This window comes from Ruegeria sp. CDSA236, assembly GCF_059611285.1.
The window spans coordinates 1-56,742 of record NZ_JBXWPG010000009.1; the positions used below are offsets into that span (position 1 = coordinate 1).

Here is a 56,742-nt window from a genome sequence, read left to right on the forward strand (position 1 = left end):
TTCGGCTTCGGCTTCGGCTTCGGCTTCGGCTTCGGCTTCGGCTTCGGCTTCGGCTTCGGCTTCGGCTTCGGCTTCGGCTTCGGAAGGCGTTTCTTCTACGGGGTCAGCATCGTCAACAGGTGCCTCATCCGGGATCTGGACAATGTCCTCGACTGCGTCAGCCTTGGGGTCATCTTCCGGCTTTTGATCGGTTTTCTTCTTACCAGCCACCGCAATGTTCCCCTTTTCGAATCCAAAACAACCTGAACAACTAACCAGACTAAGTTAATCTGTGGCCTCGCCGCCCTCAACCCGCATCGCATGTTTCACAAGCTTTTTAACGGCTTTCCGCATTTTCTTCGGTGTCGGCTCTTTGGCAATCTTCAGGCGGACATAATCCAAGGAATAAAGGGGTTCAGCCGTGGCCTCGCTGATTGCAGCCAGCCAAAGTGGTGCCGAACCCACCCAGATGTCGGCAAATTGTCGCGCTGTTCTGGGTGAAAATATGGGGGCAATCACCGGTTCATTGCCCTCAGCAACGGCGCCTGCCCGATCTGTGAGCGGTAACAGGTGCTGTTTATAGACAGGTTGTTCACGCACAGCCAGACCGGATTCGGTCAACCGTTCAGCAATGTTACCCCGGCTGTGCTCCCCCCGAAGATGAAGCAGCGGGCTTTGGGGCCGGTGCTTTAGCAGGTTTGCAATCAGCTCTTCGGCGGTAGCACCCACCATCCGGGCATCCCAGCCAGCGCCTTTGGCCGTTCCGGTGGTAACAGGACCCACACAAAAGGCCGGCATCTTTCGAGATACATCTAAAGACATCGCCGCATTTACGGCGTTGGCCGAAGTAAAGATCAGCCCCTTTGCTTCATCCGCATGCACTTGCACCGCCAAAGGTTTTATTTCCAGGATCGGCGAATGGATAACCTCTACCCGGCTTCTGATGCGGGTTGGCAACTGCGCGACGAACCTTTCAGACGCAGCGCGCGGGCGGGTCATCAACAAATACAACAGTTGGCGCCTTCGGCCTTGGGATTGTTTGCATCCGCGCAGGGTGATACCCCGCTTGGCAACCAAGGTGTAACGGATCAGGCCAATGGTGCAAACACTTACTGTCCTCGGGTTGGAAAGCAGCTGTGATGACACGGCCGCCGCAGTCGTGCGCCAATCCGATGATACAGCCGCCGAGGTGCTGTCCTCGGTTGTCTATGGCCAGACCGAATTGCACAGCGCATTTGGTGGCGTGGTGCCTGAGATTGCCGCCCGCGCCCATGCGGAAAAGCTGGATATCTGTGTGATGCAGGCGTTAGAGGCCGCAGGTTTGGGCCTTGCCGACATGGACGCCATCGCGGTCACCGCCGGTCCCGGCCTGATTGGGGGGGTTATGTCAGGCGTCATGTGCGCCAAAGGGATCAGTGCCGCCACGGGCCTGCCATTGATCGGAGTCAACCATCTGGCCGGTCACGCGCTGACGCCACGCCTGACGGACGGGATCGCGTTTCCCTACCTGATGCTGCTGGTCTCGGGCGGACACTGCCAATACCTGATTGCTCATGGGCCTGAGAATTTCACCCGCCTTGGTGGCACCATCGACGATGCCCCGGGCGAGGCCTTTGACAAAACCGCCCGCCTGCTGGGACTGCCGCAACCCGGCGGCCCCTCGGTCGAGGCAGAGGCCCGCACAGGCGACCCCAAACGGTTCCGGTTTCCCCGGCCGCTTCTGGATCGTCCGGGATGCGATTTGTCCTTTTCCGGGCTCAAGACCGCGTTGATGCGGATGCGTGACCAGATCGTGGCCGAAAAAGGGGGGCTGACGCGGCAGGACCGGGCCGATCTTTGCGCCGGATTCCAACAGGCCATCGTGGACACTTTGGCCGAGAAAACCCGCCGCGCGATTGACCTGTACCTATCGGAAGCGCCTGCAGAGGCCGTGGTGTCTGTTGCGGGTGGCGTTGCCGCAAATACGGCCATTCGCACTGCGTTAGAGACTGTTTGTGCCGAAAAGGGCGCCAGATTTACCGCCCCTCCCTTAGCCTTATGCACCGACAATGCCGCCATGATCGCCTATGCCGGGATCGAGCGGTTTCGCACCGGTGCCCGCGATGATCTGACCCTGACCGCGCGTCCGCGTTGGCCTCTGGATCAAACCAGCCCGGCCATGTTGGGCAGCGGCAAAAAAGGAGCCAAAGCATGAGTGTGTCGGTTCTGGGATCAGGGGCGTTTGGAACTGCTCTGGCGATTTCGCTGGCCGGGAAAGGCCCCGTCACTCTGTGGGCGCGGGATCGGGAACAGGCCCAGATAATGCAAAACCAGCGCGAAAACAGCGCGCGCTTGCCGAATGTGACCCTGCCCAAGGCGATTACGGTGACCTCGGACATTGATCTGGCCGCCGAAAGTCAGGTCATTCTTCTATCCGTGCCAATGCAGAAATTGCGCAGCGCATTGCGTGCGCATGCCTCAGCCCTCAAGGGTAAAACGCTGGTCGCCTGCTGCAAGGGGATCGAGCTGACCTCGGGCCTTGGGCCGGTATCGGTCATCCGCGAAACCATCCCGGATGCGCACCCCGCGCTGTTGACCGGGCCAAGCTTTGCGGACGACATCGCGCGCGGCCTTCCCACCGCATTGACCCTCGCTTGTGCGGATGATGCGATTGGCCGTGACCTGCAGCATGAATTGAGCACCACAAATCTGCGCCTCTATCGCACTGCGGATACTGTTGGCGCCGAGCTCGGCGGGGCCCTGAAAAACGTCATAGCCATCGGATGCGGCGCCTGTATTGGCGAGGGCATGGGCGAAAGCGCCCGGGCCGCCCTTATGACGCGGGGCTTTGCCGAGATGCAGCGCTTTGCGCTGATGCGAGGGGCCCGCCCTGAAACATTGATGGGCCTGTCGGGTATGGGTGATCTGGTACTGACCTGCTGTTCCGAACTGTCCCGGAACTATCGATTTGGCCTGTCGCTTGGGCGTCAGGATGCTTTTGACACAAACACAACCGTCGAAGGTGTTGCCACGGCCAAGGCTTTGGCCAAAATTGCCAAAGCAGAAGATTTGGACATGCCCATTAGCACCATCGTGTCAGAAATAAGCACCGGAGAATGCAGCGTTGGTGAAGCCATGCGCTGGCTGCTGAACCGACCCCTGAAGGAGGAATAACATGCTGATCGCCCTTGTCGCCAAGGATAAACCCGACGCGCTGCAAACCCGGCTGGATAACCGTTCCGCCCATCTTGCCTATATCGAAGAAACCGGTGTTGTTGCCCAGGCCGGACCCCTTCTGGAAGGCGATGCGATGATCGGATCACTGATCATCCTCGAGGTCGAGGATATGACGGCGGCGCAAAACTGGGCCGACAAAGATCCCTATGCCAAAGCAGGTCTGTTCCAGTCGGTTGATCTGATCGTCTGGAAAAAGGTGGTCGGCTGATGGCGTATTGGCTGTTCAAATCCGAACCCTCGACCTGGAGTTGGGACCAGCAAGTCGCCAAGGGCGCAGAGGGCGAAGAATGGGATGGCGTGCGCAACTATCAGGCGCGTAATTTCATGCGGCAGATGGCCGTGGGCGACCGCGGATTCTTCTATCACTCGCAAAAAGACAAGGCGATTGTCGGTATTATCGAGGTCTGCGCTCCGGCCCATCCCGACAGCACCACCGATGACGAGCGCTGGGAATGTGTGGATATCAAAGCCGTGCGCCCCTTCACCACGCCGGTCACGCTGGATCAGATCAAAGTGGATGAACGTCTGGATGAGATGGTTCTGGTCAAGAATTCCCGCCTGTCCGTACAACCGGTCAGCGATGCCGAGTGGCAGGTGATCTGCGATCTGGGGCAGACGAAAGCGGATTGATTAAAGGGAAGGTCCTGACAGATGCAGAACCTTCCCTACCCCGCGTGCTCCCGACTCACCACACGCGTATAGAATTTCGGTTCTGACCGTCCTGGTCACAAACTGACACTAGCCCATTTGGCCGGTTTGGCACAAACAACAAGTACCTAAAATTGGAAACGCCCGCCACAGATCGGGCGGGCGCTGATTGGTCGAAACCCGGATTTAGCTATAGACCGACTCTTTGCCGAAATGCTTGGTCAGCATATAGTAAACGACAGCACGATACTTGTTACGCTCTGACATGCCATAGGTTTCCAGCGCCTTGTTGATCGCTTCCATCAGCTCGGGGCCGTCGGAAAGGCCCAGTTTCTTGACCAGGAAGTTGTTTTTGACGGTCTCAAGCTCACCTGACTGAGTGGCTGCCACGGTCGACGCGTCGGCGTCATAAATCGCCGGACCACATCCGATTGTGACCTTGGTCAAAAGGTCCATGTCGGGGTCCATCCCGCATTTGTTTTTCAGATCATCTGCGTATTTGGCGATCAGTTCGTCGCGTTTTCCCATGAATATTTCTCCCGTTGAGCAGCTTTGGCTGCGATTTTCAATGCGCCTATGAACAGGTGTCGGAAGGTTAGTCAGTTGTTCTGTTTACACAAAGGGAAAATTTCAGGTCATTCCCCGTAAGCGAAATTATGGCAGCACAGATAGACTCCGCGTACCACAATGCCTGATTCTGGCCTTCTGCAAGGGTCAGGTGGTTTGGATTTAGGGCGCAGCGGGAAAATGTTGAAACCAGTGCAGCGTGCCGACATGGCACCTGCTAACCGACCGGTGGTTATCTGCAATATCCCCAACCCGGTCCCTGAAGATGGAAGTGGTCCGCATGCAGGCGGTTGTAGTTTGGCCCAAGTACCACCCGAAACCATTCACATGCACCCCGGCCAATCCGGTGTAGAAAATCTGCTTCGGGTCCGGGTGTTGTCCAGTCCGACAGCAGGCTCAGGTTTCGCCCATCTGCCAACTCGACCCCGACAATATCGATGGCATCAGCGGTGGCATGACTGCTCCAACCGCTGTCCTTTCCCTGCGCGGTGCGCATTCGCCGGCAGTTATAGCTGCCCAGGTGGCGCAAGCTGCGCACCCTGCTGCCCAACATCTCGCGCGCGGCGGGTTGGACCACATGGTGTTCCCACATGGCCAATCGCAGAGCCGTGGCACAACGGGTCTCGACGCCATTGACGCTGGCCGTGGTTAAGCCCGAGAGAACCCCGCGCCCGGCTATTCCGCATTTCTCGTCGACAATCAGATCCTCGACCAGGGAAAAGCTTACCCCCGCCCCGGCCAATGCGGCCCTGCACTGCGTTTCATCGGCCAAAGCTCGTCGCATTTGCACAGGTGTGACCGGCGTGACCCGAGCCGTAATGGTCAGATCTCGCAAAGGGTTCCAGTGGTCCGGAACCGGTGATTGCGGGTGGGACAAAAGCCAGTAGCCACCCCCACCCATCAAAACCACCAAGGCGAGTGCTGAGAAAACGAAAGACGCCGCCAGATGCAATATCCGACGGCGTCCAGAAGGTTTGGTCATGCCTGACCCGCAATCAATAGCGGTAATGTTCAGGCTTATAGGGGCCTTCCGGATTCACACCGATATACGATGCCTGTTCGCTGTCCATCTGCGTCAGCTTCACGCCGATACGGTCCAGATGCAGGCGTGCAACCTTCTCGTCCAGATGTTTAGGCAGGATGTAGACCTCGTTTTCGTACTGATCACCTTTGGTGAACAGCTCGATCTGGGCCAGAACCTGGTTGGTGAAGGACGCCGACATCACGAAAGACGGATGACCGGTGGCATTGCCGAGGTTCAGCAGGCGGCCTTCGGACAGCAGGATCAGACGATTGCCCGAGGGCATCTCGATCATGTCCACCTGTTCCTTGATGTTGGTCCATTTGTGGTTCTTCAGGCTGGCCACCTGAATTTCGTTGTCAAAGTGACCAATGTTGCCGACGATGGCCATGTCCTTCATCGCGCGCATATGCTCGATGCGGATCACGTCCTTGTTGCCGGTCGTGGTGATGAAGATATCCGCGCTGTCAACTTCGTCTTCCAGCAGCGTAACCTCGAACCCGTCCATCGCGGCCTGCAGGGCGCAGATCGGATCAACTTCGGTCACTTTCACACGGGCACCGGCACCGCGCAGCGACGCGGCCGAGCCTTTGCCCACGTCACCATAGCCACAGACCACGGCAACTTTACCAGCCATCATCGTGTCAGTGGCGCGGCGGATACCGTCGACCAGCGATTCCTTACAGCCATATTTGTTGTCGAACTTCGACTTGGTGACACTGTCGTTGACGTTGATCGCGGGGAAAGGCAGTTGGCCTTCCCTGACCAGCTGGTACAGACGGTTCACGCCGGTCGTGGTTTCCTCGGACACGCCTTGGATCTGGTCGCGCATTTTGGTGAACCAACCGGGGGACGCGGCCATACGTTTGGCGATCTGCGCCTTGATGGCCTCTTCCTCTTCCGAGCCCGGTACGGGGATAATGTCTTCGCCCGCTTCGGCGCGGGCGCCCAGCAGGATATACAGCGTCGCATCGCCGCCATCGTCCAGGATCATGTTGGGGCCGTCGGTGAACAGGAAGGATTTGTCCAGATAATCCCAATGCTCTTCCAGCGTCTGACCCTTGATGGCGAACACCGGAATTCCGGCTTCGGCAATCGCCGCCGCCGCGTGGTCCTGGGTTGAGAAGATGTTGCACGACGCCCAACGCACATCCGCGCCCAGCGCCACAAGTGTTTCGATCAGAACGGCTGTCTGGATGGTCATGTGCAGCGACCCGACAATACGCGCGCCCTTCAGGGGCTTTGCGTTACCGTATTCCGCGCGCAGGGCCATCAGGCCCGGCATCTCGGTCTCTGCAATATCCAGTTCTTTGCGGCCAAACCCGGCCAGCGAAATGTCTTTGACGATATAGTCCCCGGCCATCAGGTGCTCCATTCCGGTATAATTCAATCCGGGTTGCCCTAGCATCCCTTTCGGGACGTGGCAACGCAGATGGCCGGAAACGGGGTTTTAAGCCGCCAAAATCAACTTGGTATGCCCTCTACCTTGATTTTGGGGATCGCTTGGAAAAAGTCAGTCCCAACGGCGACAATGCAGCTGATGCCGTTCGGACGTGTCACCAAAACGGTATAGCTACCCGTTTCCTCTGAGGTCCAGACCTCCATCACCGATTGCGAGCCACGGGATTTTTGCAATCCGCCAAAGGCCAGTTCCTCGGAATAATTGTCCTGTAGCGTTGAAATCAGTTGATCACGCAACGCACAGCTTTGCTGGGCAAAGGCAGGCGGTGCAGTGGCGGCCATACCAAAGGCCAGAGCAATTCCTAACAAACGCTTGAACATAGCAAGCTCCTTTCGATACGAGTTACGTCCGAGAGGGGCACACCGGGAGGAGCATGCGCCCCCCTCGGTACAAATGTCGGTATCACCGCGCGCTTGTTCAAAGCACGATTGCTCAAGAAAAAGTTGGCAGCTGGTGATCTTGACAGGTACAGCTTACCACAAAAATGCGAATTTAATGTGTCCCACTTCACAAGGCATGGCAGAATGGCAACACAACCCCGCGCATGGCAAAGAATGCTGTCCGGGCGCAGGCTGGACCTGCTGGACCCAACACCGGTGGATATCGAGATTGAGGATATCGCGCATGGGCTGGCCTTTGTGGCCCGCTGGAACGGGCAGACACATGGCGATTTCGCCTATTCGGTGGCCGAGCATTCGCTGTTGGTCGAAGAGCTTTTTGGTCGTATTGCCCCCAAGGCACCGGTCAAATGGCGGCTGGCGGCCCTGTTACACGATGCGCCGGAATACGTGATCGGAGATATGATCTCTCCGGTCAAATCCGCTGTCGGTCCCGACTATGGCGCACTGGATGACCGGCTGGCTGCGGCGATCCACATCCGGTTTGGCCTGCCTGCTGCGGTGCCTAAAACGGTTAAACGGCAAATCAAAAAGGCCGACAAGATCAGCGCCTGGATGGAAGCCACCCAGATCGCGGGCTTTTCCGAGGCCGAGGCGACAAAATTCTTCGGCCGCCCGGACAGGGTTATTATGGAAGGGCTGCAGATCAAATTGCGGCCACCCGTTGAAGTAAGATGTGCCTATACGCATAGACATTCGGCATTGATGGCCGAGATTGGGCCCTGACCACTTTCAGCCTTCTGATCGCGCCACCTTCTGAAAGACTTTGCCGTCAATCTCATGGGCATGCCAACGCACTGGCGTCGCCTTCAGATTTGTTATTTCGGCCTTGCCCTCAGTCTTCTGTACTTCAATCTGCATAATCGTGCTGCTGGCAATGTCTCTATCGGCGAAACCCCACAGCAGACTTCCTAGGGAATAGGCGATTGGCACCGTCCGATCTCCGGTCTGTGTGCGATACAGCTGAATCGGCTGAGGGACATGGGGGTGGTGGCAGACGATAAGATCAGCTCCGAATTCGGCCAAGTCCTGTGCGGCCTCTTGCTGCGCTCGGCGCGGGAACAGCTCGAACTCATGACCCCAATGAATAATCGCAATAACCAGATCACAGCCAGCCGCTTTTGCGTTCGAAATCTGTGTCTTTAGAAGGGTAGTGTCCGGCGCTTGATGCTTTGAAGTCAGCTTGGCGATATTGATGCTCTGCTTTTGACCTTCAGGAAGCGCGTGGCCGTTGGTACCAAAAGCGCAGGACGCAAATCCGAACTTTATCCCTTTTCGTTCGATCGTTTTGACGGCTGTGGCTTCTGTCAAACTCTCATTTACGCCGATTTGCATGATATTTCTGTCACTTAAGACGTTCAGAGTTGTCTCAAGCCCCTCAACACCCATGTCGAGAATATGGTTGTTTGCAAGGTTCAAAACATCAATGAACCTCTCGTTATGGCTGGTCAAAGCATCGAACTGTTCTTCCGACGCACATTCGATCGGCGGGCCGGCGTCCCCGATCACTTCGTCAATCAAAGGCTGTGTCGTTACAGGTGACTCGTAGTTGGCGACCAAAATATCATCCTGAAACAAAAGATCTTCGATCTCAGCATATACCTGGTCTTTTGCGACACTGGCCCTGTGAGTTCTTAGAATGTCCCCGGCAAAGCTCAGAGTGACCGAATTTGATGTGTCACTGATGTCAGCGGTTGAAAGTCGTACGGCCGTTTTAGTCATAAAGCCGGACTGATCCAGCTCCGCTTCAGGCTGCTGAATGGGGTTCTTACTTTTATAGACCCAGTACAGGTTGTCCAAAATGTTCATTTCGGAAAGCTCACCCGCAGCGCCCTTTCGTGGTCGCGCCCAAAACCCAAATCTCTCTGCTGCCCAGGTGACAACAGAGACAATGACTTTAAGGGCAGGGTTGGAAATACGGAGGCTTTCGTATGGCGTATTAGGGAGCGGCGACACTTCGATACATCTCAACTATTTGTTCGGAAAATATAATTATTGAACTTAACGACAACACAAACTGGTTAACAGACACTAAATTAAAGTCTTCAGGGGTGGCGGTCCATCAGCCGCGACAAAGCATATGTTTGGTGGCCGCATGTCGAGACTCAATTCGGCTTTTCGGCTTCATGAGTTCTGGTCTGTTATGCGCAAGCTAAACCCACGATCTCATCGCGGGCTGCGCTTCGCCAGGATCCGTTGCAATGTCCGGCGGTGCATGTTCAGGCGTCGTGCGGTTTCACTGACGTTGCGATCACACAGCTCATAAACCCGCTGGATATGCTCCCAGCGCACGCGATCCGCGCTCATTGGGTTTTCCGGCGGCGGAGGCAGTTCGTCGCCCTTGGCCAGCAATGCGTTGGTGATGTCGGTGGCGTCGGCGGGCTTCGACAAATAGTCGGTGGCACCGATCTTGACGGCAGCCACAGCGGTGGCAATCGCGCCGTACCCTGTCAGAACCACAACCCGGCTGTCGGGGCGCTTTTCGCGCAGCACTTCGACCACATCCAGGCCGTTGCCATCCTCCAACCGCAGGTCAACAACCGCATATGCAGGTGGACGTGCTGTGGAAATTGCGCGGCCAGCGGCGACAGAGCCGGCGGTTTCAACCTCGAACCCGCGTTTTTCCATGGCCTTGGCCAGACGTCTCAGAAACGGTTCGTCATCATCCACCAATAACAGCGATTTATCCGGGCCGATGTCGAGGTCAGAGCTGTCCGCCATATTCTATTCTTTCCGCTAATTCACGCCGTTGGCTTAAACATGAGTAATAGCAGCGCCATTGCAAAGGTCAAACAGACCGTTGCGTTCTAGATCTTGTCCAGAAAGCAGCCCACCTTGTCAGCCATCTGCTCGGCTGTGTCATTGCGATCGAAAAATTCGATAAACCCGTCCTGGGGTGTGACCAGATAAGTAAAGGTCGAGTGATCAACCAGATAGTACTCATCACTTTTGTCATGGGCCTTATAATAGGTCTTATAGGCCTTGCTGGCGGCCTTGACCTGATCGGGCGTACCGGTCAGGGCGATGGTCTTACCACCAAGGTTAAAGGCGTAATCGGCCATAACCGCGGGTGTGTCGCGATCCGGGTCGATCGAGATAAACAGCGGCGTCACCGATTGCCCGCGTTCGGCCAGAATATCCACCGCTTCGGCATTGCGGGACATGTCAAAGGGGCAAACATCCGGACAGAAGGTATAGCCGAAGTAGACCAGCGTAGGTTCGGTTATCACCTGTTTGTCGGTCACAGTCTCGCCCTTGCCGTTGATCAGTTCGAAGGGCCCGCCAATGGTGGCCGTACCCCCTGCGATCTGGCTGGACCGGCACTGCGCGAATTTGTCGTCCGAGCCTGCGCCGCGCGTCAGCAGCCACATGGCCCCCAGACCTACGGCCAAAACAACTGTTGCAAGGATAGCGTATAGACGGACCATGGCATCTTACCTGACGATAGAGGAGTTGTTGATCGTTCCGGCCGGGACACCTATCAAGATGAACAGCCGATGCAACAGGACATAATGGACCAATGGCAGATTCCAACATCACTTTTTGGCCTGGTCAGGAACGCAGCTGGATTCGCCTGCGGACGCTGATCCTGCTGCGCTGGGTGGCCATCTTTGGCCAGATCACCGCAATCACCGTGGCGCAACAGACCTATGATGTGCAGTTGGATGTGACGCTGTGCTATCTGGCCATCGGCATTTCGGTCATGGGCAACTTGACGGCTATTCTTGTCTTTCCACGCAACAAACGCCTGTCCGAGTTCGAAAACTTTCTGATGGTGTTGTTCGATTTGTTGCAGCTGACCATCCTGCTGTACCTTACCGGAGGCCTCAATAATCCGTTCGCCTTGCTATTGGTGGGTCCTGTGACGATCTCGGCCAATGTCATGAGCACCCGGTCTACGCTGATCATCGGTACGGTGGCCATCATTCTGACCACGCTGCTAGCCGAATTTCACCTTCCCCTGCACACGGATGGCGGTGTGGATCTTGAGATCCCCGATATCCTTCTGTTCGGAAACTGGGCTGCCATCGTTATCGCGATCGTTTTCCTGGGGGCCTATTCCCACCGCGTAAGCTCTGAGGTCCAGTCGATGTCTCAGGCGCTGTCGGCCACGCATATGGCCCTCGCTCGTGAACAGAAACTGACCGATCTTGGTGGAGTTGTCGCCGCCGCCGCGCACGAACTTGGAACACCTCTGGCAACAATCAAACTGACCAGTGCCGAACTGATTGAAGAGCTGGACGACCGCCCGGACCTGAAAGAAGACGCCGCCTTGATCCGCGAACAGGCCAATCGTTGCCGCGACATTCTGCGCGACATGGGTCGGGCTGGCAAAGACGACCTCCACCTGAGACAGGCCCCCCTGTCCACTGTCATCCATGAGGCCGCCGAGCCACATATCAACCGCGGCAAGCAGGTACACTTTGCCGAAGGTCCGGTTGGGGATGGCGATGTTCAACAACCTTCGATCCTGCGTAAACCTGAGATCATCCACGGAATGCGCAACCTCATCCAGAATGCTGTGGATTTCGCGCGCAGCAACGTCTGGGTCGAAGCGGAATGGACAGCCGAAAGGATTACGATCAACATCATGGATGACGGCCGCGGGTATCCTTCGCAAATGATTGGCCGGATCGGGGATCCGTTCATGCGCCGACGGCGGGCAGAATCGGAAAAGCGGGCCCGGCCGGAATATGAAGGTATGGGCCTGGGCCTGTTCATCGCAAAAACCCTACTGGAACGCAGCGGTGCGCATTTGGATTTCGCCAATGGCTCTGATCCATATCAGACCTTGTCGGACAATCCCGAACGTATAGGGGCCATCGTCCGGGTATCCTGGCCGCGAAAACTTGTGGATGCACAGACCGGCGACACCCCCGTTCCTTCAGGTGTAAATCAGCATATCCAAGTCTGAGTTAAGACCCCGTTAACCATTTCCGCCCATAGCTATACCCGTGAATTCACCGCGGGAGAGCACATGGTCGACTGGATCATATTGGCCGTCATCAGTGTGGTGTCTGCCAGTCTGGCGGTTCAATGGCTTTTGCCCCGTCGTCAGCAGACAAGTGACAATTTCGGCCTGTCCGAGCCGGCCTCGTTGTTCAATGTCGTGTTTCTGTTCGACGGTGACCGCCTGATCAGCCACACAGACATCGCTCTGGATGGGTTTGAGGCTGTGCGCGACTGGTCAGATCTGCGTCGGCTGCTGCAGCGGGATTTTCCGGGCTTTCCTGAAAGCCCTGAACGCGTCAGGCACGAAGGGAATCTTGTCATCCCCGCCATTGATTGCTCGGTCGAGCGGGACGTTTTGTGCGAATGGATCGACGGGGTCGTGCGCGTACAGCTGCGGGAAAGCTCTGATTACCCCAGAACCGTATTGCGCGAGAATAGCGATCCGATCCGCCTGGCGATGGAACTGGCGCCCTACCCGGTCTGGCATCTGGATTATCAAAACAAGATCCGCTGGTGCAACGCCGCCTATGTCTCGCTTGTCCGCAAAGTGCGCGGTGGCGATACCGACCTGACTGCACCTCTTTTTCCCGGGCCCGAAAATGGCGCGCGTATCAGCGCCAAGACCCGTGTATTCATTTCGTCCGAAGACAGTGCAAACAAGCTTTGGTTTGACCTGACGATGGTGGACCATCCGGAAGGCAGCCTTTGCTACGCTGTGGACATCAACGCCATCGTCGCCGCCGAGACAGCGCAGCGAAAATTCGTACAGACGATGACCAAAACCTTTGCACAGCTGTCCATCGGCTTGGCCATTTTTGACAGAAATCGCCAACTTGCCCTGTTCAACCCCGCCTTGATTGACCTGACCACCCTGCCCCCGGATTTCCTGAGCTGCCGCCCCAACCTGTCCAGTTTCTTTGACCGCCTGCGCGATCAGCACATGATGCCGGAACCCAAGAACTATCGCAGCTGGCGTAATCAGATGAACGATCTGCTGGAGGCCGCAGAAGACGGAAATTACCAGGAAACATGGTCGCTGCCATCCGGCTCGGTCTATTCCGTCAGCGGCCGCCCGCACCCGGATGGTGCGGTGGCCTTTCTGTTCGAAGATATCACGGCCGAGATCACGTTGACCCGCCGCTTTCGGGCGGAAATGGATTTGATGCAATCCATCCTGGATAAGCTGGCCGACGCGGTTGCCGTTTTCGGTGATGACGGTACCTTGGCCTTCACCAATTATGCCTATCAGAAATTATGGGGTGAAGCCGATGGTGCCGGATTTGAACCCGACACGGTTCTGGACGTGACCCGCAACTGGCAGAAACATTGCGCGGCCACTCCGATTTTGGGTGAAATCCGGGATTTCGTGGAAATGCGGGACAGCCGGGCTGAGTGGTCAGCCAGAATCCAAATGCGTAACGGAACCGATCTGAACTGCACCATCTGCCCATTGCAAAACGGGGCCACCATCATTCGCTTTGCCACGCACAATGCGTTGCCACAGCACGAGATACAGCAAATCAGCGCCTGAACCGGGTTGCAGCCAATCCAGCGTGGGGCCATTGTGGCGCCATGACGTTACCACCCCTCAGGATCACCCTGAATTCGCCCGAAGATACGACCAAATTTGCCAGTCGGCTGGGCGCAATTCTGCATCCGGGCGACATCCTGCTGCTGCAGGGTGAGATCGGAACCGGTAAGACCCATTTTGCGCGTAGTCTGATCCAGTCACTGATGACCCGATCCGAGGATGTGCCCTCGCCCACATTCACGCTGGTTCAGGTCTATGACACCCGTAAAGGTGAGATTTGGCACTGCGATCTATACCGGCTGAGCGCGGTGGAGGAAGTCGAAGAGCTTGGGCTGGCCGAAGCGATGGAACAAGCGATCTGCCTGATTGAGTGGCCCGAGAAACTGGGCCCGCTGACACCCGGTTCTGCCCTGACCATGACATTTGAAACAGACCCGGACATGCTGGATATGCGCCACATCACCCTCACATGGACCGACGAAAAATGGGCTCAAAAACTGGAGGTCAGCGAATGACAAACCGCGCCGTCCTTGCCGAAGCTCTGATTTCACACACTCCGTGGTCCAAGGCCCACCGAGAGCCTTTGGCGGGGGATGCCTCGAACCGCCGGTACGAGCGCCTAACCGACCCGGTCACGGGCAAATCCGCTGTTCTGATGGATTCGCCCCCGGGCCAGGCGGAACCGGTCGAAGCCTTCGTACGGATGGCCCGGCATTTACAATCTATCGGGCTAAGCGCCCCACAGATCTACGCCGAAGACACGCAATATGGGTTTCTTCTTTTGGAAGACCTTGGCGATGACCTGTTCGCGCGGGTTCTGGTCAAACATCCCGATATGGAGCGGGAATTATACGAGGCCGCAACAGATGTCCTGATCACGTTGCACGAGGCCCCGACCCTGTCGCTGCAATCTTACGGCCCAGCACTGATGACCGAACTGGCGGCATTATCCTTCACCAAATACGCCCAAGGGGTTCTTGGCGAATATGACCGGGATGCGCAGGATCGGTTCGAACACCGATTTGCTGATATCCTGCATCAAGAAACATCCGGCACCAAAGTTGTTGTCCAACGGGATTACCACGCGGAAAACCTGATCTGGCTCCCTGACCGCCAAGGGGTTGAGCGGGTTGGATTGCTGGATTTTCAGACCGCCATGCTGGGCCATCCTGCCTATGATCTTGTGTCTTTGCTCCAGGATGTGCGCCGCAAAGTGACGCCGGGTACGGAAATGCGGATGGTCAGCCACTATATCTCGGCTATGGGCGTCAACGATCATGATTTCCGCAGTGCCTATGCCGTGCTGGGGGCCCAGCGAAATCTGCGGATTCTTGGTGTGTTTACCCGGCTTGCGACTGAGTATGGCAAACCCCATTATATCGATTTTATCCCCGCTGCGTGGGACCATCTAATGCGGGATCTGGATCACCCGGCGCTGGTGAATGTTGCCGACCTGCTGCGCGCGGCTCTGCCCACACCAACACCCGAAAACCTGAACAGGCTCAGACAGAGATGACCCAGCCCCCCAATGCCGTCATGCTGTTCGCAGCCGGGTTCGGCACCCGTATGGGCACCCTGACCCTGAACCGCCCCAAGCCGCTGATCGAGGTAGCCGGGCGCCCGCTGATCGACCACGCGCTTGATTTGGTTGACGCGCTTGGGCCGGTTCGCAAAGTGGCCAACCTGCACTATCTGCCGGATCAGCTTGAGGCGCATTTGACGCCGAAAGACGTACATGTTTCACACGAACAGCCCGACATTCTGGATACTGGTGGCGGATTACGGGCAGCTTTGCCTTTATTAGGGTCTGATTCAGTGTTCACGATGAATTCAGACGCCATTTGGTCCGGCCCGAACCCGCTGACAATGCTGCGGGCCGCCTGGAACCCTGATTTGATGGACGCATTGCTAATGTGCATCCCGACCGCGCAGGCGATTGGTCATGCCGGTGCCGGAGACTTTACTGCTGATGAAGCGGGCCGGATTACCCGCGGCCCCGGATTGATCTACGGAGGCGCGCAGATCATGAAGACGGAAGGGCTGGTCGAAATTCCAGACAAGGTGTTTTCGCTGAACCTGCTTTGGGATCGGATGCAAAAGAAAGACCGGCTGTTTGCCCTAACCTATCCCGGCCGCTGGTGCGATGTTGGCCATCCGGAAGGGATCGCCCTTGCTGAAGGTCTGTTGGCGGATGTTTGACCCCTCACCCCTGCCCCGCGTCTTTGCCGTACCTTCGGGTGTGGATTTTCCAAAGGCGCTGGTCCGGGGGTTGAGAAATCGCTGTGCCGCTCTTCCGCCCGAGGCTTTGGCCCGAGTGGAGCTGGTTGTTAACACGCGGCGTATGGCTCGCAGGGTGCGTGAGCTGTTCGACCAGGGCCCTGCCTGTTTGTTGCCGCGCCTATCACTGGTGACTGATCTGGGTGTAAGCGTGAATCTGGCGCAGATACCACCCGCAATCCCGCCCCTGCGACGGCGGCTGGAATTGACGCAGCTGGTCTCGAAGCTGCTGGATCAACAACCGGATCTGGCGGCGCGCTCGTCTTTGTTTGACCTGTCAGACAGTCTGGCCGCATTGATAGATGAGATGCAGGGCGAAGGCGTTTCACCCGAAGCGATCCGGCGGCTGGATGTCACCGACATGTCCGGGCATTGGGCCCGCGCGCAGGCGTTTATCGGGATTGCGGATCAGTTCATCGACTCAGAAGACGACATCCTGGACACGCAGGCCCGGCAGCGCCGCGTGGTCGAGAACCTAATCAAACATTGGCGAGTGGATCCACCTCAGCACCCGGTCATTCTTGCCGGCTCGACGGGGTCACGGGGAACGACACTGATGCTGATGCAAGCCGTTGCCTGCCTGCCGCAGGGCGCATTGATCCTGCCGGGTTTTGACTTTGACCAGCCCGATCAGGTTTGGGCTCAGCTGGATGCGGCGTTAACCTCTGAGGATCACCCGCAATACCGGTTCCGGAAGCTGATGAACCAGCTTGGGCAGAACCCGGATCAAATCACAGCCTGGACCCAGGACAATCCACCCTCACCCGCCCGTAACAAACTGATATCGCTTGCGTTACGCCCTGCCCCGATCACGGATGCATGGATGTCCGAAGGTCCACAACTGACCGATCTGCATGGTGCAACCAAGGACCTGACCCTGGTCGAGGCGCAGTCCCCCCGGGCCGAGGCCCTGGCCATAGCACTCCGCATGCGAGAGGCGGCTGAAACCGGCCAGACCGCCGCTCTGATCACCCCCGACCGCATGCTGACTCGTCAGGTCAGCGCTGCGCTGGACCGGTGGAGCATCCTGCCCGATGACAGTGCTGGCCTGCCGCTGCAGCTGTCCCCACCCGGACGGTTCCTGCGCCATGTCGCGGCCCTGTTCGCGCGTCGATTGGACGGCGAAGCGCTGTTGACCCTGCTGAAACATCCGCTCTGCCATGACGGGGGCGAGCGTGGTTCTCATCTGTTGCACACGCGCGATCTGGAACTGGACCTGCGCCGCCACGGGCCGCCTTTCCCGGATGCCGCCAGCCTGACGGCATTTGCCATCCGCAAAGAGGTGCCCGAAGGCTGGGTCCAGTGGTTGGTGCAGCATTTCTGCGAACAGCAAATCGATGATGAGCTGCCGCTGGCGGATTGGGTCGATCGCCTCTGCGGGTTGGCTCAGGCCATTTCCGCCGGTCACACTGACGATCCCGGCACTTTGTGGGACAAGAACGCCGGTCAAAAGGCCCTGGCGGTTGTGACCGAGCTGCGAAATGAGGCTCAGCATGGCGGCACCATGACCGCCCATGACTTTGCCGATCTGCTGGGTGCTTTGCTGGCCGGAGAAGAAGTCCGCGACCGCGACGCGCCACACCCCCGGATCATGATCTGGGGCACGCTCGAGGCCCGGGTGCAGGGCGCCGATTTGCTAATCCTTGGCGGTTTGAACGAGGGCAGTTGGCCCGAGGCGCCCGCACCTGATCCCTGGTTGAACAGGCAGATGCGCGATAAGGCCGGGCTGTTGCTGCCAGAGCGGCGCATTGGCTTGTCGGCACATGACTTCCAGCAGGCTATCGGCGCGCCCGAGGTCTGGCTGACCCGGTCGACCCGGTCCGACGATGCCGAAACCGTTCCTTCCCGCTGGTTGAATCGGTTAACCAACCTGTTGAGTGGCCTGGCAGAACAGGGTGGCCAAACCGCCCTTGCAGAAATGCGCGGCCGAGGGCGGCAATATCTGGGGTGGTCCGAACAACTAGAATACGCTCCAAAAATCAAGGCGGCACCGCGCCCATCTCCGCGCCCTCTGGTCGGGTCGCGCCCGCGCCGACTGAGCGTCACCGAGATCAAGCGCCTGATCCGTGATCCTTATGCGATCTACGCCAAACATGTGCTGCGGTTAAAACCTCTGGACCCTTTGGTTCAGGCCCCGGATGCGCTGCTGCGCGGGATCGTGATCCACGAGATTTTGGAGCAATTCGTCAAGGACAGCGTGCTGGACACGGCCTTGCTGACACGCGAAAGCTTCCTGAAACGCGCCGAAAGCCTGCTGGTCCAGCATGTCCCATGGCCCACAGCGCGCAAATTATGGCTCGCGCGGCTGGAACGGATTGCGGATGATTTCCTGCGGGCCGAGAACACCCGGCGCAGCGATGGTGGGCCTGTGGCTTTTGAGGCCGCGATGAAACTGGCGCTCAGTCCGCTGGATTTCACCATAGTCGGGCGCGCCGACCGCATTGACCTGAACAGCCGCGGGGCGCTGCGGCTGGTCGACTATAAAACCGGTGCGCCTCCGACCGAAAGCCAGCAGGCCAAGTTTGACAAACAGTTGCTGATCGAAGCCGCAATGGCCGAGCAGGGCGGGATCGAAGGGTTTGACCCGCTGCCTGTGGCCGAAGCAATTTTTGTCGGCATGGGCGGCACCTATAAAGAGATACCCGCGCCTCTGACCAAAGAGCCGGTCGACAAGGTCCTGGCTGAGCTGAAACAGCTGATTTCCTCTTATTTAGAGCCTGATCAAGGCTTCACCTCGCGCCGCATGCTGCACAAGGATACCGATATCGGGGACTATGATCATCTGGCACGTTTCGGTGAGTGGGACCGAACCAGCAACAGCGCCCCCGAGGACCTGAAATGAGCGCCCGCAACGACGCCACCGAACGGCAGGTGCAGGCCGCACGACCCGATGCCTCGACCTGGCTGGCGGCAAATGCGGGATCTGGCAAAACGCGGGTTCTGACCGATCGGGTGGCGCGGCTGTTGCTGGACGGGGTGCAGCCGCAACACATCCTCTGCCTGACTTACACCAAGGCTGCAGCCAGCGAGATGCAAAACCGGTTGTTCAAACGCCTCGGTGAGTGGGCCATGCTGGGGGATGCACCGCTATTGGCGCAGTTGACCGATCTGGGCGTTCAGGGCGCGATTGACCCGGACCGCCTGGCGCAGGCCCGCACATTGTTTGCCCGTGCGATCGAAACGCCCGGCGGGCTGAAAATTCAGACCATCCACTCTTTCTGCGCCTCGCTACTGCGCCGTTTCCCACTTGAGGCCGGAGTGAGCCCTCAATTCACCGAGATGGAGGATCGGGCCGCCGCCTTGCTGCGCGAAGAAATCGTCGAGGATTTTGCCCAAGGGCCGATGGCCAATCTGATCGGCGATGTCGCCCGTTTTGTGACTGACACAGGGTTCGACAAGCTGACCGCCGCCATCACGCAAAAGCGCAATCTGTTTGCGCAGACCGTCGATTGGTCGCAGGTTTTGCAGCAATTCAATCTGCCCGCCGGTTTTGACGAACAGCTCTTGCTGGGTCAGGTGTTTTTGGGGGGCGAGGCCGAACTTGTCCGCAGCGTCCTGCCCGCACTGACCGAAAGCGGCGGGAACAACGCCAAGGCAGCCACCAGGCTTGCGGCCTTCACCCGCGCCGAAATCGGTGCGCTGCCGGTGCTTGAAGATGTATTTCTGACCGGAAAGGCGGCCAAGGACCCGTTTACCGCCAAGATTAACGCTTTCCCGACCAAACCCCTGCGCGAAGGTGTTCTGGCGGGTCAGATGCCACAGCTAGAGGCGTTGATGTTGCGCATCGAAGCCGCGCGTGAACAGCGGCTTGCACTGGTTGCGGCCCGTAAAACGCTGGTACTTCACCGGTTCGCAATGGCCTTTCTGCCGGAATATGAGCGGCGCAAACAACTGCGTGGCTGGCTGGACTTTGACGACCTGATCTTGCGCGCCCGAAACGTACTGAACGACCCGGCGGTAGCGTCTTGGGTATTGTACCGGCTGGACGGCGGGATTGACCATATCCTTGTCGATGAGGCGCAGGACACCAGCCCGGACCAATGGGACGTCGTCGAAAAACTGGCGCAGGAATTCACCAGCGGGGAGGGGGCCCGGTCCGGGATTGAGCGCACTATTTTCGTGGTGGGTGACAAGAAACAGTCGATCTATTCCTTTCAAGGCGCCGACCCTCAGGCCTTTGACCGGATGCAGGCCGAGTTTGGGCGGAAACTGGCAGAATCAGGCTCTAAACTGTGGGATTCCACGCTGGAGTACTCGTTCCGATCCTCCAGCGCCATTCTGACTCTGGTCGATATCCTGTTCGAAAACCATGCCGAGGCCGGGTTTCACAAAGAAAGCCAGCACCGCGCCTTCAAGTCCGATCTGCCAGGGCGCGTCGACCTATGGCCGGTGGTCGAAAAAGTCAAAGACGAGGAAGATACCGAATGGACCGACCCGGTGGACCGCCCTGGAGCGCGCCACCATACCGTTGTTCTGGCCGAGCAGGTTGCACAGTCGATCAGGGATATGATCGAACAGGGGGAAACCATCCCCGAAGATGGCGAGGTACCGGGCAGTTTCGTCCGGCGAAAGGTACAGCCGGGGGATTTTCTGATCCTCGTCCAGCGCCGCTCGGACCTGTTTGCTGAGATCATCCGCGCCTGCAAGGCTGCCGAACTGCCGATTGCAGGGGCTGACCGGTTGAAGGTCGGAGCCGAGCTTGCGGTCAAGGACCTGGCCGCTCTGCTGAGCTTTTTGGCCACGCCCGAGGACAGCCTGTCGCTGGCCACGGTACTGAAATCTCCTCTGTTTGGATGGTCAGAACAGCAGCTTTTTGATCTGGCGCATCGGCGGCAAGAACAATTCCTGTGGGCGGCGCTGCGCAATCGGGCCGATGAGTTTCCCGATACGCTGACAATTCTGAACGACCTACGCGGTCAGATCGACTTTCTGCGCCCCTATGACCTGATCGAGCGGATTCTGACCCGTCATCACGGGCGGCGCCTGCTGTTGGGGCGGCTGGGCCCCGAGGCCGAAGACGGTATCAACGCGCTGTTGTCCCAGGCGCTGGCCTATGAACGTACCGACATTCCCAGCCTGACCGGCTTTCTGGTCTGGATGCAGACCGACGATCTGGAAATCAAACGGCAGATGAGCGGTGTCGGCAACATGATCCGCGTGATGACCGTGCACGGATCGAAAGGGTTGGAAGCCCCCATCGTGATCCTGCCGGATACCGGCAGACGGCAAGCCCCGCGCGATGCCGAGATCATGGTGACGGATGCTAAGCCACTATGGAAAGTACCGGCAGACGCGTCCCCGGCGCTGATAGCGCAGGCGCGAGCCGAGGCGCGCGAACGGGAAGAGAATGAACGGTTGCGCCTATTATACGTGGCGCTGACCCGTGCAGAGAAGTGGCTAATCGTAGGTGCGGCAGGGGATGTCGGCAAGGACGGATCCAGTTGGTATCAACTGGTGCAGGCGGCTATGGCGCGGGCAGGGGCAACAGCTCTGCCCAACAGTGAGATCCTGCGCTTGTCGCACGGAGATTGGCATGATCCGGAATTTATCGAACACACAGGCGCCGTTCATGCCCACAGCGAATTGCCGCCGACCTTCCTGAATTCCGCCCCCGCGGTTGATGCGGCGCCGGAAACCCTCAGCCCGTCTGATCTGGGCGGGGCCAAAGCCTTGCCCGGGGACATGGGCCAGGATGAAGAGGCCGCCAAGCTGCGCGGCACCCGCCTGCACCTGCTGCTGGAGCATTTGCCGCGGGTCCTTCCTGAGAACTGGCCGCAGCTTTGCGCACGGGTTCTTCCCGATATGCGTGAGGCCGAGCGGCAAGGATTGCTGGCCGAGGCGCAAAATGTGTTAACGGCGGATCACCTGAAGGCAGTGTTCGCCCCCGATACCTTGGCCGAAGTCCCGGTAACGGCCGATCTGGGCGGGCGGCGTATCCATGGTGTCATTGACCGGCTGATCGTCACTGAAACGGACGTCCAAGTAATTGATTTTAAATCTAATATGACAGTTCCAGACAATGCAGCAACCTGCCCCGAAGGACTGCTGCGACAGATGGGTGCCTATGCTGATTCATTGTCGCAGATCTATCCAGACCGCGAAGTCAGAACTGCAATTCTGTGGACCCGAACAGCCCAGCTGATGTGGCTGTCACACGATCTGGTGAAAGCTGCGCTGACCCGTGCGCTGACGCCTTGACCTTGGCATACCCGACACCTAGTTTCAGTGACCAAGCATTCCCCATTCAGGAGACAGAATATGTCGACCGTAGCTGTTACCGACGATACTTTTGACGCCGAAGTCAAGAATTCCGACATCCCCGTAGTTGTCGATTTCTGGGCCGAATGGTGTGGCCCCTGTAAACAGATCGGACCCGCTCTGGAAGAGTTGGCGGCTGAATATGGCGACAAGGTCAAGATCGCCAAAGTCGATGTAGACAGCAACCCGAACTCTGCCGCCGCCATGGGCGTACGTGGCATCCCGGCGCTGTTCATCTTCAAGGATGGTCAGGTCGTTTCGAACCGCGCAGGCGCCGCACCGAAAGCCGCGCTGCAAAGCTGGATCGAAGAAGCGCTCTGATCCGGTTCGGGAAACAACGTTTGAAGGCGCCTTATTCGGGGCGCCTTTTTTCGTATCTGGGGCAAAGCGCTTCCGGCTGAATTGTCTGACTGGAAAAAGCTGCGCAGAAAAAGCCGCCCAGACCCGGGCGGCTTATCTTGAATTCACGAATTCTCGTGGATCAGAGGGTGGTGATATCCGCGCGGCACAGGCCGATATCGTCCAGCTGTTCATCACTGAGAGCCGACAGGGCATTGCGAGTTTTGCGGGATTCATTCCAATCGGCGGCTTTTTCAAAAGCGCCAAAAAACGCGTCCACTACATGCAGGATGGTAGCTGCTCCGAGCGGCGCATGGATATTTGCGGTAGTTGCCATTTGCGCATTCCTTATAAACAGAAACAGCCGACCCGTTGTCGGTTGTGGGCCTCATGTAGGATTTTCAACTGAGTCCCACAATTGCTGGTTTTACAGCCCCGATTTGCGTTTTTTGCATATCTTATAAGCAAGTTGTGAACTGTTGCGCTGCGGATGAGACCGGCCCATATAGAACAGCAGGCGAAAACGGAGGCCCCCATGGCAGACAGCGACTTTCCCGGTTGGCACGGCACAACCATTATTGGCGTCAAAAAAGGCGGGCAGGTGGTCATTGCCGGAGACGGGCAAGTCAGCTTGGGCCAGACCGTGATCAAAGGGACCGCGCGCAAGGTACGCCGCCTATCACCCGGCGGGTTCGAAGTTGTCGCTGGTTTCGCCGGATCAACCGCCGATGCCTTTACCCTGTTGGAGCGGCTGGAAACCAAGCTTGAGGCCACGCCCGGTCAACTGGCCCGCGCCTCGGTCGAGCTGGCCAAGGACTGGCGCACCGACAAATACCTGCAAAAGCTTGAGGCGATGTTGATCGTCACCGATGGCACCGATCTGCTGGTGATCACCGGGGCAGGGGATGTGCTGGAGCCGGAACACAACGTGGCTGCCATCGGATCGGGTGGCAATTTTGCCCTGGCGGCGGCGCGCGCGATGATGGATGGCGACAAACCGGCGGAACAAGTCGCCCGCGAAGCCATGGCCATCGCCGCCGATATCTGCGTCTATACCAATGGCAATCTCACGGTTGAGAAGATCGGCGGCTAATCCGGCTGCTTACCTTTTCGACGGCAGTTTTGGCCCCAGAATCGTTCCCGACCGGGCGCCAATATTCGGACCCGGCAGGTTTATCTGCCGAGAAGACCCTAGCCGCCCCATGAATTGCCCAGACCGCGCGCCGAGATTTGGACCAACAGACTCAAGTGGGTAAAAACTGCGACCCATGAATTGCCCAGATCGCGCTCCAAGATTTGGGCCAACAGACTCAAGTGGATCAAACTTGCGCCCCATAAATTGGCCGGATTGGGAACCAGGCGGTTTCCTCGGCCCCAAAACTGTACTCGAACTTTCGTGTGCTGCCCGCTTGTTGACAACGTGACCGCCTAGATCAGAGGAATCTGCCAGAAACGGCGGCGGCGGCGCCACCTGCTGCGAAGGCAATGGGCCCGTGGCCAACAGCCCAATCAATAGTGCCGCGCCCGTAATCCTGAGGGATTGGATTACCTTCATCTTCCCTGCTCTCAATCGTGGACAATATCCGTCTAAGCCAATAGAGCCGAGATTTCCTTGGATTTCCAGCGCCGATGCATGCCGATCAGCCCCAGTATCGCCGCGACGATCACGATGTAATAGGGCAGGCGGATGTCGATACTCATCAACCCGCCGCCGATCAGGGACATGACGCCCCCGGCCAAACAGAAGACAGCCGTCGTCACCCCCATGACCCAGCCTTGATCGGTGTCGCTGACACTGGAGGAAAACAGGCCCAGCAGTGTCGGGTATGAGACGCCAAAGAAGAAATAGAAGAAAAAGACCGGGACATAGCTCAGCACACCGCTGGGGCTGAAGGCGAAACCTAGGCCGCTGATCACCATCACAACCAGTGAGACATAGATGATCTGGTGTTTGCTGAACCGTTCCTGCGCAGGTTTGACCAGGAAGGTGCTGGAAAAGGCCAGCGCAACCCCAATGACGACCATGGCCATGCTGCCGCCGATGACCCCGTATCCAAATGCGCTGGTCAGGAAGTTGTCGACAAACACATAGAAGGTCACATTGGCGATCATGAACAGGCCATAGACCGGCATGATTTTCAGAACCATCGGATGTTCGCGCACCGCTATCAGGCTGTCGGTGATATCGCGGGGGCGAAAGACAAAGGGCTCACGCTCGGTCCGGGTATCCTTGAAATACGCGGCGACAAGGAAAATGGCGATCAACACCAGAACAAAGGCGCCGTAGAATGGCGTTTTCAGCGTCGCCGCGCTGCCCAGCAGGGCCGAGTCCGACAGGACCGCGCCAATAATGGGACCGCCAACCAGGCCAAAGCTGACACCTGTCACGATATAGCCCATGTTGCGGTCGCGGTCAGCGGCATCGGTGCTGCCGTCAATCATTGCCGCCTGCGCGATAGGCTGGTTGCCAGCTGTGAACCCGGTGATCGACCGGCCGACAATCAACAGCAAAAGGCTGTTGAGATACAGCGCAGTGATGGTCAGCGCATAACCTATCAATGCCCCTCCCAGACACACTAGCAGCGCGTTCTTGCGACCAATGGAATCTGAAACCTTAGAGACATAGACCACGCCCAGAAACCAGGACAGAAAGAAACAGCCAATCACCAAGCCGTAGTAGAAATGCCGGGTGCCCATGGCCGTGTTTTCAGGCAGGAACCCCGATTTCGTCTCCATGATCAATGAGTTGATGATCGGAAAGACCAACCCTTGCCCGATCAGGTCGACAAACACGACAAACAGCAGGGTGATCTTGGCAATCTTGGTCATTTCCGCGCTCCAGGCCCTCAACGCTTTGAAATCACTGTACCAGAGGCCGGGCGCTTTACCTATGGAAAGCATTTGCAAACCGGGTGGGGCGTTGCTAACCAACGCTGCCGCTGTTGTTTTCGCCGTTGCGGTGATTACCTAGACCGCAGCCAACTTATGCCGACCGAAAGGACTGCCCCCGTGACCGACCTGACCCCGCGCGAGATTGTCTCGGAACTGGATCGCTTTATCATCGGGCAGAAGGATGCCAAGCGCGCGGTCGCCGTGGCGCTGCGTAATCGCTGGCGGCGCAAGCAACTGGCTGATGACATCCGGGATGAGGTTTATCCCAAGAATATCCTGATGATCGGCCCCACCGGCGTTGGCAAGACTGAGATCAGCCGGCGTCTGGCCAAGTTGGCCCGCGCACCCTTCATCAAGGTCGAGGCCACCAAATTCACCGAGGTTGGATATGTTGGCCGCGATGTGGAACAGATCGTGCGTGATCTGGCCGATGCCGCGATCCTGCAGACCCGTGAATTCATGCGTGAGGACGTCAAAGCCAAGGCCCATCAGGCCGCCGAAGACCGGGTGATTACTGCCATTGCCGGGGAAGACGCACGTGAGGGCACCCGCGAGATGTTCCGCAAAAAGCTCAAATCCGGAGAGCTGGACGACACAGTGATCGAGCTGGAACTGACGGATACCTCAAGCCAGATGCCGATGTTCGATATCCCTGGCCAACCCGGCAGTCAGATGGGGATGATGAATCTGGGCGATATTTTCGGCAAGGCCTTTGGCGGGCGCACCGTCAAGAAACGCCTGACCGTCGCCGAAAGCTATGACATGCTGATCGGAGAAGAGGCCGACAAACTGTTGGATGACGAAACCGTAAACCGCGCGGCGCTGGAATCGGTTGAACAGAACGGCATCGTGTTTCTGGACGAGATCGACAAGGTTTGCGCCCGTTCGGACGCACGCGGCGGTGATGTCAGCCGAGAGGGGGTGCAGCGTGACCTGTTGCCTCTGATCGAAGGCACAACCGTCTCCACCAAGCATGGGCCGGTCAAAACCGACCACATTCTTTTCATTGCCTCAGGCGCGTTTCATATTGCCAAACCATCCGACCTGTTGCCGGAACTGCAGGGGCGCCTGCCGATCCGTGTCGAGCTGCGCGCACTGACCGAAGAGGATTTCGTCCGCATCCTGACCGAGACAGACAACGCGCTGACCCGCCAGTACACTGCCTTGATGGGCACCGAGGATGTCACGGTCAGCTTTACCGAGGACGGCATCGCAGCCCTGGCGAAAATCGCAGCGGATGTGAACCAAAGCGTCGAGAATATCGGTGCACGTCGGCTTTACACCGTGATGGAGCGCGTATTCGAGGAATTGTCTTTCACAGCCCCCGATCAGGCCGGTTTGGAAATCACCGTGAATGCACAGTTCGTTGACGACAATCTGGGTGAGCTGACAAAGTCTACGGACCTCAGCCGTTACGTTCTGTAATATCTCCAGCCGGTTTTTGCCGGTCCGTGTCATTGACCCCGCTGGACCTGGGATCAGAATAGAGTAGCGTGTGCGCAAATTCCTTAGGGGGCGACAGGTGCTGCGCTATATTATTTTTGTCCTGACTGCGGCAACGCTAGCCGCATGTGTCGACCGGACCGTATCTCAAACCGTGCCCTCGGCACTGGAGATTGGCACGCCCAAAACCATTTACGCAGCAACCACCCGCGCGCGCGAAGCGGACGGATCCTATGGGTACCGCCGCAGCGATCAGCTGCAGTTTCTCGAGATGACGGTCTCGATTCCACCCAATCACACACCCGGGACATTGGATTTTTCCTATGCCGACCCGGACCCGGAAAATCAGTTCGTGATGGCTGATGAAGACGAGCTTGCTGGACCCCAGGGCCTTGCCTCGCGACTAAGAGGTGTGGACGAGGTTTCGATCTTTATCCACGGCTATAACACGACCCAGTCGGAAACAGTGTTCCGCGCCGCGCAGTTGGAACATGATCTGGAAATACCGGGTGAAACCATGGTCTATTCCTGGCCAAGCCAGGCAACGGGTTATGGCTATGCCTATGACATCGACAGCATGCTGTTCGCACGTGATGGTCTGGAACAAACTGTTCGCCAGCTGAAATCAATGGGGGTCGATCGGGTTATCCTTGTGGCGCACTCCATGGGGACTGCCCTGACGATGGAAATGATGCGGCAGGCCGAAATACGCGACCCAGGCTGGTCTCATCGGAATATCGAAGGGGTTATTCTGATCGCGCCAGATCTGGATGTCGATCTGTTTCGGTCGCAAATGGACAGCATAAAAACGCTTCCTGATCCGTTCATTGTGATGATTTCGCGAAAAGACAAACTGCTGAGCATATCCTCACGCCTGCGCGGCACCACCAAAAGCGAACGCCTGGGAAATATCAGCTCGGCGGATGCTCTGTCCGAATACAAAATCAGCATTCTGGATACGACCGCCTTCAATAGTGATGCCGGGTCTTCTCATTTTGTGGCCGCAACTTCTCCGGCGCTTCTTGCGATCATCAATTCCGCGCGGCGAGTCAGCAGCACCTTTGGCAGGCAACGCGGAATTGACGTGATCGCACCGGCTGAGGTACGAAACCCGACCGGGGCGACCGAGATTGAGCTGACCGAGACCGGGCAGGCCAAGGTCAGCTCTCCGTGATGTCCTTTCACTTGGGGCATTATTTGAAGGCAAATGCCTCATGGCTTGGCGCCGGAGTTCTGCTGACTTTCCTGTCCTGTTTTGGGCAAACGTTCTTCATCTCGATCTTTTCCGGCGAAATTCGTGCGACGTTCGGGTTGAGCCATGGGGCTTGGGGTGGGATCTATTCGCTGGGTACGACCGCATCCGCCATCATCATGATCTGGGCGGGCGGACTTACGGATATCTTCCGGGTGCGTGTGCTCGGCCCCGCTGTCCTGGCTGGGCTAGCCGTGGCGGCGCTAGCGATGGCGTTGAACCGCTGGCTGATCCTGCTACCGCTGCTGATCTTCCTGTTGCGCCTGTTCGGGCAGGGGATGAGCACCCATCTTGCCTTGGTCGCGATGGCGCGTTGGTTTACCACAACGCGCGGCAAGGCCTTGTCGATCGCCTCGGTCGGATTTGCGGTTGGCGAAGCGCTTTTGCCGGTAATCTTTGTCGCTGCGATGGTGTTTTTGGATTGGCGCCTGCTCTGGATCATCTCGGCAGGTATTTGTGTGGCCGGCATTCCGATTCTGCTGCGCTTGCTTCGGCAAGAGCGCACACCGCAAAGTCTGGCCAGCGAGTACTCAGCAGCAGGTATGCAGGGGCGGCACTGGACACGCACCGACGCTTTGCTGAACCCGTTGTTCTGGTTCATGGCCCCCGCCTTGCTGGGTCCTTCTGCCTTTATCACCGCCTTCTTCTTTCATCAGGTCCATCTGGCCGAGGCCAAAGGCTGGCAACATATCGAGTTGGTGGCGCTGTTTCCCGTCTACACAGGTGTTTCCCTGATCTCGATGTTTGTCGCGGGATGGGCACTGGATAAATGGGGAACCGCCCGAATGATGCCCTTTTATCAGGTGCCAATAGCTATCGGCTTCATGTTGGCGGCTGCAAGCACCTCGATTGGGGGTGCGGTTGCTGCATTGGTCTTTCTGGGGCTGACCGTCGGCGCAAACAGCACCTTGCCCAGCGCGTTCTGGGCGGAATTCTATGGAACCCGTCATATTGGCGCGATCAAGGCCATGGCCACGGCGGTCATGGTCCTTGGGTCGGCGATTGGCCCCGGACTGACCGGCGTGTTGATTGATCAGGGGGTTCCGCTGGACACGCAGTTCCTGTGGATCGGCGTCTTCTTCCTGCTGGTTTGTCTGCTGACCTGGATTGGCATCAGCCGCGCCGCACGCACGCTTTAGCGACTGCGGCGCAGATAGACGTAATAGGCCCCGTCGCCACCATGGCTGATATGCGCGGGCGTCACCTGCATCACAGCCTGTGCCAAGGGCGGCAGTGACAGCCATTGCGGTACCTGATTGCGCAAGACGCCGCGCGGAGTGGGGATGGGGCCGGGCTCATCCCGGTCCTTGCCTTTGCCGGTCACCACCAGAACCAGACGCTTGCCCGAAGCCTGCGCGGTTAGCACAAAGCGCACCAGCGCCGGATAGGCCGTGTCCATCCGCAAGCCATGCAAGTCCAACTTGCCCTCGGGTCGGAGCTTGCCACGTTTCATCCGGGCAAAAGCCTTGCTGTCCATTTGCACTGGGTTGGCGCGTAACCCTTCGGTAACGGATGGTTTCAACACATGCCGTACACCCCTGCCAGCCGCGTTCTGCCCGACTTCAAACGCCTCGATCCGGGGCTTAAAGGTCTTTGTCGGTTTCGGCCTGGGCAATGAGGTGGGGTACACCGACTGCGGGAGTTCGGGATGCAGGCGATCTGCCTGTTTGGTCACCTTGCGCCACAGATCCATTTCGTCAGGGGTCAATTTGCGGCGCGACATCAGAACTCGTCCGGTAAAAGAGCATATGCGCGCTGAATCGGCAGCAGAACCACCATGCGACCCGGATCTTTCAGGCGCCCCGCTGCGGCCCCTGCGGCATCGCCGGTTCCAAAGAAAATATCAGCCCGCTGCGCGCCCTTGATTGCGGACCCGGTATCCTGAGCGATCATCAGCCTGCGCAAAGGATCCTTGCCGTCCTTTTCGACCCAGACTGGAGCACCCAGCGGTGTGTATGCCGGATCGGCGGCAATGCTGCGCATGGTGGTGACCGAACGGTTCATCGCACCCAGAGGACCAAATTCCGGTGCAACACGATTCACCTCGCGGAAGAACACATAAGACGGGTTGTGAAACAGCAATTCGGTACCCGCCTCGGGGTTCTTGCGGACCCAGGATTTGATCATCTGCGCACTGACCTGATGCGCACCTAGGGCACCGCGCCGGATCAGTTCGGACCCGATCGAACGATAAGGATGCCCATTGGCGCCCCCATAACCGACCCGCAGCGCCCTCCCATCGGGCAACCGGATACGGCCTGAGCCCTGAATCTGCAGAAAGAACAGCTCGACTGGGTCGTCCACCCAGGCGATTTCAAGACCGCGGCCCTGCATGACATCACCGGTCAGCAGATCGCGACGGGATAACCATTTTTCGGCTCCGCGCGCCTCAGGAGGCATTTTATAGATCGGGTATTTATACCGCTCCGATCTGGTTTTGGACCCGTCCAGTTCGGGTTCAAAATAGCCTGTGAACAGGCCATCCTTCCCGTCTTCGACCAGAACGGGACGGAAGAACAGCTCAAAAAATGACCGGGCCGCATCGGGCTTATAGGTGCGCGCCACGCCGCACAATGCCTGCCAGTCCGGATCATCCAGATCACCGCACGTGTTCAGAAAAACCGAAAGGGCCGCCCCGTGATCATCGGCGGCCCAACCATTCAGGTCATCATAGGACAGTATGGATCGTGTCACCTCGGCGCTGGCAGAGGTGGTCATGACAGCCACCAGGAAAAGCGACCGAAACGCTTCAATCATGCGTCCGTGGCAACAAGCAGCCAGTTCGGATCGTCCGAGCCCATAACGCGGGCAAAGGTCCAGCTGTCCTTTTGACGTTTAACCGTGTTTGGGTTGCCCTCGATGATATCGCCACCACGATCCCGCACGGCCGAAGTCAGCTCTCCAACAAATTTCATGGTGATTTCGGCCTGGTTGGTATCCTTGTCAAAGCTCACATCTGCCAGTGTGGTTTCGCGCACACCGATAAATTCGGCCTCGATGGTCAGCCCCTGATCCTCGCGCGCGGCAACGACCGAAACAAAGGTATCAAATACCTCTTCCGACAGGAAGGGCTGGATTTCATCCAGATTGCCCTTTTCGAACCCCATGACGATCATCTCATAAGCGCCGCGAGAGCCCTGAACAAATTCACCCACCGAAAAGCCCGGCTCGATCCGTTTCATAGCGGATAGGGTCTGCGCCTGTTCGCTGTCCTCGGGCACGTGATCGGTAATGTCGTGATCTGGCCCGCCCTCAATCACCTCAAAATCACGGCGCGACTTATTGGCTTCGGACTGTTGTTGAAGCGGGGGTTTCTCAAAACCCTCACGTGTACCCAGTACGCTTTTCAGGCGCAGGATCAGGAAAACGGCAATTCCGGCCAGGACCAGCAACTGGATCATTGGTTCGTTCATTTCATCCTCTTGGTCAGACCGCGACTTTGTATACACGGCCTCTTGCCACTATGTAGGTGACAGTTCGGGACAAGTCTACCGCCCGACCTGCAGTAAAGGATAATGCAAATGTACCTGTTCCTGGCTTTTTTACTTGTTCCGATCATCGAAATCGGCCTGTTCATTCAGGTTGGTGGGCTAATCGGACTGTGGCCAACCCTTGCGATCGTGGTTCTAACGGCCGTTCTGGGTACCGCTTTGGTGCGGACACAAGGTCGCATGGCGTTGGAAAACCTGCAACGATCCTTTGCAGAGCTTGACGACCCGACCGAACCTTTGGCCCATGGCGCGATGATCTTGCTGTCTGGTGTCTTGCTGCTGACACCGGGGTTTTTCACCGATGCCGTTGGATTTGCGCTGTTAATCCCTGGCGTCCGGGTCTCTGTATTCCGCTATCTCCGCTCGAAGGTCACAATCACGCAGTTTCAGATGGGCGGCGGGACGCAGTTCAGGACCGGGCCCCAAGCATCGACCCAGGGCGATGTGGTCGACGGTGAATACACCGAGGTTCGCCCCCGTCAGAACCCGTCAAAGCCATCGAAATGGGTCGAAGGGCCGCACCAGCATTGAGGTGCCTCGCCCAACTTGCTAAGCAGTGGCGAAATTCAGTTTCGGAGTAGACCCATGGCCGAAGACGGCGCCCAAGAAAACACCGCGGCCCAGACCGCACCCCAGATCCAGATGCGCGTTCTGGGACAATTCATTCGCGATATGTCCTTTGAAAACGTGATGGCGCAAAAAGGCGTGTCTGGCGATGTCCAGCCCGAGATCGCGGTTCAGGTCAATCTGGACGCCAAAAAGCGCCCGGCTGAGCATCAATACGAGGTGTCGATCAAGCTGAACCTCAAATCCAAAGCCAAGGGCATGGAAGACATCCTGTTCCTGTGCGAGCTGGATTATTGCGGCCTGTTCCATGTGGAAGGTGTCGCCGAAGACCAGCTGCATCCGTTCCTGATGATCGAATGCCCGCGGATGCTGTTCCCGTTCCTGCGACGCATCGTCAGCGACATCACGCGCGACGGTGGGTATCCGCCGGTGAACCTGGACAACATCGATTTTGTCAGCCTGTACCGGAATGAATTGATGCGCCGTCAGGCCGAGACGCAAAAAACACAGGCCTGATCAGCCTTACCCGCGCCGGGGCTGACCTCAGGCGCGGGACCACAAGGCGTTTTCGCCCAGTTTTTCCACAAATTCCTCATGTGCCGCGCGTTCGTCCTGGGTGATCCGGGGCGGCAGGGCGTCTTTGCGCGGCGATGGCCGCCACTCTTCTGCTCCGCCAGCGGAAGACGACGCAGAGGTCGAAAGCCCGAAATCAGGCTGACGGCCCCCGATCAGCTCAAGATAGACCTCAGCCAGAATTTCCGAGTCGAGCAAGGCCCCGTGCAAAACCCGGTTCGAATTGTCGATATTGAACCGCCGGCACAGCGCATCCAATGAGGCGGGCGATCCCGGAAACCGTTTGCGCGCAATCGCCAGCGTATCCAGCGCCTGATCCATCGGGATCGGCGCCAGACCCATCCAGCCCAGCTCGGCATTCAGGAATTTCATGTCGAATGACGCATTGTGGATCACCAGTTTCGAGTCAGCGACAAAATCCCGAAACCCCTGACCAACCTTGGCAAAAACCGGCTTGTCCTTCAGCGTGACCTGACCTTTTTCCACCGAGCGGGGCGGTTCCAGCAGGTCCGGGCCAATGCCATGCACGCCAAACGCCTCTTCGGGCATGAACCGTTGAGGGTTGATATAGACGTGATAGGTTTCGCCCGTGGCGACGTGATTCCAAAGCTCAACCGCACCGATTTCCACAATCCGGTCGCCGCTCTCAGGATCAAAGCCCGTGGTTTCGGTATCGAGTACAATCTCACGCATCTGCCAGCCCTGCCCGTATCTGCCTGACCACATCCTGCACCTGTGTGCGGGCGTGGTCCAGACTGTCCGTGACGATCACAAAATCAGACCGCGCGCATTTTTCGTCATTCGGCATCTGCTTGGCTTTGATCTGCTCGAACTGCGCCTCGGTCATGGTACCGCGCGCCATCACACGGCGTTTCTGCTCGTCAGCCGGGACCGAGACACAGGCGACCGCATCCATCGCCGCATCTCCATCGGTTTCAAATAGCAGGGGAATATCGAAAACCAGAATATCTGCGGTGGCTTGTTCCCGGAACGCCGCTCGATCCGCCGCCACCAGCGGGTGAACAACGGCCTCAATCGCTTTCAGCGCTGCCGGGTCTGCTGAAATGAGCCGTTTCAATACTTCCCGGCTAACCGCGCCGTCGATAATGGCCTCAGGAAACGCCCTACGCATCGGCTTGATCGCTGTCCCGCCACGCGCGTATAGCCGATGCACGGCGGCATCTGCGTCCCACAACGCACAGCCTTCGTCGACGAACATGCTGGCAGTTGTGCTTTTTCCCATGCCGATAGAACCGGTCAGGCCAAGTGCAAAGCTCATCCCAGCACCGCAGCACGCAAATCAGAAGTGACTTCAGGGCGCACCCCAAACCAGCTTTCAAACCCAGGTACGGCCTGATGCAACAACATGCCAAGGCCATCTACGGGTGTGCATCCCGCCTGTTCTGCTGTTTCCAGCAAGCGTGTCTTAAGTGGCGCATAGACCAGATCGGTGACTATGGCACCGGGCTGTAACCCGTCCAGAGGCACCCGCAGCTCGGGCTGGCCTTGCATCCCAAGCGAACTTGTGTTGACCACAAGTTCCGCATCTTCAACCACGTTGCCCGCTTTCAACCAATCCACCACCGTTATGGTCGTACCAAACTCTTCCTTCAGGCGATCTGCACGTGTGCGCGTCCGATTGGTCAAGAAAATCTCGGGCACACCTGCATCGACCAACGCTTGAAGAACAGCACGCGCGGCGCCTCCGGCACCAAAGACAACCGCGGGACCATCCGCTGGAATCCAATCTGGGGCGCCGCTGCGCAGGTTCTGCATGAACCCGTACCCATCGGTGTTATCCGCATGGATCGAACCGTCGGGCTGAAACACAAGCGTATTAGCAGCCCCGATCTGCTTGGCCCGGTCCGAAGCCGTATCCGCCAGATCCAAGGCCACCTCTTTATGGGGCACTGTGATGTTGGCCCCGGCAAATCCGGCTTTGGGCAAAGTTCGTAGAACAGCCTCAAGATCATCCGGTGCGACATCCATGGGGATATAGTGACCGGCCAGGCCATAAGTTTTCAGCCAATGGCCATGCAGTATTGGGGATTTCGAATGGGAAATCGGATGCCCGATCACACCCGCCAGCGGGATCTGCTTGCCACTCATTGATCAATCACCCCTTTGACCGCCAGAAAATTCAACAGCTCCAATAGGGGCATACCCAAAACGTTAAAATAGTCACCGTCAATGGTTGCGAACAGCCGCACGCCTTCTTCCTCAAGCTTATAGGCCCCGACTGCGTGGCGGATGCTGTCCCAGTTGCGCGCAACATAGTCGCGTAGATAGGCGTCCGAACTCATCCTCATCCGCAGGCGCACCTGACCTACATGTCGCCAGATCGGCTCGCCATTCTGATAGATGACGGCTGCGGATAACAGCATATGCCGCTTGCCCCGCATCGCTTTGAGCTGCGCCAGCGCATCCTCGGGCGATTGCGGTTTGGACAAAAGCTGACCTTCGAAATCCAGCACCTGATCACATCCCAGAACCATCGGCCCCGGCACCTTGTCGCTGACCTTGCGGGCTTTCATCTCTGCCAGAGTATCGGCAATATCACGTGGAGATGCCTCTTCGGCCAGCAAAGCCCGTTTGGCGGTCTCTTCGTCCACGCGTGCAGTTTGAACGGTAAACCGCACGCCCGCATTCTCTAGCAACTGCGCACGAATGGATGACCCCGAGGCCAATATGATGGGGACAGAAATGTGGAAAACCCCCTGAGCAAATGGTTGATCGTTCAAGGATGGTTTGTATGGTTTTCCTGTTGACACGCAAGCCCGGTGTTTTCGCGAAAAACTTCTATGAGTCGCCCGAACCCTGTCCAGTCTGGACAAGGATAACTTTGAACATCGGGACAAGCGGGATATCCCAGCTTATTCATCAAGTTATCCCCGGAAGTCTACGCATTACATATTCATAACATATTGTTTTATTGTAGTTTTTTATGAAATCAACAGAAGCACCCAGTTCTCGGGTGAAACTATCCACCTGGGGAAAACAGATGGGTAAATAAGTAATCCACGGAATTTGATCTCCCTACAAAACCATCATCCTTTCTCTTTTCCTATTTTTTTTATAGGGAGAGATCCAAACCACGCCCGGAGCTGGAATGACTGATCTTCTTTTCACCATCTATCCTTGGGTGAAGTCCCTGCACATCATGGCCGTGATCTCTTGGATGGCCGGTTTGTTCTATCTGCCTAGATTGTACGTCTATCACGTAGAAAAAGCCCAAGGCGTTGACGGGGCGCAGGAGATCTTCTTTGAAATGGAAGAAAAGCTGCTGCGGGTGATCATGCGCCCGGCGATGTACGTGGCCTGGGCCTGCGGCCTGATCATGGTATTCACACCAGGCATAGTCGGCTGGGATTTTGCCTGGCCCTGGGTCAAAGGCGCAGCAGTGATTGCGATGACTTGGTTCCACTACTGGCTGATGGTACGTCGAAAGGACTTCTTAGAGGGCCGAAATACGCTCACTGGGCGGCAGTATCGCATGATGAACGAGGTGCCCACTATTTTGATGGTTATCATCGTTCTGGCGGTCGTTCTGAAGTTCTGAGCAGCTATTTGACTCTTTGTAGGTAAGTGCTTATTTATCGCGTAACACGCCCGTCCGGGCGGCGTATCTTCCGTATTGAAATTCCAGTCCGAGCCGCATCCATGCGGCCAAGGTTCTTATCATCATGTCTAATGAATCCCTCAATCTGGCCGATCTGAAAGCCAAAAGCCCCAAAGACCTTCTGGCGATGGCCGAAGAGCTTGAGATCGAAAACGCCTCGACCATGCGAAAAGGCGAGATGATGTTCCAGATTCTGCGCGAACGCGCAGATGAAGGCTGGACCGTGGGCGGCGATGGCGTACTTGAGGTTCTGCAAGATGGGTTCGGGTTCCTGCGTTCGCCCGAGGCGAACTATTTGCCCGGTCCTGATGATATCTATGTCTCGCCAGAAATGATCCGCCAGCATTCGTTGCGCACCGGTGATACGGTCGAAGGTGATATCAAGGCGCCGGACGAGAACGAACGGTATTTCGCACTGATCAAGGTCACCAAGATCAATTTCGAAGATCCCGAGAAAGCCAGGCATAAAGTTGCTTTCGACAACCTGACACCGCTTTATCCGGATGAGCGCCTGAAGATGGAAGTCGAAGATCCAACCATCAAGGACAAGTCCGCCCGTGTCATCGATCTGGTTTCGCCGATCGGTAAAGGTCAGCGGTCGTTGATTGTGGCACCGCCACGGACCGGTAAGACGGTGATCCTGCAGAATATTGCGAACTCGATCGAAAAGAACCACCCTGAGTGCTATCTGATCGTCCTACTGATCGACGAGCGGCCGGAAGAAGTGACCGACATGCAGCGTTCGGTGAAGGGCGAGGTCGTGTCGTCGACCTTTGATGAACCCGCCACCCGCCACGTTGCCGTATCTGAGATGGTTATCGAAAAAGCCAAGCGTTTGGTCGAACATAAACGAGATGTTGTTATTCTTCTCGACTCGATCACAAGACTTGGTAGGGCATTTAATACCGTGGTTCCATCCTCGGGTAAGGTTCTGACCGGTGGTGTCGATGCAAACGCCTTGCAAAGGCCCAAGCGCTTCTTCGGTGCGGCACGGAATATCGAAGAGGGCGGCTCGCTGACCATCATCGCCACCGCGCTGATCGATACCGGAAGCCGGATGGACGAAGTCATCTTCGAAGAATTCAAAGGCACCGGTAATTCGGAAATTGTTCTGGATCGTAAGATCGCAGATAAGCGCGTGTTCCCGGCTATCGACATCCTCAAATCCGGTACGCGGAAAGAGGATTTGCTGGTCGATAAGGGTGATCTGGCCAAGACCTTTGTTCTGCGCCGTATCCTGAACCCGATGGGCACTACCGATGCGATCGAGTTCCTGTTGTCCAAGTTGAAACAGACCAAGACAAATGGCGAGTTCTTCGATTCGATGAACACCTGACACAGGTCCTGGACGCAAGCGAGGCGGTCGAATGGATACGATATTCGCCTTGGCCAGCGCGCAAGGCAAGGCAGGGGTGGCGGTCATCCGTCTCTCGGGCCCCTTGGCGCATCCTGCCGCGGCTGCTCTTTCCGGTGCTGCTTTGCCCTCCCGCGGGATGCGGGTACGCAGCTTGTATGGAAAAGACGGATCGCGCCTGGATGATGGTGTAGTTCTGACCTTCCAGGCCCCGGCCAGCTTTACTGGCGAAGACGTGGCAGAGCTACAGATTCACGGCAGTACAGCGGCGGTCAACGCCGTCATGCGCTGCCTTGCGGACATGGATGGTTTGCGCCTGGCTGATCCCGGGGAATTCACCCGCCGTGCCTTGGAAAACGGCAAAATGGATTTGACACAGGTCGAGGGCCTTGCCGATCTGATCGACGCTGAGACAGAGGCTCAACGCAAGCAGGCACAGATCATTCTGGCCGGAGAGCTTGGGAATTTGGCTGAACGCTGGCGGCGCGATTTGATTCGCGCCGCATCGCTGCTTGAGGCAGTGATTGATTTTGCCGATGAAGAGGTGCCAACCGATGTTACCCCTGAAGTGCGCCAGTTGATCACAGATGTCATTGCAGATCTACAACGTGAAGCTGAAGGGGTTCGTATTGCAGAACGCATTCGAACCGGGTTCGAGGTTGCGATTGTTGGCTTGCCAAATGCTGGAAAGTCGACATTGCTGAACGCTCTGGCCGGTCGCGATGCAGCGATCACGTCGGAATATGCCGGCACTACGCGCGATGTGATTGAAGTTCGAATGGACCTTGAGGGACTTCCCGTTACTTTGTTGGATACAGCGGGCTTGCGGGAAACCGACGATCACGTCGAAAGCCTGGGAATTGAGCGAGCCAAAAAGCGCGCCGAGGCCGCCGATCTGCGCGTATTTCTGACTGATGATCCAAAAGAGCTGGGCGTTCAGATGTTGGAAGGAGATATTCAGGTTCTTCCGAAATCCGATCTGAGAAACAGTTCTGATGAAGGAATCTCAGGGAAAACCGGGCAGGGTGTGGATCGGTTGATTTCCAACATATCGCGTGTTTTGGGTGATCGTACTACTACCCATGGTATCGCCACGCGTGAAAGGCATCGTATAGCGCTGATCACAGCGCGCGACGCACTTAGTGCTGCAATCGCTGTTCTGGAATCAGGTCCCGACCTGTATGATATTGCAGCCGAGGAACTGAGGACCGCGATCCGCGCTTTGGAAGCTTTGGTTGGCAGAATTGGTGTAGAAGACTTGTTGGATGAAATATTCTCAAGCTTCTGCCTGGGAAAGTAAGGAGTGTTTCACGTGAAACATTCGGATTTTGACGTCGTCGTTATCGGAGCGGGCCACGCCGGAACAGAGGCGGCCCATGCGGCCGCCCGGATGGGTGCGACTACCGCCCTTGTGACTCTGTCGGCCACTGATATCGGCGTAATGTCCTGTAACCCGGCTATTGGGGGCCTCGGGAAAGGGCATCTTGTTCGCGAAATTGACGCGTTGGACGGGGTGATGGGGCGCGTCGCAGACCAGGCGGGAATTCAGTTTCGTTTGCTGAATCGCCGTAAAGGCCCCGCTGTGCAGGGGCCCAGAACGCAGGCAGACAGGGCTTTGTACCGAGCTGCGATGCAGCGAGAAACCACGGCACAGCCGAACCTCAGCGTCGTAGTCGGCGAGGTGACAGATTTCCTGGTGAATGGATCTGCTGTTACCGGAATTCGATTGGCGGATGAGTCTGAAATACGGGCCAGCGCTGTGATCCTGACGTCTGGGACATTTTTGCGAGGGGTTATTCACATTGGTGACGTATCGCGCCCTGGCGGCCGTATGGGGGACCGTCCCTCGGTAAAGCTGGCCGAGCGTTTGGATAGCCTTAACCTGCCGCTAGGACGCTTGAAAACGGGGACACCGCCCCGGCTGGATGGTCGGACGATTGATTGGTCAGGTCTCGAAAGTCAGGACGGCGATGATGAACCTACGCTGTTCTCATTCCTCTCGATGGGGGTGGTGGCGCCGCAGATTTCTTGCGGGATTACGCATACCAATGCCAGAACACATGAGATCATTGAAAAGAACCTTTCCAGATCGGCGATGTATGGGGGGCATATTGACGGTATAGGCCCCAGATATTGCCCTTCGATCGAAGATAAGATTGTGCGGTTTGCTGATAAGGAATCTCATCAAATTTTCCTCGAGCCAGAAGGTGTGAATGATCACACAATCTATCCGAATGGAATTTCTACCTCACTGCCGCAGGATGTTCAGGTCGACTATGTCAGATCCATTAAGGGGCTGGAAAAGGCAGAGATCCTCCAACCTGGCTACGCCATCGAATATGACTACGTAGATCCTCGCGTTCTGACATCATCACTGTCGTTGCCTGAGGCGCCAGGACTATATCTTGCGGGTCAGATTAACGGCACCACAGGATATGAGGAAGCTGCAGCTCAGGGAATGGTGGCTGGCCTCAATGCTGCCCTTCAGGTCTTGGGTCGGGATCCAATCCATTTCACGCGTTCCGACAGTTATATTGGCGTCATGGTCGATGACCTGACTACTCGCGGAGTGGCGGAACCTTATCGGATGTTTACCTCACGGGCAGAGTTTAGATTGTCGTTGCGCGCCGATAATGCCGACCAACGACTGACACCTATTGGCCTACGCCTAGGTTGCGTAAGCGAGACACGCCGCAAGCACTTCTCTGAAAAGATGGAGAAGTTGGGGGCTGCGAAAAAGAAGCTCACAGATCATACCTATACTCCGAAAGAAGTGCGAGAAGCTGGTATCGAGGTCAATCAGGATGGCAATCGCCGCGATGGTATGGCGATTTTGGCCTTTCCTGATGTGAGCTTTGAGGATCTTGTTCCCTTGATTCCTGAGTTGCAGGACGTTGATTCAGGCATTCGGCAGCAAGTGGAACGCGATGCGCTGTATGCGAATTATATCGAGCGGCAGAGACGTGATGTCGAAGCGATGAAACGCGATGAAGCCTATGAGATTCCGCGTGATTTTGACTTCTTCGCATTGGATGGGCTGTCGTCAGAGATGAAGCAGAAGTTGTCCAACGCCCGTCCCGAGAATGTAGCGCAGGCAAGCCGGATAGAGGGTGTGACACCGGCTGCGCTGACTCTGGTGTTGGCCAAGCTTCGCCGCGATCAGAGGGTGCGCAAAGCATGAAGGAAGAGCTGTTTGACGGTCTGAATGTTTCACGTGAAACATTTGATCGACTGGCAACATATGTTGCCCTTGTCGAGCGCTGGAACCCGAAAATCAACCTCGTATCGCGCAAAAGCTTGTCAGAAATCTGGACACGGCACATTTTGGATTCCGTTCAGGTTTTTCGATGTGCCGAGAACTTTTCGCATTGGGTTGATATTGGAAGTGGTGGCGGGTTTCCCGGTATGGTTTGTGCAATTATGGCGATCGAAGAAGCGCCAGACGCAAAATTCACCTTTGTTGAAAGCGATCAGCGAAAATCTGCGTTTTTACGCAATGTATCCCGGGAATGTGGCGCAAACTGTAAAGTGGTGGCGAAACGCATTGAAGCGGTGGACCCCCTGAATGCAGATGTTTTGTCTGCCCGCGCCTTGGCAGATCTCGGGGTATTATTATCTTTTTGTGACAGACATTTAGGCGATTCTGGCGTCGCTTTGTTGCCGAAAGGTGTAAGCTGGAAAAAAGAGGTACAGGATACGCAGGAAGAATGGAATTTCACCTGTGATCCGATTACAAGTTTAACAGAACCCCAAGCCGTCATCCTCAAGGTCAAAGGAGTATCACGTGGTTGATCTATCTCGTCCCTCAGGCCCCCGGATCATAGCGGTAGCCAACCAGAAGGGCGGGGTTGGGAAGACGACAACAGCCATAAACTTGGCAGCAGGCCTGGCCGAGGCCGGATGCAGGGTTTTAGTGGTTGATCTGGATCCACAGGGGAATGCTTCAACCGGTTTAGGTGTCGAGGATCGAGATTGGACAACTTATGACCTGATTCTGGATGATGCGCCTTTGGATGCGGTCGTTCAGGACTCGGAGATTGAAGGCATTCTCGTTGTCCCCGCTACGGTAGACCTCAGTTCCGCCGATATCGAACTGATTTCGAACGAAAAACGCAGCTATTTACTGCATGATGCGTTACGCCAGACTGCTATTGATAAGTACGATCTGGATTTCGTCCTGATTGACTGTCCGCCATCGCTGAATCTTCTGACGGTAAACGCGATGGTCGCAGCGCATTCCGTACTGGTGCCATTGCAAAGCGAGTTCTTCGCATTAGAGGGTTTGTCCCAGCTCATGCTGACCATTCGCGAGGTGCGACAGACTGCGAATCCAGACCTCAGAATCGAAGGTGTTGTGCTGACTATGTATGACAACCGCAACAACTTGTCCCGTCAGGTCGAAAAAGACGCACGTGACAATCTGGGTGAGATGGTATTTAAAACCAAAATACCCAGAAATGTACGGGTCAGTGAGGCTCCGTCATACGCGTTGCCGGTTTTGCAATATGACTCGGGGTCTCTGGGCGCGATGGCCTATCGGCATTTGGCCCGGGAAGTCATGCATAAGAACAATAAAACCGCAGTCTGAGCGGTACTAGGAGGACCCTGTGACAGCCAGAAAATCAAAACCAAGAGGGTTGGGTCGCGGGCTTTCGGCGTTGATGGCAGATGTCACACAAGAGCCCCAGGGACGCGTGCCAACTGATTCACGGCGGCCGGACCTGACGATTCCAATCGAAAAGCTTCACGCAAACCCAAATCAGCCGCGCCGCACCTTTGCCCGGGAGCATCTGGATGAGCTTGCCGCTTCGGTCAAAGAGAAGGGGATCATTCAGCCGCTGATCGTCCGCGAGATTGCCGAAGGCGATTATGAAATCGTCGCGGGTGAACGCCGCTGGCGCGCGGCGCAAATGGCGCAGTTGCATGATATCCCCGTTATCGTTCGCGATTTTGATGACACTGAGGTTCTGGAAGTCGCCATTATCGAAAACATTCAGCGCGCGGATTTGAATGCGGTGGAAGAGGCGGCCGGCTATAAGCAGCTGATGGACCGCTTTGGTCATACGCAAGAAAAGCTGGCTGAAGCATTGGGCAAAAGCCGCAGTCATATTGCCAATTTGCTGCGCCTGTTGTCCCTGCCAATGGATGTACAAACCCTTGTAATAGAAGGAAAATTATCGGCTGGCCATGCACGGACGCTGATCACGGCCGAGAATGCCTCGGATCTTGCAAAGCAAATTGTCAAAGACGGGCTGTCGGTGCGGGCAACGGAAGCGCTGGTGAAGAAGCAACAGCAGGGGGATGCGGCCCGACCGGCACCAAGGTCTCGGGATCTGAATGCGGGTAAAGATGCGGATACCCGGGCGCTGGAAAAGGATCTTTCCGCGATTCTAGCGATGAAAGTGGCGATCAATCACAAAGCGGGCTCGGAAACGGGGCAGGTGGTCCTGACCTATGAGAACCTGGATCAACTGGATGATCTTTGTTCCAAGCTCAGCCGCTAGGGCGGGTCCAGATAAAGAACATCACGCCGCCTAGTACAATCGCCTGGATGATCAGGACATGAGACGGCGCAGACATCATGACCGATAGTCCAAATACGGCGGTGACCGACAGGGTGGCCGCCTTTTTTGCGGCCGGACGAATCGCGCCTGAACTCTGCCAATCGACGATCATTGGGCCAAACAGTCGGTGCGTTATCAGCCAGCTATGCAGCCGTGAAGACGAGCGGGCAAAGAAGAAGGCGGCGAGTAGCAGAAATGGAACCGTTGGTAGTAGGGGAAGCACCACCCCAACAGCGGCCAGCCCGACGCATAACAATCCAAGCCCTGCCCACAGATATTGCATGGTCTATCCCAAAAGTTCGCGGATCACCGCGTTCAAGACGGCCCGCCCGTCGGTTGTGGCCATCAGTTTACCATCCAGCATTTGAACCATGCCGATATCCTGAAGATGGCCCAATGGGTCTTGTGGTAAGGGGTGGCCTGATATTTCCGTATATCTATCTATATCTAGCCCGTCGGTAATCCTAAGGCCCATTATAAGGTATTCACTTGCCTGGTCTTCACGCGACAATGCGGCGCGTTCTTTCTCTCCGCTACCACAGGAAGCCGCGTCCAACCACCGCTGCGGATTCAGATAGGTTTCAGTCGCGTATTTCTGGCCATTCTGGGTGATCCGCCCATGGGCGCCGGGGCCAATGCCGACATAGTCACCATAGCGCCAATAGATCAGATTGTGCTGTGATTCCGCGCCGGGGCGGGCGTGGTTCGATACCTCATAGGCGGGCAGACCATGAGCCTCGCAGATTTCTTGCGTGGCCAGATACATATCGGCGGCGCTATCATCCAAGGGTAGGCCGCGTAGCTTGCCCACGGCATAGCGATCACCAAAGGCGGTTCCGTCTTCTATGGTCAGTTGGTACAGCGACAGGTGATCGACCGCCATCGACAGGGCTTCGGTCAACTCTGCGCGCCAGGCATCAAGGGTTTGATGTTGCCGCGCATAGATCAGGTCAAAGCTGACCCGTTCAAAACAATGACGGGCTATGTCATAAGCAGCCCGCGCTTCGGCCACGCTGTGAATGCGGCCCAGCCGGCGCAAATCGTCATCATTCAGCGCCTGTACCCCCATCGAGATACGGTTGACGCCTGCTTCTTGGTAGGCAGCGAACCGTCCCGCCTCGACCGAGCCGGGATTGGCTTCAAGTGTGATTTCCATGTCATTGGCGGCGTGCCAAAGGGCGCGGGCGGTATCAATCACTGCGGCGACGGTTTCGGGATCCATCAGAGACGGGGTGCCGCCGCCAAAGAATATGGTGTTCAGGACACGGTTGGGGGTTTCGGAAGCACTACGGCGCAACTCGACCAGATATGCATCAAGCCATTGCTTTTGATCAATATTTCTTGAAACATGGCTGTTGAAATCGCAATAGGGGCATTTGGCCTCGCAAAAGGGCCAATGCACATACAGGCCAAAGCCCCCATTGCGCCAATCATCCGCCAAAGCAGCCTTTCACGAACATCTCAACCGCGCGACCGCGATGGCTGATCTTGTTCTTTTCCCAGCGATCCATCTCGGCAAAGGTAATGTCATGACCCTCGGGCACAAACATTGGATCATAACCAAAGCCGTCCGCACCGCGAATGGGCCAGACCAGATGGCCGGGGGCGATGCCTTCGAACACCTCATCATGCCCGTCGGGCCAAGCCAAAACCAGCGTGCAACGAAATTGTGCGGTGCGGGGATGGGCGGCGTTCTTCGCCTCAAGCTCCCCATGTGCGCGTGTCATCGCCACTAGGAAATCGCGGCCATTGCCGGTTTCTGCCCAATCGGCGGTGTAAACGCCCGGCGCCCCGTCAAGCGCGTCGATGGTGATCCCGGAATCGTCCGACAGGGCAGGAAGGCCGGTGGCTTTGGCGGCGGCATGGGCCTTGATCCGGGCATTGCCGACGAATGTATCCTCGGTCTCTTCCGGTTCAGGCAGGTCCATGTCCGCGGCGCCGATAACACTGACGCCAAAGGGTTCAAGCAGATGTGCCATCTCCTCAAGCTTGCCTTTGTTATGCGTGGCCACCAGCAACCTGTCGCCGTCGAACTTGCGGGTCATGCGGTGGCGGCCTTTTGCGCAGCAGCCAGTTCACTAACGCCCTGTTCAGCCAGATCCATTAGTTGATCCATCTGAACGCGGCTAAAGACCGAGCCCTCGGCGCTCATTTGAACTTCGATCAATTTGCCGGACCCGGTCATGATAAAGTTGCCGTCCACGCCGGCTTCGCTGTCTTCGGGGTAATCCAGATCCAGCACCGGTTGACCGGCGTAAATACCGCAGGACACGGCCGCAACCGGGTCAACCAGCGGGTCCGAGATCACGTCACCCGTTTTCATCAGCTTGTTGACCGCAAGACGCAGCGCAACCCAACCGCCTGTGATCGAGGCACATCGGGTGCCACCATCGGCCTGGATCACATCGCAGTCGACGGTGATCTGGCGTTCACCCAAGGCAACCCGATCGACACCTGCACGCAGGGCACGGCCGATCAAACGCTGGATTTCCACGGTACGACCACCCTGCTTACCGCTGGCAGCCTCGCGCCGCATCCGTGTATTGGTCGCACGGGGCAGCATGCCGTATTCAGCGGTAACCCAGCCCAGGCCCGAACCCTTGATGAACGGTGGCACGCGATCTTCGATCGTGGCAGTGCACAACACATGGGTATCGCCCATCTTAATCAGGCAGGAACCTTCGGCATGTTTGGTAAATCCCGTTTCGATTGAAACGGCGCGCATTTCGTTTAGATCACGTCCTGAGGGTCGCATGGGAATTCCTTTGTTTGCTGGTTTGGGGATACCGCCCCGCAGCGTCAGGATGCAACCCTGATTGACCTTTCGCCTACCTGCTATTTAATGGCCATCCAGCAGAGGATTGCCGATGAGTGACGCAAGCAAAATTCTGAACGAGATGAATGACCGGTCGCGCGAGGTGTTTCGGCTGATTGTCGAAAGCTATCTGGATAGCGGTGAGCCTGTCGGCAGCCGTACCCTGACGCGCACTTTGTCGGAAAAAGTCAGTGCGGCGACGGTTCGCAATGTGATGCAGGATCTTGAGTTTCTGGGCCTGCTCGACAGCCCTCATGTCAGTGCGGGGCGGATTCCGACGCAACACGGGTTACGGATGTTCGTGGACGGATTGCTGGAGGTCGGTGATCTGGGCGCGGATGACCGGCAGAAGCTGGACGACACACTGGGCGCTAACTCGGGGGATGTCGGCGGGATGCTTGATCGTGTCGGCGCGGCCTTGTCACACGTGACACAAGGGGCCTCGCTGGTTTTGACGCCGAAACACGAAGCGGAAATCAAACATATCGAATTTGTGTCGCTTGGGCATGACAGGGCCCTGGTGGTTTTGGTCTTTTCCGACGGTCAGGTGGAAAACCGGCTGTTCAAGCCGCCACCCGGGCAAACGCCCAGCTCGATGCGGGAAGCGGCGAATTTTCTGAACGCGCTGATCGAGGGCCGCACCATCAGCGAGGTTCGCCGTCAGATGCTGACCCAGATCGATGTGCGGAAACAGGAAATTGACGTGCTGGCCCGTGAAATGGTCGACAGCGGCATGGCCGCATGGGACGGGGATGATGGCGACTCGGCTCGTTTGATCGTCCGAGGGCGGGCGAATCTGCTGGGTGAACGTGGCGAAGCAGATGAGTTGGAGCGCATTCGCACCCTGTTTGACGACCTCGAACGCAAGCGCGACATCGCCGAATTTCTGGAATTGACCGAAGAAGGCGAAGGTGTGCGCATTTTTATCGGGTCTGAGAACAAACTTTTCTCACTTTCGGGTTCCTCTTTGGTGGTGTCTCCATATATGAACGCTGATCGTAAGATAATCGGTGCGGTTGGGGTCATCGGGCCCACACGTCTGAATTATGGACGGATCGTGCCGATCGTGGATTATACGGCGCAACTGGTCGGCAAACTGATATCCGACCGGAGCTAGAGGGTAAGAGATGGCAGAGCCCAAGAACGAAGATTTTCTGGACGATATCGCAACGGCCGAGGCCGAAGAGCTGGCTGATGAATTTGCTGAGATCAGCGAAGAAGCGCTGGAGCTGGATGAGCTGCGCGCCGAGCGCGACGACTACAAAGACAAATTCATGCGTGCATTGGCCGATGCGGAAAACGCGCGCAAGCGCGGCGACAAGGCACGGCGCGATGCTGAACAATATGGCGGCTCGAAACTGGCTCGTGACATGCTGCCGGTCTATGACAATATGAAACGCGCGCTTGAGGCCGCAACCGACGAGCAGAAAGAGGTCGCAGGCGCTTTGCTGGAAGGTGTTGAACTGACCATGCGCGCGCTTAAGGACGTGTTTCAGAAACACGGGATTCAGGTGATCACGCCAGAAGTTGGCGATCGGTTTGACCCCAATGTGCATGAGGCGATGTTCGAGGCCCCTGTGCCCGGAACACGCGCTGGTGACATCATCCAGGTATCTGCAGAAGGCTTTATGCTGTACGACCGGCTCTTGCGCCCCGCGCAGGTAGGTGTGTCGTCCACGCCGGCAAGCTAAGCACCTAAGATATCAATCAATTATTGAGGCGGTCAGGATCTGGCCGCCTCTTTCAATTTATAGATCAGGTCCAATGCCTCGCGCGGGCTTAGCTCATCCGGCAAGATCTCACCCAACATATCCGCAACGGGTGAAGCTTTTGGGGGAGGCGGTGGCGGCGGGGCAGCCGAGAACAGCGGTAGATCGTCGATCAAAGCCTTTTGCTTGCCGCCTTCGCGTTCGGTTTTCTCCAGCTGGTCCAGCACAACGCGGGCACGTTCGACAACGGATGCCGGCAGGCCAGCCAGTTGCGCCACCTGGACACCATAAGATCGATCCGCGGCGCCTTTGTGAACCTCGTGCAAAAAGATCACCTCGCCCTCCCATTCCTTGACCGCAACGGTGGCGTTGTCGACACCTACCAGATTTCCGGCCAGCGCGGTCAGCTCGTGATAATGCGTTGCAAACAGCGCGCGACATCTATTGGCGGCGTGCAGATGTTCGAGCGTGGCCCAGGCGATGGAAAGCCCGTCATAGGTGGCCGTCCCGCGTCCGATTTCATCCAGGATGACCAGCGCATGATCGTCGGCCTGATTGAGGATGGCGGCGGTTTCGACCATTTCAACCATAAAGGTCGACCGCCCCCTGGCCAGATCGTCAGATGCCCCGACACGGCTGAACAGCTGGCTGACCACGCCGATATGGGCTTGTTCGGCGGGAACATAGCTGCCCATTTGGGCAAGCAGGGCGATCAGCGCATTCTGCCGCAGGAAGGTTGATTTACCCGCCATGTTGGGGCCGGTCAGCAACCAGATTGCAGCACCACCTTCCGCGCTGAGATCACAATCATTGGCGATAAACGCGTCACCGCTTTGTTGGCGCAGCGCATGTTCAACAACCGGATGCCGCCCGCCCTGAATATCAAAGGCACGAGAGGCATCGACCTGCGGGCGACACCAGTTCTCGCCCCGTGCCAGATCGGCCAGCGCAGTGGTTAAGTCCAGTTCTGCCAGCCCGCGCGCGGCTTGGTTCAGCTGCGCAGCACGGGTAAGAATCTCATCAGAAAGCCTTTGATAGAGCCGCTTTTCGATTTCCAAAGCATGGTTGCCCGCATTCAAGATACGGGTCTCGATCTCGGAGAGTTCGACAGTGGTGAACCGCACCTGATTGGCCGTGGTTTGCCGGTGGATATAGGTTTCGGAGAACGGCGGGTTCAACATCTTCTCGGCATGGGTGGCCGTGGTTTCAATAAAATAGCCCAGCACGTTGTTATGCTTGATCTTCAGTGAGGTGATGCCGGTGTGCTCGGAGTATTTCTGCTGAAACCCGGCGATGACGGATCGACCTTCGTCGCGCAGGGTCCGGGCTTCATCCAGTTCCACATCATAGCCGGGGGCAATGAAGCCGCCATCGCGCGCCATCAGGGGCGGTTCGGCCACAAGCGCCTCATCCAGCAGGGTCAGCAGATCATCAAACCCTGTCAGGTTTTGCACCGCAGTGGCCAGCAATACCGGCAGATCTCCGGCATTGCACAGTTCGGCGATGGTTGCGGCCTGCGCCAGCCCGTTGCGGATGGCGGCCAAATCGCGAGGGCCGCCACGATCTAGCGACAGGCGCGACAAGGCGCGGTCCAGATCGGGGGTTTTGCGCAAGGCATCGCGCAGATCTTGGGCGATCAGGCTGTCATCGGCTGTAAAACTTACCGCATCCAACCGCCCGTGGATCACATCCAGATTGCGCGAGGGGCTGGACAGGCGCTGTTCCAACAGCCGCGCGCCGACCGGCGTCACCGTACGGTCAACCACCGACAAAAGCGATCCGGCGCGCCCGCCAGACAGCGACCGGGTCAGCTCCAGATTGCGGCGTGTTGCGGCGTCGATTTGCACCACGCGGTCCTCGGATTCTTTCAGCGGCGTTTGTAGCAGTGGTAATTTGCCTTTTTGCGTGATCTCCAAATAGTCAATCAATGCGCCCATAGCGGACACTTCGGCCCGGCCAAAATTTCCAAACGCGTCCAGCGCGCCCACGTGAAACAAAGCGCAGATGCGCTTTTCAGCCGCCGTGCTGTCGAAACTGGCACGGCCGATGGGCGTCAGTGAGATGCCCAGATCGCGGGCAGGTTCGTGCAGGACCTGTTCGGCCCCGTCCGCCACGATCAGCTCCGACGGGGCCAGCCGTGCCAGTTCAGGGCTTAGGCGCACAGAGGTCAAAGGCATCACGTGAAACGCCCCGGTTGAGATATCGGCCCAGGCAAGCGCCGCTTCATCCCTCACCTCGGCATAACAGGCCAGAAAGTTGTGGCGGCGTGCCTCTAGCAGCGCGTCCTCGGTCAGTGTTCCGGGTGTCACCAGCCGGACAACACCGCGCTTTACAACTGATTTAGAGCCTCTCTTCTTGGCCTCAGCCGGGCTTTCCATCTGTTCGCAAACGGCCACGCGAAAGCCTTTTCGGATCAGCGTCAGCAGGTACCCTTCGGCGGCATGGACCGGCACACCGCACATCGGAATGTCGGCGTCGTTGTGCTTGCCGCGTTTGGTCAGGGCGATGTCCAGCGCCTCGGCGGCGTTGACGGCATCTTCGAAAAACATCTCGTAGAAATCGCCCATCCGGTAAAACAGAAGGGCGTCGGCATGGGCCTCTTTGATTTCGAGATATTGCGCCATCATCGGCGTGACTGTGGACAAGGCTGATCCCTTTTGACGGCGTTCGGTCGCGACCTTACAAATCCGCCATCTGGTGCGAAAGGCAAAAGTATTCTCGTTGAGGCGCGCGCGTGCCTGCGCTATGAGGCAGAAGCCCCGTAGTTGCAGAGAAACGACGTATCAAATGCCCAAAGCGAAGATCACCAACGAAGAGGCGCTGGCCTTTCACCTGGACCCAACTCCTGGCAAGTGGGAGGTACAAGCCACCGTTCCCATGACCACGCAGCGCGACCTGTCGCTGGCCTACAGCCCCGGAGTAGCTGTTCCATGTGAAGCAATCGCGGAAAATCCAGAAACGGCCTATGACTATACCAACAAGGGAAATCTGGTCGCCGTGATTTCGAATGGGACGGCGGTTTTGGGTCTTGGTAATCTGGGCGCGCTGGGCTCAAAACCGGTGATGGAGGGCAAGTCAGTCCTGTTCAAGCGTTTCGCTGACGTAAACTCAATCGATATCGAGCTGGACACCGAAGACCCGGATGAGTTCTGCCGCGCCGTGCGTCTGATGGGCCCGACCTTTGGCGGCATCAATCTGGAAGACATCAAGGCGCCCGAGTGTTTCATCATCGAACAGCGCCTGAAGGAAGAAATGGATATCCCCGTCTTCCACGATGATCAGCATGGCACGGCGGTGATCTGTGCGGCGGGCCTGCTGAATGCGCTGCGTATCTCGGGCAAGAAGATCGAAGATGTGAAGATTGTTCTGAACGGTGCCGGGGCTGCTGGGATAGCGTGTATCGAACTGCTCAAGTCCATGGGCGCGCGGCATGAAAACTGCATCGTGTGTGACACCAAAGGCGTGATCTATCAGGGCCGGACCGAGGGCATGAACCAGTGGAAATCGGCCCATGCGATCACCACGGATCTGCGTACGCTGGAAGACGCCATGAAAGGCGCAGACGTCTTTCTGGGCGTGTCGGTCAAAGGGGCTGTGACGCAAGATATGGTCGCCAGCATGGCCGATAACCCGGTGATTTTTGCCATGGCAAACCCCGATCCGGAAATTACGCCGGAAGAGGCCCACGAAGTGCGCGTGGATGCCATCGTCGCCACCGGGCGCAGCGATTATCCGAACCAAGTGAACAACGTGTTGGGCTTTCCCTACCTGTTCCGCGGCGCGCTGGATATCCACGCCCGCGCCATCAATGACGAGATGAAAATTGCCTGTGCCCACGCCCTGGCCAACCTTGCGCGCGAGGATGTCCCGGATGAGGTCGCGATGGCCTATGGTAAGTCGCTGACCTTTGGGCGCGATTATATTATCCCGACACCCTTCGATCCGCGCCTGATTCACCGCATTCCGCCCGCCGTTGCGCGGGCCGGGATGGATACCGGCGCGGCGCGGCGCCCGATTATCGACATGGACGCGTATGAGCTGAGCCTGAAATCCCGCATGGACCCGACCGCCAGCATTCTGCGCGGCCTGAACGCGCGGGCCCGTCAGGCGCAAAGCCGAATGATCTTTGCCGAGGGCGACGATCCGCGTGTGCTGCGGGCTGCGGTGATGTATCAACGCTCGGGCTTTGGTAAGGCGCTGGTCGTAGGCCGCCCGGATGACGTCAAGCAAAAGCTGGAAGAGGCCGGGCTGGGCGATGCTGTGCGTGAGCTGGAGGTCGTGAATGCCGCCAACACTGCGCATCTCGATACCTATTCTGACTTTTTGTACGATCGCCTGCAGCGTAAAGGCTTTGATCGAAAGGATATTCATCGACTTGCCGCGCGCGACCGGCATGTGTTTTCATCGCTGATGCTGGCGCATGGGCATGGCGACGGTTTGGTCTCGGGCGCGACGCGTAAATCGGCGCATGTGCTGGATCGGATCAACCATGTGTTCGACGCAGATGCGACCCGTGGCGCGGCCGGTGTGACGGCGTTGTTGCACAAGGGGCGGATCGTGCTGATCGGCGACACTCTAGTCCATGAATGGCCGGACGAAAACGATCTGGCCAATATCGCCGAGCGTTCAGCAGCCGTTGCCCGCCATATGGGGCTGGAACCGCGCGTTGCCTTTGTCAGCTTTTCGACGTTTGGCTACCCGGTGTCGGAGCGGGCCGAAAAGATGCACCGCGCTCCTGCCGTTCTGGATCAGCGTGGCGTAGATTTCGAATACGAAGGTGAAATGACGGTGGACGTGGCGCTGAATGTCGACCAGCAGGCAAACTATCCGTTCCAGCGCCTGACCGGACCGGCGAATATCCTGATTGTCCCAGCACGGCATTCGGCCTCGATCTCGACCAAGTTGATGCAGGAAATGGGTGGGGCCACGGTGATCGGCCCGATCTTGTCGGGCATCGACAAGCCGATTCAGATCTGTTCGACCATATCGACGGCCAATGACATTCTGAACATGGCCATTCTGGCCTCCTGCGATATTGGTTAAGCCATGACAATCTGGAATCTAGGCTCGATCAACGCAGACATGATTTATGATGTGCCACACCTGCCGGGCGCGGGTGAGACGCTTTCGGCCAACCGTTTGGATCGGTTTCTGGGCGGCAAGGGCGCGAATATGTCCGTCGCCGGCGCGCGGGCCGGAGCGCGGGTGGCCCATATTGGGGCCATAGGGCCCGACGGACGCTGGGCGCGTGACAGGCTGACCGAATATGGCGTCGATACCCGGTGGATTGCCGAAGTTTCAGATCCTACCGGGCACGCCATTATCGCCGTAGACGCCGAGGGTGAAAACAACATCATCCTGTTTCAAGGCGCGAATCATGCAATTACGTCAGATCAACTGGGCCAGGCGCTGTCATCGGCGGATCAGGGTGATCTGATTGTGACGCAAAACGAAACCAACTTGCAGGTCGAAGCCGCAAAAATGGGTCGCGAAATGGGGCTGACTGTCTGTTACGCGGCGGCCCCTTTTCAAGCCGATGCGGTGCAGGCGGTTCTTCCGTATCTGGATTTCCTGATCCTAAATGAGGTCGAGGCCGAGCAGCTGCGGCAGGCAACCGGACAGGGCCTATCCGAGTTGGGGATAGAGCATGTCATTGTGACCCTCGGATCAAAGGGCGCGCGATATCATCATAAGGGGACGACCTCGGATTTTTTGGCTCACAAGGTTCAGGCGGTGGACACAACTGGTGCGGGCGATACGTTCACAGGTTACGTTCTGGCAGGAATGGATCGTGGCATGCCGATGGAGCAGGCCATATTGCAGGCAAACCGGGCTGCCGCGTTGATGGTGACACGGCACGGTACGGCGGATGTCATTCCTGATCTGAAAGAAGTGCGCGAAGCGCGCTTTGATTAAGACCCGGCAAAAGGCGCGTCACTGCCCCACAGCTGTTTGACGCGGGCGTCGCGACCGCAGGCTTTGCGATAGGCCTTATAGGCGTTGCGCTGGCGTTTGGGACCGAACCGCGTAAAGACCAGTTTATCGCCCTTATAGTAATCCTGATGATAGGCTTCGGCCGGGTAAAACCGATCCTGTTGCAGGATCGGGGTGACAATCGTTTGACGCAGGACGTTCTGCGCTTTGGATTTTGCAGCCTCAGCCAACGCCTTTTCGCCTGTATTAGAGACGAAAATCGCTGTGCGGTAACTCTCTCCCCGATCGCAGAACTGTCCGCCCGCATCCGTAGGGTCGACCGAGCGGAAAAACAGGTTCAGCAGGGTTTCACGGGAAACACGGTCCGGATCAAAGGTGATCTGAACAGCCTCATAATGGCCGGTGCCGCCTTTGGTTACCTCGCCATAGGTCGGGTCCGCCGTTGCGCCCCCGGTATAGCCCGAGACCGCCTGAACCACGCCCGGCACGGATTCGAAATCGGATTCAACGCACCAGAAACACCCCCCGGCCACGGTCAGCGTCTCGGTACCGGCAGCCGGTGCAGGCGCGGCGCGCAGCATTGCGACGATGAGGATCAGCGCAAACAGAAGCCAAGGTTTGACAGCGTCAATGTATGTGGTTCGGATCATGGTGGGTCTCCTTCCATGATCAGACTGCCTTGGGAAACCCCCGGGCGCAACGCGCTGACATCTGTTCTCACGCGCTGGTGAGACGAGTTTATCGCCTTAGCCCAGCAACTGCCCCAGCTTCATCGCCACACCCATATTGCCCGTGATCTTGAGCTTGCCCATAGCAATACCGGTCATCGGGTTCAGCTTGCCGGTCAACAGCTTGGTCAGGTTCTCTTGCGAGATACGGATGGTGCAATCCGTGTCCTGATCCTGCGTCGTCGCCTGATTGTCGGCCAGAACGATCACACCGGCATCGCCGCAATCGAATTTCAACGACCCATCAAAGTTGCGCCCGACAAGGTTTTTCTGAATGCCTTCGACAATAGTGCTGAGTTCCATATGACCCCTCCTGATCCCAGAACAGGGTTAGGGGGCTTCAAAATCACAGGCAAGGGCCGCGATCTAATGACCTTGGGTAAGGGATTTCAGATTGTCTTTTCGGTCATCGAAACCGGGATGTGTGCTGAACCAGCCGTCATCTTGGTCGCCAAATCGGGCAGCCATCAGATCAAAGAACTCTTCCGGCCCGCCGGGATCGAACCCCGCCTTCGCGGCCAGATCGACGCCAAAACGATCCGCCGATAATTCATGTTCGCGGGAAAAGGACAGGGACAGGATCAGATTTCCCTCAAGCAGGATCTCATCAAGGATCGGCCCGGTATCACCTGCCAGCAAGCCAATCAGCACATACCCTCCGGCCGAGCGATAGACCTGGTGCAGCCCGTGCTGTTCCGCGACATGCCCCATCTCATGCCCGATCACCCCGGCCACGGCATCGGTAGAGGCGAGGTTAATCAGATCATCCGTAATCACGATGGTGCCATTTGGCAGGGCAAAGGCGTTTGGACCCATACCCGGCATGTGGCGAAACTCTAGCTGGTAGTCGTGATCCTGCGCGTCCGCGCCCATAGCGGCCAGAATACGGTCAAAGCTGTCTTGCACCTCGGCCTTTTTGCTGTCGGAGAGGGCGCTGGGTTCGGCTATGAAGCGATCCACAAACTGCATCACCCCGGCGTCAATCGCTGCAACCAGCGGCGGCGGAGTCATCCAGACCGCCAGCGCAACCAGCAGCGTAAGCCCAAACTTCCACACCGCCCAGGCGCCGGCCAGACAGGCCATCGTGACGACGATCAGGCGAGGGTGAAACCGTTCAAACCCATGCAGAACTGATCCACTGTTGCCCCCGACCAGATGTTCCAGCGCCGCGTGCTGATCTGTCAGGAACAATGTACCATCGGCAAAGATAACCCGGCGTTCGGTCTGGCCGATGCGCGGTTCGATCTGCAATTCATCAGGGTTGCAGCGGGTCAGGATCTGGCCCTTGTCATCGATCAGCCAAGTGGTGTTGGTGCCGATCGCCAGCCGGCACGGCAGTTCACGCGAACTTAACGCAGGATAGGCGCGCCCGGTGACGGACGCGCCTTGATCATTGGTCGGATCGGCCACAGGCCTAGACCGCAATGCCGATATCGAACCCTTCGATATCGCCATAAGCATCGCCAATGGCGCTTACATTTGTGGTGACCTCATCGACAAACTCATCCAGCGGGCCACCGGGGATGAAGATGGTGTGGTTTGCCAGATACCGCACCCGACGCACATGTGCCCAGGGCAGCATCAGGCCCAATGTCATGACAACAACGATCAGGTTAGAAACGGTGATCCACAGAAGGTGCAGGGCAGAAATGTTGGAGTGAAAACGGTGGTTTTCACCCAAAACCGAGTGGTTATAGACCGTGTTGCGCACCATGGCGTGATAGATGATCGTCGCCGGGATGATGGCCAACAGAAGGAACCCATAAAGCGAGGCAACGGAAATCAAGGCAGCGATGTTTTCCGGGTCACTTTCCAGCGTCTGAAGCGCGCTGAGGCTCGAAAGGCCAAAGCCAAAAAGGGTCACCGACAGGACCAAGGCAATGAAGACCCAGGCTGCGGCCGCAAGGAAGGCTTTGTAGAACGGTGCGATTGGGCTGTCGAAATTCAGCGGCGTTTTCCCGAAGCTGTGCCCATTCACGTGAAACCGTTGGATCGAGCGGGTGACAAAGGGCCATGTGGTATAAAGCGTCAGCGCCGAAACAATGGGATAGAGGAAGTAATTGGCCGCCGCCGATCCGGTGGTTCCGTGGAAATTGAACCTCACATTTGACCAGCTGGACATGCGCGCCTGAAACCGCAAGGAGCGGACCAG

The 56,742-nt window shown here is 57.4% G+C and carries 56 protein-coding genes and 1 pseudogene (1 of these 57 only partly in view); 30 read left to right on the forward strand and 27 right to left on the reverse strand.

What is annotated here, in order from left to right:
* Both AC2FLB_RS14400 and AC2FLB_RS14405 read right to left on the reverse strand, forming a co-directional pair.
* Positions 1-210, reverse strand: a pseudogene (locus tag AC2FLB_RS14400) (hypothetical protein); the annotation flags it as partial.
* A 54-nt stretch (positions 211-264) separates the two neighbouring features.
* Positions 265-990, reverse strand: coding sequence for a uroporphyrinogen-III synthase (locus AC2FLB_RS14405; protein ID WP_496698650.1), 726 nt, complete (start codon positions 988-990; stop codon positions 265-267).
* 85 nt (positions 991-1,075) lie between these two features.
* On the opposite strand from AC2FLB_RS14405, the gene tsaD reads away from it, so the two are divergent.
* Genes tsaD through AC2FLB_RS14425 form a run of 4 tightly spaced genes read left to right on the forward strand, consistent with a single transcriptional unit; the run spans position 1,076 to position 3,825 of the window.
* Positions 1,076-2,173, forward strand: coding sequence for a tRNA (adenosine(37)-N6)-threonylcarbamoyltransferase complex transferase subunit TsaD (tsaD, locus tag AC2FLB_RS14410; RefSeq protein WP_496709487.1), 1,098 nt, complete (start codon positions 1,076-1,078; stop codon positions 2,171-2,173).
* Entirely contained in the window at positions 2,170-3,132 is a 963-nt protein-coding gene (locus AC2FLB_RS14415; protein ID WP_496709488.1) for an NAD(P)H-dependent glycerol-3-phosphate dehydrogenase, read from the forward strand. Before tsaD ends, AC2FLB_RS14415 begins: the two co-directional genes overlap by 4 nt.
* 1 nt (position 3,133) lies before the next feature.
* Complete coding sequence (locus AC2FLB_RS14420; protein WP_496707397.1) at positions 3,134-3,403, forward strand: YciI family protein; 270 nt, start codon at positions 3,134-3,136, stop codon at positions 3,401-3,403.
* Positions 3,403-3,825, forward strand: coding sequence for an EVE domain-containing protein (locus AC2FLB_RS14425; protein ID WP_496709489.1), 423 nt, complete (start codon positions 3,403-3,405; stop codon positions 3,823-3,825). The genes AC2FLB_RS14420 and AC2FLB_RS14425 overlap by 1 nt, the downstream gene beginning before the upstream one ends.
* A 204-nt stretch (positions 3,826-4,029) precedes the next feature.
* Here the strand turns inward: AC2FLB_RS14425 and AC2FLB_RS14430 are convergent, their stop codons facing one another.
* The 4 genes from AC2FLB_RS14430 to AC2FLB_RS14445 form a co-directional block, all read right to left on the reverse strand.
* A complete protein-coding gene (locus tag AC2FLB_RS14430) occupies positions 4,030-4,371 on the reverse strand; it encodes a DUF2853 family protein (RefSeq protein WP_496692583.1) in 342 nt (113 codons plus the stop codon).
* Between the two features lie 271 nt (positions 4,372-4,642).
* Positions 4,643-5,392: an extensin-like domain-containing protein gene (locus AC2FLB_RS14435; protein WP_496709490.1), complete on the reverse strand. Its 750-nt coding sequence runs from the start codon at positions 5,390-5,392 to the stop codon at positions 4,643-4,645.
* Between the two features lie 13 nt (positions 5,393-5,405).
* Complete coding sequence (gene ahcY / locus AC2FLB_RS14440) at positions 5,406-6,794, reverse strand: adenosylhomocysteinase (protein WP_496709567.1); 1,389 nt, start codon at positions 6,792-6,794, stop codon at positions 5,406-5,408.
* A 101-nt stretch (positions 6,795-6,895) separates the two neighbouring features.
* Entirely contained in the window at positions 6,896-7,213 is a 318-nt protein-coding gene (locus AC2FLB_RS14445; protein ID WP_281995806.1) for a hypothetical protein, read from the reverse strand.
* A gap of 204 nt (positions 7,214-7,417) precedes the next feature.
* On the opposite strand from AC2FLB_RS14445, the gene AC2FLB_RS14450 reads away from it, so the two are divergent.
* Positions 7,418-8,017, forward strand: a complete 600-nt coding sequence (locus AC2FLB_RS14450) for an HD domain-containing protein (RefSeq protein ID WP_271950659.1) — start codon at positions 7,418-7,420, stop codon at positions 8,015-8,017.
* Positions 8,018-8,023: 6 nt separating this feature from the next.
* On the opposite strand, the gene AC2FLB_RS14455 is transcribed toward AC2FLB_RS14450, so the two are convergent.
* The 3 genes from AC2FLB_RS14455 to AC2FLB_RS14465 form a co-directional block, all read right to left on the reverse strand.
* Positions 8,024-9,100: a CapA family protein gene (locus AC2FLB_RS14455; RefSeq protein ID WP_496709492.1), complete on the reverse strand. Its 1,077-nt coding sequence runs from the start codon at positions 9,098-9,100 to the stop codon at positions 8,024-8,026.
* A gap of 357 nt (positions 9,101-9,457) precedes the next feature.
* Positions 9,458-10,012, reverse strand: a complete 555-nt coding sequence (locus AC2FLB_RS14460; protein WP_142637470.1) for an ActR/PrrA/RegA family redox response regulator transcription factor — start codon at positions 10,010-10,012, stop codon at positions 9,458-9,460.
* Between the two features lie 86 nt (positions 10,013-10,098).
* Positions 10,099-10,719, reverse strand: coding sequence for an SCO family protein (locus AC2FLB_RS14465; RefSeq protein WP_496692586.1), 621 nt, complete (start codon positions 10,717-10,719; stop codon positions 10,099-10,101).
* Positions 10,720-10,811: 92 nt separating this feature from the next.
* Here AC2FLB_RS14465 and regB point away from each other — a divergent pair, with 92 nt between their 5' ends.
* From regB to trxA, 8 genes are all read left to right on the forward strand, one after another.
* Entirely contained in the window at positions 10,812-12,206 is a 1,395-nt protein-coding gene (gene regB / locus AC2FLB_RS14470) for a sensor histidine kinase RegB (protein ID WP_142637465.1), read from the forward strand.
* 63 nt (positions 12,207-12,269) lie between these two features.
* Positions 12,270-13,775: a PAS-domain containing protein gene (locus tag AC2FLB_RS14475; RefSeq protein ID WP_496709493.1), complete on the forward strand. Its 1,506-nt coding sequence runs from the start codon at positions 12,270-12,272 to the stop codon at positions 13,773-13,775.
* 41 nt (positions 13,776-13,816) lie between these two features.
* A complete protein-coding gene (tsaE, locus tag AC2FLB_RS14480) occupies positions 13,817-14,290 on the forward strand; it encodes a tRNA (adenosine(37)-N6)-threonylcarbamoyltransferase complex ATPase subunit type 1 TsaE (protein WP_496709494.1) in 474 nt (157 codons plus the stop codon).
* Positions 14,287-15,291 carry an aminoglycoside phosphotransferase family protein gene (locus AC2FLB_RS14485; protein ID WP_496709495.1) on the forward strand — a complete coding sequence of 335 codons (1,005 nt, stop codon included), beginning with the start codon at positions 14,287-14,289 and terminating at the stop codon, positions 15,289-15,291. Before tsaE ends, AC2FLB_RS14485 begins: the two co-directional genes overlap by 4 nt.
* Complete coding sequence (locus AC2FLB_RS14490) at positions 15,288-15,974, forward strand: nucleotidyltransferase family protein (RefSeq protein WP_496709496.1); 687 nt, start codon at positions 15,288-15,290, stop codon at positions 15,972-15,974. Before AC2FLB_RS14485 ends, AC2FLB_RS14490 begins: the two co-directional genes overlap by 4 nt.
* Positions 15,967-18,894, forward strand: coding sequence for a double-strand break repair protein AddB (gene addB / locus AC2FLB_RS14495; protein WP_496709497.1), 2,928 nt, complete (start codon positions 15,967-15,969; stop codon positions 18,892-18,894). Before AC2FLB_RS14490 ends, addB begins: the two co-directional genes overlap by 8 nt.
* The gene (gene addA, locus AC2FLB_RS14500; RefSeq protein WP_496709498.1) at positions 18,891-22,250 is read left to right on the forward strand and encodes a double-strand break repair helicase AddA; all 3,360 of its coding nucleotides are present in this window, start codon (positions 18,891-18,893) and stop codon (positions 22,248-22,250) included. Before addB ends, addA begins: the two co-directional genes overlap by 4 nt.
* A gap of 60 nt (positions 22,251-22,310) precedes the next feature.
* On the forward strand, positions 22,311-22,631 hold the full coding sequence (gene trxA, locus AC2FLB_RS14505) for a thioredoxin (protein WP_271950641.1): 321 nt from the start codon (positions 22,311-22,313) through the stop codon (positions 22,629-22,631).
* A gap of 160 nt (positions 22,632-22,791) precedes the next feature.
* Here the strand turns inward: trxA and AC2FLB_RS14510 are convergent, their stop codons facing one another.
* On the reverse strand, positions 22,792-22,986 hold the full coding sequence (locus tag AC2FLB_RS14510; RefSeq protein ID WP_142637449.1) for a DUF1127 domain-containing protein: 195 nt from the start codon (positions 22,984-22,986) through the stop codon (positions 22,792-22,794).
* A 198-nt stretch (positions 22,987-23,184) separates the two neighbouring features.
* Between AC2FLB_RS14510 and hslV the strand changes: the two genes are divergently transcribed.
* Positions 23,185-23,742 carry an ATP-dependent protease subunit HslV gene (gene hslV / locus AC2FLB_RS14515; RefSeq protein ID WP_496692592.1) on the forward strand — a complete coding sequence of 186 codons (558 nt, stop codon included), beginning with the start codon at positions 23,185-23,187 and terminating at the stop codon, positions 23,740-23,742.
* A 494-nt stretch (positions 23,743-24,236) separates the two neighbouring features.
* On the opposite strand, the gene AC2FLB_RS14520 is transcribed toward hslV, so the two are convergent.
* Entirely contained in the window at positions 24,237-25,478 is a 1,242-nt protein-coding gene (locus AC2FLB_RS14520; protein ID WP_496692593.1) for an MFS transporter, read from the reverse strand.
* A 180-nt stretch (positions 25,479-25,658) separates the two neighbouring features.
* Between AC2FLB_RS14520 and hslU the strand changes: the two genes are divergently transcribed.
* The 3 genes from hslU (at position 25,659) to AC2FLB_RS14535 (ending at position 29,375) form a co-directional block, all read left to right on the forward strand.
* On the forward strand, positions 25,659-26,966 hold the full coding sequence (hslU, locus tag AC2FLB_RS14525; protein ID WP_142637444.1) for an ATP-dependent protease ATPase subunit HslU: 1,308 nt from the start codon (positions 25,659-25,661) through the stop codon (positions 26,964-26,966).
* Between the two features lie 97 nt (positions 26,967-27,063).
* On the forward strand, positions 27,064-28,158 hold the full coding sequence (locus AC2FLB_RS14530; RefSeq protein WP_496709499.1) for an alpha/beta hydrolase: 1,095 nt from the start codon (positions 27,064-27,066) through the stop codon (positions 28,156-28,158).
* Positions 28,158-29,375 (forward strand): MFS transporter, encoded by a 1,218-nt coding sequence (locus tag AC2FLB_RS14535; RefSeq protein ID WP_496709500.1) that lies wholly within the window; start codon positions 28,158-28,160, stop codon positions 29,373-29,375. The genes AC2FLB_RS14530 and AC2FLB_RS14535 overlap by 1 nt, the downstream gene beginning before the upstream one ends.
* Here AC2FLB_RS14535 and AC2FLB_RS14540 read toward each other — a convergent pair.
* Genes AC2FLB_RS14540 through AC2FLB_RS14550 form a run of 3 tightly spaced genes read right to left on the reverse strand, consistent with a single transcriptional unit; the run spans position 29,372 to position 31,649 of the window.
* Positions 29,372-29,959, reverse strand: a complete 588-nt coding sequence (locus AC2FLB_RS14540) for a Smr/MutS family protein (protein WP_496709501.1) — start codon at positions 29,957-29,959, stop codon at positions 29,372-29,374. The two genes, AC2FLB_RS14535 and AC2FLB_RS14540, sit on opposite strands and share 4 nt — an antisense overlap.
* Complete coding sequence (mltA, locus tag AC2FLB_RS14545; protein ID WP_271950628.1) at positions 29,959-30,993, reverse strand: murein transglycosylase A; 1,035 nt, start codon at positions 30,991-30,993, stop codon at positions 29,959-29,961. Before mltA ends, AC2FLB_RS14540 begins: the two co-directional genes overlap by 1 nt.
* Positions 30,990-31,649 (reverse strand): Tim44/TimA family putative adaptor protein, encoded by a 660-nt coding sequence (locus AC2FLB_RS14550; protein WP_496678644.1) that lies wholly within the window; start codon positions 31,647-31,649, stop codon positions 30,990-30,992. Before AC2FLB_RS14550 ends, mltA begins: the two co-directional genes overlap by 4 nt.
* A gap of 108 nt (positions 31,650-31,757) precedes the next feature.
* Between AC2FLB_RS14550 and AC2FLB_RS14555 the strand changes: the two genes are divergently transcribed.
* Positions 31,758-32,258, forward strand: coding sequence for an FxsA family protein (locus AC2FLB_RS14555; RefSeq protein ID WP_142637432.1), 501 nt, complete (start codon positions 31,758-31,760; stop codon positions 32,256-32,258).
* 54 nt (positions 32,259-32,312) lie between these two features.
* Positions 32,313-32,810: a protein-export chaperone SecB gene (gene secB / locus AC2FLB_RS14560; RefSeq protein ID WP_142637430.1), complete on the forward strand. Its 498-nt coding sequence runs from the start codon at positions 32,313-32,315 to the stop codon at positions 32,808-32,810.
* A 27-nt stretch (positions 32,811-32,837) separates the two neighbouring features.
* On the opposite strand, the gene dnaQ is transcribed toward secB, so the two are convergent.
* The 4 genes from dnaQ to AC2FLB_RS14580 are packed head-to-tail and all read right to left on the reverse strand — an operon-like array spanning position 32,838 to position 35,572.
* Positions 32,838-33,560 carry a DNA polymerase III subunit epsilon gene (gene dnaQ, locus AC2FLB_RS14565; protein WP_496709502.1) on the reverse strand — a complete coding sequence of 241 codons (723 nt, stop codon included), beginning with the start codon at positions 33,558-33,560 and terminating at the stop codon, positions 32,838-32,840.
* Positions 33,553-34,146, reverse strand: a complete 594-nt coding sequence (coaE, locus tag AC2FLB_RS14570; RefSeq protein WP_496709503.1) for a dephospho-CoA kinase — start codon at positions 34,144-34,146, stop codon at positions 33,553-33,555. The genes dnaQ and coaE overlap by 8 nt, the downstream gene beginning before the upstream one ends.
* On the reverse strand, positions 34,143-34,976 hold the full coding sequence (locus AC2FLB_RS14575; RefSeq protein ID WP_496709504.1) for a shikimate dehydrogenase: 834 nt from the start codon (positions 34,974-34,976) through the stop codon (positions 34,143-34,145). The genes coaE and AC2FLB_RS14575 overlap by 4 nt, the downstream gene beginning before the upstream one ends.
* Complete coding sequence (locus AC2FLB_RS14580) at positions 34,973-35,572, reverse strand: Maf family protein (protein ID WP_142637605.1); 600 nt, start codon at positions 35,570-35,572, stop codon at positions 34,973-34,975. Before AC2FLB_RS14580 ends, AC2FLB_RS14575 begins: the two co-directional genes overlap by 4 nt.
* Positions 35,573-35,976: 404 nt before the next feature.
* Here AC2FLB_RS14580 and AC2FLB_RS14585 point away from each other — a divergent pair, with 404 nt between their 5' ends.
* From AC2FLB_RS14585 to AC2FLB_RS14615, 7 genes are all read left to right on the forward strand, one after another.
* On the forward strand, positions 35,977-36,426 hold the full coding sequence (locus tag AC2FLB_RS14585) for a CopD family protein (protein ID WP_142637422.1): 450 nt from the start codon (positions 35,977-35,979) through the stop codon (positions 36,424-36,426).
* 124 nt (positions 36,427-36,550) lie between these two features.
* Positions 36,551-37,822 (forward strand): transcription termination factor Rho, encoded by a 1,272-nt coding sequence (gene rho, locus AC2FLB_RS14590; RefSeq protein WP_142637421.1) that lies wholly within the window; start codon positions 36,551-36,553, stop codon positions 37,820-37,822.
* 31 nt (positions 37,823-37,853) lie between these two features.
* Positions 37,854-39,140, forward strand: coding sequence for a tRNA uridine-5-carboxymethylaminomethyl(34) synthesis GTPase MnmE (gene mnmE, locus AC2FLB_RS14595; protein ID WP_496698689.1), 1,287 nt, complete (start codon positions 37,854-37,856; stop codon positions 39,138-39,140).
* Between the two features lie 12 nt (positions 39,141-39,152).
* Positions 39,153-41,021, forward strand: coding sequence for a tRNA uridine-5-carboxymethylaminomethyl(34) synthesis enzyme MnmG (mnmG, locus tag AC2FLB_RS14600; RefSeq protein ID WP_496709505.1), 1,869 nt, complete (start codon positions 39,153-39,155; stop codon positions 41,019-41,021).
* Complete coding sequence (gene rsmG, locus AC2FLB_RS14605; protein ID WP_496709506.1) at positions 41,018-41,632, forward strand: 16S rRNA (guanine(527)-N(7))-methyltransferase RsmG; 615 nt, start codon at positions 41,018-41,020, stop codon at positions 41,630-41,632. Before mnmG ends, rsmG begins: the two co-directional genes overlap by 4 nt.
* Complete coding sequence (locus AC2FLB_RS14610) at positions 41,625-42,428, forward strand: ParA family protein (protein WP_142637414.1); 804 nt, start codon at positions 41,625-41,627, stop codon at positions 42,426-42,428. Before rsmG ends, AC2FLB_RS14610 begins: the two co-directional genes overlap by 8 nt.
* A 19-nt stretch (positions 42,429-42,447) precedes the next feature.
* Entirely contained in the window at positions 42,448-43,344 is an 897-nt protein-coding gene (locus AC2FLB_RS14615; RefSeq protein ID WP_142637412.1) for a ParB/RepB/Spo0J family partition protein, read from the forward strand.
* Here AC2FLB_RS14615 and AC2FLB_RS14620 read toward each other — a convergent pair.
* From AC2FLB_RS14620 to rph, 4 genes are read right to left on the reverse strand one after another with little or no spacing between them, the layout of a single operon-like run.
* Entirely contained in the window at positions 43,334-43,687 is a 354-nt protein-coding gene (locus tag AC2FLB_RS14620; RefSeq protein WP_142637410.1) for a YbaN family protein, read from the reverse strand. The genes AC2FLB_RS14615 and AC2FLB_RS14620 overlap by 11 nt on opposite strands.
* A 3-nt stretch (positions 43,688-43,690) precedes the next feature.
* Entirely contained in the window at positions 43,691-44,845 is a 1,155-nt protein-coding gene (gene hemW, locus AC2FLB_RS14625; protein ID WP_496692600.1) for a radical SAM family heme chaperone HemW, read from the reverse strand.
* Entirely contained in the window at positions 44,835-45,449 is a 615-nt protein-coding gene (gene rdgB, locus AC2FLB_RS14630) for an RdgB/HAM1 family non-canonical purine NTP pyrophosphatase (RefSeq protein WP_496709507.1), read from the reverse strand. Before rdgB ends, hemW begins: the two co-directional genes overlap by 11 nt.
* The gene (gene rph, locus AC2FLB_RS14635) at positions 45,446-46,159 is read right to left on the reverse strand and encodes a ribonuclease PH (protein WP_496692602.1); all 714 of its coding nucleotides are present in this window, start codon (positions 46,157-46,159) and stop codon (positions 45,446-45,448) included. The genes rdgB and rph overlap by 4 nt, the downstream gene beginning before the upstream one ends.
* A 112-nt stretch (positions 46,160-46,271) precedes the next feature.
* Between rph and hrcA the strand changes: the two genes are divergently transcribed.
* Both hrcA and AC2FLB_RS14645 read left to right on the forward strand, forming a co-directional pair.
* The gene (gene hrcA, locus AC2FLB_RS14640; protein WP_496690208.1) at positions 46,272-47,336 is read left to right on the forward strand and encodes a heat-inducible transcriptional repressor HrcA; all 1,065 of its coding nucleotides are present in this window, start codon (positions 46,272-46,274) and stop codon (positions 47,334-47,336) included.
* A gap of 10 nt (positions 47,337-47,346) precedes the next feature.
* Positions 47,347-47,910, forward strand: a complete 564-nt coding sequence (locus AC2FLB_RS14645; protein ID WP_142637400.1) for a nucleotide exchange factor GrpE — start codon at positions 47,347-47,349, stop codon at positions 47,908-47,910.
* 32 nt (positions 47,911-47,942) lie between these two features.
* On the opposite strand, the gene mutS is transcribed toward AC2FLB_RS14645, so the two are convergent.
* Complete coding sequence (mutS, locus tag AC2FLB_RS14650; RefSeq protein ID WP_496709568.1) at positions 47,943-50,555, reverse strand: DNA mismatch repair protein MutS; 2,613 nt, start codon at positions 50,553-50,555, stop codon at positions 47,943-47,945.
* 160 nt (positions 50,556-50,715) lie between these two features.
* Here mutS and AC2FLB_RS14655 point away from each other — a divergent pair, with 160 nt between their 5' ends.
* Both AC2FLB_RS14655 and AC2FLB_RS14660 read left to right on the forward strand, forming a co-directional pair.
* The gene (locus AC2FLB_RS14655) at positions 50,716-52,971 is read left to right on the forward strand and encodes an NADP-dependent malic enzyme (protein ID WP_496709508.1); all 2,256 of its coding nucleotides are present in this window, start codon (positions 50,716-50,718) and stop codon (positions 52,969-52,971) included.
* Between the two features lie 3 nt (positions 52,972-52,974).
* Positions 52,975-53,844: a ribokinase gene (locus AC2FLB_RS14660; RefSeq protein ID WP_496709509.1), complete on the forward strand. Its 870-nt coding sequence runs from the start codon at positions 52,975-52,977 to the stop codon at positions 53,842-53,844.
* On the opposite strand, the gene msrA is transcribed toward AC2FLB_RS14660, so the two are convergent.
* The 4 genes from msrA to AC2FLB_RS14680 all read right to left on the reverse strand — a co-directional run.
* Positions 53,841-54,512, reverse strand: a complete 672-nt coding sequence (msrA, locus tag AC2FLB_RS14665; RefSeq protein ID WP_496709510.1) for a peptide-methionine (S)-S-oxide reductase MsrA — start codon at positions 54,510-54,512, stop codon at positions 53,841-53,843. The two genes, AC2FLB_RS14660 and msrA, sit on opposite strands and share 4 nt — an antisense overlap.
* Before the next feature lie 96 nt (positions 54,513-54,608).
* A complete protein-coding gene (locus AC2FLB_RS14670; protein ID WP_496692605.1) occupies positions 54,609-54,893 on the reverse strand; it encodes an SCP2 sterol-binding domain-containing protein in 285 nt (94 codons plus the stop codon).
* Positions 54,894-54,956: 63 nt separating this feature from the next.
* Positions 54,957-56,045, reverse strand: a complete 1,089-nt coding sequence (locus AC2FLB_RS14675; RefSeq protein WP_496692606.1) for a M48 family metallopeptidase — start codon at positions 56,043-56,045, stop codon at positions 54,957-54,959.
* Positions 56,005-56,742 carry the 3' portion of a YjgN family protein gene (locus AC2FLB_RS14680; RefSeq protein ID WP_496707359.1) on the reverse strand. It continues 237 nt past the right edge of the window, so the window shows 738 of its 975 coding nt (coding positions 238-975); its start codon lies beyond the right edge, outside the window; the stop codon is at positions 56,005-56,007. Before AC2FLB_RS14680 ends, AC2FLB_RS14675 begins: the two co-directional genes overlap by 41 nt.

Excerpts from the sequence above, each read along its gene's own strand:
- rsmG (WP_496709506.1), top strand. The coding sequence starts at position 41,018 with ATGAAGGAAGAGCTGTTTGACGGTCTGAATGTTTCACGTGAAACATTT.
- AC2FLB_RS14555 (WP_142637432.1), top strand. The coding sequence starts at position 31,758 with ATGTACCTGTTCCTGGCTTTTTTACTTGTTCCGATCATCGAAATCGGC.
- secB (WP_142637430.1), top strand. The coding sequence starts at position 32,313 with ATGGCCGAAGACGGCGCCCAAGAAAACACCGCGGCCCAGACCGCACCC.
- AC2FLB_RS14435 (WP_496709490.1), bottom strand. The coding sequence starts at position 5,392 with ATGACCAAACCTTCTGGACGCCGTCGGATATTGCATCTGGCGGCGTCT.
- AC2FLB_RS14485 (WP_496709495.1), top strand. The coding sequence starts at position 14,287 with ATGACAAACCGCGCCGTCCTTGCCGAAGCTCTGATTTCACACACTCCG.
- AC2FLB_RS14520 (WP_496692593.1), bottom strand. The coding sequence starts at position 25,478 with ATGACCAAGATTGCCAAGATCACCCTGCTGTTTGTCGTGTTTGTCGAC.
- AC2FLB_RS14585 (WP_142637422.1), top strand. The coding sequence starts at position 35,977 with ATGACTGATCTTCTTTTCACCATCTATCCTTGGGTGAAGTCCCTGCAC.
- addB (WP_496709497.1), top strand. The coding sequence starts at position 15,967 with ATGTTTGACCCCTCACCCCTGCCCCGCGTCTTTGCCGTACCTTCGGGT.
- AC2FLB_RS14475 (WP_496709493.1), top strand. The coding sequence starts at position 12,270 with ATGGTCGACTGGATCATATTGGCCGTCATCAGTGTGGTGTCTGCCAGT.
- AC2FLB_RS14620 (WP_142637410.1), bottom strand. The coding sequence starts at position 43,687 with ATGCAATATCTGTGGGCAGGGCTTGGATTGTTATGCGTCGGGCTGGCC.
- AC2FLB_RS14425 (WP_496709489.1), top strand. The coding sequence starts at position 3,403 with ATGGCGTATTGGCTGTTCAAATCCGAACCCTCGACCTGGAGTTGGGAC.
- rph (WP_496692602.1), bottom strand. The coding sequence starts at position 46,159 with ATGCGACCCTCAGGACGTGATCTAAACGAAATGCGCGCCGTTTCAATC.
- AC2FLB_RS14420 (WP_496707397.1), top strand. The coding sequence starts at position 3,134 with ATGCTGATCGCCCTTGTCGCCAAGGATAAACCCGACGCGCTGCAAACC.
- AC2FLB_RS14645 (WP_142637400.1), top strand. The coding sequence starts at position 47,347 with ATGGCAGAGCCCAAGAACGAAGATTTTCTGGACGATATCGCAACGGCC.
- AC2FLB_RS14675 (WP_496692606.1), bottom strand. The coding sequence starts at position 56,045 with ATGGCGATATCGAAGGGTTCGATATCGGCATTGCGGTCTAGGCCTGTG.
- AC2FLB_RS14455 (WP_496709492.1), bottom strand. The coding sequence starts at position 9,100 with ATGAACATTTTGGACAACCTGTACTGGGTCTATAAAAGTAAGAACCCC.
- addA (WP_496709498.1), top strand. The coding sequence starts at position 18,891 with ATGAGCGCCCGCAACGACGCCACCGAACGGCAGGTGCAGGCCGCACGA.
- AC2FLB_RS14490 (WP_496709496.1), top strand. The coding sequence starts at position 15,288 with ATGACCCAGCCCCCCAATGCCGTCATGCTGTTCGCAGCCGGGTTCGGC.
- mnmE (WP_496698689.1), top strand. The coding sequence starts at position 37,854 with ATGGATACGATATTCGCCTTGGCCAGCGCGCAAGGCAAGGCAGGGGTG.
- AC2FLB_RS14575 (WP_496709504.1), bottom strand. The coding sequence starts at position 34,976 with ATGAGTGGCAAGCAGATCCCGCTGGCGGGTGTGATCGGGCATCCGATT.
- trxA (WP_271950641.1), top strand. The coding sequence starts at position 22,311 with ATGTCGACCGTAGCTGTTACCGACGATACTTTTGACGCCGAAGTCAAG.
- AC2FLB_RS14550 (WP_496678644.1), bottom strand. The coding sequence starts at position 31,649 with ATGAACGAACCAATGATCCAGTTGCTGGTCCTGGCCGGAATTGCCGTT.
- dnaQ (WP_496709502.1), bottom strand. The coding sequence starts at position 33,560 with ATGCGTGAGATTGTACTCGATACCGAAACCACGGGCTTTGATCCTGAG.
- mutS (WP_496709568.1), bottom strand. The coding sequence starts at position 50,555 with ATGATGGCGCAATATCTCGAAATCAAAGAGGCCCATGCCGACGCCCTT.
- regB (WP_142637465.1), top strand. The coding sequence starts at position 10,812 with ATGGCAGATTCCAACATCACTTTTTGGCCTGGTCAGGAACGCAGCTGG.
- AC2FLB_RS14445 (WP_281995806.1), bottom strand. The coding sequence starts at position 7,213 with ATGTTCAAGCGTTTGTTAGGAATTGCTCTGGCCTTTGGTATGGCCGCC.
- AC2FLB_RS14535 (WP_496709500.1), top strand. The coding sequence starts at position 28,158 with ATGTCCTTTCACTTGGGGCATTATTTGAAGGCAAATGCCTCATGGCTT.
- rdgB (WP_496709507.1), bottom strand. The coding sequence starts at position 45,449 with ATGACCCGCAAGTTCGACGGCGACAGGTTGCTGGTGGCCACGCATAAC.
- rho (WP_142637421.1), top strand. The coding sequence starts at position 36,551 with ATGTCTAATGAATCCCTCAATCTGGCCGATCTGAAAGCCAAAAGCCCC.
- AC2FLB_RS14415 (WP_496709488.1), top strand. The coding sequence starts at position 2,170 with ATGAGTGTGTCGGTTCTGGGATCAGGGGCGTTTGGAACTGCTCTGGCG.
- AC2FLB_RS14450 (WP_271950659.1), top strand. The coding sequence starts at position 7,418 with ATGGCAACACAACCCCGCGCATGGCAAAGAATGCTGTCCGGGCGCAGG.
- msrA (WP_496709510.1), bottom strand. The coding sequence starts at position 54,512 with ATGATCCGAACCACATACATTGACGCTGTCAAACCTTGGCTTCTGTTT.
- coaE (WP_496709503.1), bottom strand. The coding sequence starts at position 34,146 with ATGAGCTTTGCACTTGGCCTGACCGGTTCTATCGGCATGGGAAAAAGC.
- hrcA (WP_496690208.1), top strand. The coding sequence starts at position 46,272 with ATGAGTGACGCAAGCAAAATTCTGAACGAGATGAATGACCGGTCGCGC.
- tsaE (WP_496709494.1), top strand. The coding sequence starts at position 13,817 with ATGACGTTACCACCCCTCAGGATCACCCTGAATTCGCCCGAAGATACG.
- AC2FLB_RS14430 (WP_496692583.1), bottom strand. The coding sequence starts at position 4,371 with ATGGGAAAACGCGACGAACTGATCGCCAAATACGCAGATGATCTGAAA.
- AC2FLB_RS14465 (WP_496692586.1), bottom strand. The coding sequence starts at position 10,719 with ATGGTCCGTCTATACGCTATCCTTGCAACAGTTGTTTTGGCCGTAGGT.
- AC2FLB_RS14655 (WP_496709508.1), top strand. The coding sequence starts at position 50,716 with ATGCCCAAAGCGAAGATCACCAACGAAGAGGCGCTGGCCTTTCACCTG.
- tsaD (WP_496709487.1), top strand. The coding sequence starts at position 1,076 with ATGGTGCAAACACTTACTGTCCTCGGGTTGGAAAGCAGCTGTGATGAC.
- AC2FLB_RS14670 (WP_496692605.1), bottom strand. The coding sequence starts at position 54,893 with ATGGAACTCAGCACTATTGTCGAAGGCATTCAGAAAAACCTTGTCGGG.
- mltA (WP_271950628.1), bottom strand. The coding sequence starts at position 30,993 with ATGATTGAAGCGTTTCGGTCGCTTTTCCTGGTGGCTGTCATGACCACC.
- AC2FLB_RS14460 (WP_142637470.1), bottom strand. The coding sequence starts at position 10,012 with ATGGCGGACAGCTCTGACCTCGACATCGGCCCGGATAAATCGCTGTTA.
- AC2FLB_RS14660 (WP_496709509.1), top strand. The coding sequence starts at position 52,975 with ATGACAATCTGGAATCTAGGCTCGATCAACGCAGACATGATTTATGAT.
- AC2FLB_RS14540 (WP_496709501.1), bottom strand. The coding sequence starts at position 29,959 with ATGTCGCGCCGCAAATTGACCCCTGACGAAATGGATCTGTGGCGCAAG.
- ahcY (WP_496709567.1), bottom strand. The coding sequence starts at position 6,794 with ATGGCCGGGGACTATATCGTCAAAGACATTTCGCTGGCCGGGTTTGGC.
- AC2FLB_RS14510 (WP_142637449.1), bottom strand. The coding sequence starts at position 22,986 with ATGGCAACTACCGCAAATATCCATGCGCCGCTCGGAGCAGCTACCATC.
- hslV (WP_496692592.1), top strand. The coding sequence starts at position 23,185 with ATGGCAGACAGCGACTTTCCCGGTTGGCACGGCACAACCATTATTGGC.